The sequence below is a fragment of the Robbsia andropogonis genome (genome assembly GCF_000970345.1).
GTDB classification, from domain to species: Bacteria; Pseudomonadota; Gammaproteobacteria; order Burkholderiales; family Burkholderiaceae; genus Robbsia; species Robbsia andropogonis.
The window spans coordinates 230687-277750 of the sequence record NZ_LAQU01000005.1 but is presented as its reverse complement, the minus strand read 5'-3'; the positions used below and the strand labels follow the sequence as shown (position 1 = coordinate 277750).

Here is a 47064-nt window from a genome sequence, read left to right as displayed (position 1 = left end):
ATACGAGCGTAGTGCGCCCGCAGGCACGTTGCTGATTCACCCGCGAGGTGTTGTCGTCAATGTGTGCGTGGTCGATGACGCACTGGCCGATCGCATCGAGGTCACCTTGCAACAGGCCGATATTGCGCGCGCCGCGGTAGGAGCCTTGCGGTGTCCACGCGCATTGATGGGCGACGATCGAATCGACGACACTGCCGACGCGATGGGGGTACCGGTGCGCTACACCGACGCATCCCTCGACACAGGCTCCGACGGCATCGGACTCGATATTCGCACGGTACCGGTGACGCCTGACACCCTGGGCATCGCGCGGGGCATCTTGTCTGTCATCGGTCTTGGCCCCGGAGATAAGGCAATGCTGGCGCCAATGGCATCCGAGGCACTAAGACACGCCGACGATATCCTCGGCTACACGACATACGTCGATATGGCGGGCCCCTTCGCCCCGTGGCAACGTCCCCAGGGTACCGACAACCGCGAGGAGATGGCACGTGCGCGACATGCATTACAACTCGCCGCGTCGGGAAACCGCGTGGCAATCGTGTCATCGGGTGATCCGGGCGTCTTCGCAATGGCAGCGGCGGTCATGGAAGCCCTCGACACCGCCGCCGAAGACAGCGCGCTGCGCCGCGTGCGTGTGCAAATCGTGCCGGGCATCACGGCCGCCTTCGCGACCGCCGCGGCGGCCGGCGCGCCACTCGGACACGATTGCTGCCTGATGTCCCTTTCAGATAACTTGAAGCCTTGGGAAATCATCGAAACCCGGCTTCGCATGGCCGCGGAGGCCGATATGGCCATCGCCCTTTACAATCCGATCTCCCGCGCGCGGCCATGGCAACTCGATCGCGCGCTGGCATTGCTGCGTACGATCCGCGCTCCGGAAACACCCGTGGTGCTCGGCCGCGACATCGGGCGGCCCGGGGGGCGCATTCGGCATCACACGCTGGAAAGCCTGCGAGCCGACGATGTGGACATGCGTACGATGGTGATCATCGGCGCGTCCACCACGCGATACATTACGAACGGATCACCCGGCACCCGGCAATGGGTATATACCCCCCGCTGGTACCCCGCCGCGGGACAGGATGCAACTCCCAGGAGAGAAAGGTGAATCGACGCCGTTTCCTGATCGACAGCACGTCCGCCACCGGCATCGCGGCCGGCGCGGGCGCCTTACCGCTGCTGTTCATACCGCCCTTCTCAACCGCGCATGCCGCGGATATCGATAGCGTCACGCGCGCGCAAAGCGTCCGGGTGCTTGGTGAAGGCGCGCCCAATAGTCTCGATCCGCACGGTGATGGCGTCAATCACGAAGCCATCGGCGCGTTCTCGAACCTCTACGACACGTTGGTGCAATTCGACCGTAAGGCGGTCAGCGGCACACCTGGGTTCTATCGTTACGACTACACGCATTTCGCGGGCGCCGCAGCGCAGTCGTTCACCCCCCTGGAGGGCGGCAAGTCCTGGCGTTTCCGTCTACGCGATGGCGCGACGTTCCATAGCGGCCGTCCGGTAGATGCGCACGCGGTCAAGTGGTCATTGGATCGCGCGCTGGCGTTGCCAGGATCGAAGCAGCAACTTTCCACCGGTTCGATGACGGACCCGGCGCAGTGTGTTGTCGAAGATGCGATGACCTTGCGCATCGATTTGCCACGGGCAGACCGTTATCTGCTGCCGAACCTGGCGCTGACCTATGGCGCCATCCTGGATGCGGGCACGATCCAGACGCACGCAACACAGGACGACCCCTGGGGCCGTGACTGGCTACGCGCGCAAGGGGCAGGTGGTGGCGCATTCAAGGTATCCTCCTGGACGCCCGGCCAGCGCATTGCCTACACGCGCTTCGACGCATGGCGCAACGGGCCGCTGCCCTTCATGCGCCAGGCGCTCGTGCAAGCCGTTCCGGATGCATCCAATCGTGTGGCGGCGCTGTCCCGGGGCGACGCCGACATCGTGCTGCAATTACGTCCGACCGACTTCGATGCAGCAGCGACCTTGCCCGGCGTACGCCCGCTGTCGATCCCGGTGACCAACGCGTTTCGTTTCCTGTCGTTCAATACCCGCACGAAACCGTTCGACGACGTTCGTGTGCGTCAGGCAATCGCCTATGCACTGCCTTATCAGGCAATGTTCGATGGCGTTGCACGAGGTCACGGTGCGCGCCTGTATGGCGCCAAGCCATTCGATATCGGTAGCGATAATTCGGAAGCGCCGCTCGCGACCTTTCCACAGCCCTATCCGTACGATACCCGGATCGCACGTGCGCGAATGCTGCTGCGTGATGCCGGACTGCCCAGCGGCTTCGATACCACCCTGTGTTACAGCAGCGCCGACGTCAGCGTCGCCGAGCCTGCGGCCCTGCTGATCCAGCAATCGCTGCGCGCCGTCGGCATCCAGGTGCAATTGGAGAAGGTCCCCGGTACGCAGTGGGCCGAGCGCGAGACACGCAAGACACTGCCCTTGTTCCTTGACTGGTCTTCGGCGTGGTTCAACGAGCCTGATTACTTTTATCGCATCTTTTTCGAAGGCGATTGGCGTTGGAATTTCTCGTCGTATGATGATGCCGGCTTGAAACAGCTGACCGATGCCGCACGTTGGCTTTCGTCGCCCGCCGAACAGTCGCGATACGAGCAATTGATGCGCAAGGCGGCGGCGCGGGTGATGCGTAACGTGCCATTGATCCCGCTCTGGACGCCATCATTCGATGTGGCGTTACGGCGTGACCTGACCGGTTTCACATATTACGTCCATGCCCAAGTCGACCTCCGAGCGCTTTCGCGCGCGACAGCCGGTGTCGGTCCGTAATGGGGTGGGGCCTGAAGCGCCTGGTGTCCGCCGGCATCGTCATCGTGGTGGCGGCTATTGGCACGTTCCTGCTGGCCCGACTGTTACCCGGCGACCCGGTCGCACATCTGGCGAGCGGCGTAGCCGCCAACGCGGAGGGGCTCGCCGCGTTGCGTCATCGGTTAGGCCTGGATGTGCCGGTGTCAAGGCAATTGGGCCGCTATCTGCTGGGGCTATGCCGGGGCGACTGGGGGCGATCATATGCTACCGGCGAGCCGGTATTGCAAGAACTGCGTGACCGCTTGCCGGCGTCGCTCGAATTGACCCTTGTGGGTCTCCTGTTGAGCACGATCATCGGCATTCCGCTCGGCATCGCCGCCGCGTCCCGTCGTTCCGGCCCAGTCGCCGTTTTCTACCGTTGGCTCACTAGTGCCGGCATCGGCTTGCCGAGTTTCGTGATCGGTCTTCTACTGATCCATATCTTCTACTTTCGCCTGGGATGGGCGCCCGAGCCATCCGGGCGTATCGACGCGTTTGCAATCGCCCCACCTTACCATACGGGCTTTTTCCTTATCGACGCCTGGATCGCGCACGATGGCGTGCTATGGCGAGATGCATTCCGCCATCTTTTGCTGCCGGCCGCGACCATGGCGCTGTTCGGCATGGCGCCGCTGGCACGCATGACCTGTTCGGCCATGCAACAAGCGCTGGACAGTGCTCCGGTGAGAACGGCACGCAGCCTTGATTTGCCCCCGTGGCGGGTGTTGCGAGACTACACACTGGCACAGGCGGCGGCACCCATTGTGACCGCGTTCGGCATGGTTGCCTCCTATTTGCTTGCCGCAAACATCGCGGTGGAACGGGTTTTCACCTGGCCGGGTATCGGCACCTATGCACTGGATGCACTTGCCGCATCCGATTATCCGGCATTGCAAGGTTTCATATTGATGGTCGCGATCCTCTTCGCCGTGTGGAATATGCTGATCGATTGCCTCACGGCAGTGCTCGATCCGCGCGTCGCGGAGATCGAGCAATGAGTCAGGCCAATCGACCAACGCGCAGCACCACGACCTTGGGCAGCATGCGGCTGGCCCTCGGGCAACATTTTTTTGTCGCATGCAGGCCATTTGCCGGGCTGATATGCATTGCCATGATTGGCTGCCTGGGACCCTCCGTCTTGGGCTTTGCCGGTCTGCACGCGGATCAAGCGGATGTCATGGCGTCGCTGCAGCCGCCGTCCCGGCACCACTGGTTCGGCACGGACGAGATCGGGCGCGACTTGCTTATCCGCGTCGTTGCGGCAACACGACTCGACCTGATGATGGCATTGAGCGCAGTGCTATTGTCGGCGCTGTGCGGCGGCATGCTAGGCGCGGCGTCGGCGTGGTGCGGCGGCAAGGTCGACCGGCTGTTCCAACGGGTGGTGGATGTCGCCATGGCATTTCCGTTGTTTGTGGTGGCGTTGACGTTGGCCGCGGTTTTTGGCAATGGTGCCGGCAGCGTCGTCCTGGCAACTGCGCTCATCAACATACCGTTCTTCGCACGTCTCACCCGTACCGAGATCGCGCAGCGCCGCGCGTTACCGTATGTGGATGCGGCGCGCCTGGATGGCTGGTCGTCCGTGCGCATCCTCTTTTGCATTCTGCTGCCGAACAGCCTGCCATCCCTTATTGCCCATGCGACCACCAATATTGGCTGGGCCATGCTGAACGGCGCCAGCTTGTCGTTCGTCGGCATGGGCGTGCGTCCACCGGCGGCAGAATGGGGCACGTTGATCGCGGATGGAGCCAGTGCGTTCATTGGTGGGCAGTGGTGGCTCGTGACCTTTCCCGCGCTCGCGCTGTTCCTGACCGTCCTGATCGTCAATCAGGCAGGCCATGCGTTGCGCGCGCGTTTCGTGCCGGGGGCGCAGCCTTGAGTGCGCACGCGGACGATCACCCGAGCCAGGACACCTTGCTTCGCCTTGACCGGTTGACGCTGGAAACCGCGCTTGCCCCATCGGGAAGATCGGATCGTCCGACACGCATCGTCGACGCGTTGTCGCTTTCCATTCGACGCGGTGAACGCGTCGCGTTGGTAGGGGCCAGCGGCTCCGGAAAAACGATGACTGCACTTGCCATCGCGGGCTTGCTGCCACGCGGCGTGGTTCAGCGCGGCGGCAGTATCATGACAGCCGCGCCGCGCAGCCCATTGCGTACGGCAATGATTTTTCAAGATACGCGTGGCGCCTTGCAGCCCATTCGTCGGATAGGGAAGCAATTAGACGACGTACTGCGCTACGCTCCGTGTACGTCGGAGGGTGTTTCCGCCAAATGTTGGTCGACCCCGTCGCAACGTCGAGCAACCGCTGTTGCCTTATTGAACGAGGTCGGGCTGCATGACGCCGATCGGGTACTGCGAGCCTATCCCGCGCAACTGTCGGGCGGCATGTGCCAGCGTGTATTGATCGCCTTGGCGCTTGCGCGGCAGCCCCATCTGCTACTTGCCGATGAACCGACCACCGGCCTTGACGCCGCCAATCAACAACGCGTGATGTCCTTGATCAATGACGTCGCGCGCGCACGTCATGCCGCCGTCTTGCTGATCACGCATGACCTGTCGTTGGCCGTCGACCAGTGCGACCGCATTGTGGTCATGCGCGCGGGACGCGGCGTCGACATCCTCCGTGCCGCCGACATCGGTACGCCGACGCGTCACCGCTACACGCGAGCTTTATGGGCCGCGCATCGATTGGCGGCATTTACGCGGCGACCAGTGAACGTCGACGACGAGACATGCAACGGCGACGTCGTGCCAGCCTCGCTACATGGCAAGACGGATCAGAGCACGCCATCGCTTCAACTGCGAGCAATCAGGAAAGGCTATGCCGGAAGATGGTTTCAACCACGCGCGCAAGTACTCGACGCCGTCGATCTGACGATGCATCGGGGCGAAATTGTCGGCCTCACCGGACCATCCGGCAGCGGCAAGACAACGTTGGGACGTATCGTGGCTCGCCTGTTGACGCAAGACAGCGGCCATGTGCTCTGGAACGACATTGATCTGTGCGCCGGCCGACCCTCGGGCGCTGCCAGGGCGCCGTGGCGGCATGCGGTGCAATACGTCCATCAGGACGCATGCGCCAGCCTCGATCCATTGCGCAGCGTCGGAGATATCCTTTCTACAGCGGCGCATCTATCGTCCGGCATACGGCATATCGCCCCTGCCTTCGACATCGACACAGCGCTACGCGAGGTCGGCCTGTCGCCGACCCTCCGTCACCGACGTCCTCACCAGCTATCAGGAGGAGAAGCTGCCCGCGTGGCGTTGGCGCGGACATTGGCTCGTCGGCCTGAACTTCTGGTACTCGACGAACCCACAGCCGCGCTGGATGCTCTCACGCGCGCGCGCATCCTGAAACTGATGCATCGGCTCGTGCGGTCGTACGGCCTGACGGTGTTGTGCATTTCGCACGATGTCGCGGCGCTGCGTGCGTTATGCGATCGCATCATGGTCTTGCAACAAGGTCGCCTCGTAATGGCCGCCTCATTTTGAGAAAAATTGAAATGTACTGTCAATCATTCTAGATTTACGGCGATAGACTGGCACGTCGGACCTGCAAAAGTCCAAACGACGGAACCAGAGCATGACCATCCTGACCATTTACAATCATGGCACCGGGGGTGCCTCGTCCAAAGACGCTCAAGCGGGCGAAATCGTCAACATCTTCGGCAACGCCGCGCGCAGTATGGGCAGCGAATTCGTCGACTGGGTTGTCACCGAGGGGGTCGGCGCGGTCGGTAGTCCCGACAGGCAGTTGTGGACATCGCAGATCACGGTCGACAACGCCACGGGCGAATCACGTTTGAACCTCATGCAGCACAAGGTCGCCGCGGGGAAGGCACGCGTCGATGACTATCTGAAATCGGCGGGTACGCCCTGGCTCGCCAGAAAGCTGATGCCCCGCAACCAATCATTGCAGATCAGCGGCATTGGGGCCGACGAGAATGTGGCATCCATCCTGAGCCTCCTGAAGGTCATGTCGGCCCGCAATACCCTTCCGGAAGCAATCAATCTCATGGGTTGGAGTCGCGGTGGTGTAACGTGCATCCGCATTGCCTATTTCATGAACCTCGATCCAAGGCTAAAACACATACCCATCAATATCTTTGCTGTCGATCCGGTTGCAGGAGAGGGGCATGACAGGGAACCGGAAGCCAGACATATCGGGGCGAATGTTAAGAACTACGTTGCGACCTTGTCCGTTCACGAGAATCGCAAAGGCTTTACGCCGATGACATTGACCAGAAATACGGAGACGTCATTGATTATCAGCGAGGATACACGCTATGCCATTCTCCCCTTGCCGGGATTGCATTCAGACACGGCAAAATTCCAAACGGCCAGCGGCAAACTTACTTTTCACTTGTGCTACCAGTTTCTCACCCAGCACGGTACAAAGATCAGTGAAACAATCCGTGCACTAACGAAGTTGAATGTGCATGCGCAACTGTGGGAATACGACAAGCTCATTCAAGGCGCGAAAGTGGGGGGCATTAAAACCGGCCATACCAACATGACGGCGCGCTTTATCACGGGGCGAGCACGCCGGGAAGTGCATGAGGACATCGCGTCGAATCATCAGCGCTTCTTCATCAATGCGCATCATCGCGTCCTGTTCGAGAAGAAATACCCGAAGATCTACCAGCGATACTTTACGGGCGTTCAGATCGGCATGCAGCGCATGATCGGAAAGACACTCGCCGATGAGTCAATGGCACAGGAATTTTCCGAGATGGGTCCCGGACACTACGCCGCGATCCTGCAACAGACGGCGGCTTTCACCCCCACGGGTTCCGATCTGGACTATACGTCCATGCAGTGCGTGAAAACAAACCATCTGGCGGAGTAACCGGGTCTTCACACCAAGCGTCCGTTGCCATTACGCCCCCGCTCGCCGGCGCGGAGCGGCGCGATATCAGGCACGTCATTCAACCAATCGTCACGCGCTTTCGCACACGGGCGATGGTTTTGCGGCGGGGGCTACGGCGAAGCGATGTCACGCTTACCGCCGTTTCATATACAGTGTTCTAATTTCTCGAACACGAATTAAATTGGTTGCGGGGTCCGGCATTTTTTGACCATCCGACACTGCGATGTCGCGCATTGCGTGGTGCCTCGTTTTCCGATGCGTCACACGGTATCCGCGCCTGCCGACCTTAGCACGCCTGTTCTGCATGCCTTGGCAGAAAACAACCCATAGCCAATGTCAGCCCGCACGTGGAGACCATGAGTACAAAAGCCTTTTCCAGTTTTCCCGATCGTGTCGATCTAGGAGGCTATGCGAAGCTGTATTTGTTCGCACTCGCCATTGTTGTCGTGGCATGTCTGATCGGAGCCGTCACCTTTAACGTCGGACCTGGCCAAGTAGTATTGCTGCCAATGGTCTGGGCCATCCTGATGGGTGCCGCCCTGGGTCTCGCGGCACGGCATTTGCCACCTGTCTTTCGTCTCGAGCGCGCGATGCAATTCAAGGCATCGGCCATTCTCCAGGCGGGGCTGCTGATCTTCATCGCCAAGCTCGGCCTGCTGGTGGGCGGGTCCTTGCCAGCCATCGCCAAAGCAGGCTGGTCGCTGGCGTTTCAGGAATTCGGGCACTTCGTGGGTACCATCCTGCTCGGCATGCCGCTTGCGCTTCTGCTAGGCATCAAGCGGGAAGCCATTGGCGCAACGTTTTCAGTCGGGCGTGAGCCCAGCCTGGCGATTATCGGCGAACGCTACGGCATGGATTCCCCCGAAGGACGAGGTGTCCTGGCGGAATACCTTACCGGCACAATCTTCGGCGCCGTCTTTATCGCGATCTTCGCCGGTTTCATTGCCAGCCTGCATATTTTCAATCCAATCGCCCTGGCAATGGGCGCGGGTGTCGGCTCGGGGAGCTTGATGGCAGCAGCAGCCGGCGCGATTGCCGCATTGCAGACACCGGAGGTCGCCAAGCAAGTGGCGACGTTCGCGGCGGCCAGCAACCTGATCACCACGACGATCGGGACCTACTTCACGCTGTTTATTTCACTGCCTCTCGCCGTATGGGCCTATCGTGTCTTTGAACCTGTATTAGGCCGGCGTACACGTGCCGGCGCAGCCGCGGCGGCGCGCGCTGATGCGCAGGAAACCCATGTTGACACGGAGACCCAAGCGAACGACGAGAGCGGAACACTCAGCGCATCCTCGCGATGGGTGTCGTGGCTTGCGATATCCATGCTGACACTGATCGGTAACCAGATCCTGTACAAGACGCCAATCGTCGATGCCTTGCCTGGCGCCTTGATTATTTTGCTTAGCGTGGCAGTCGGGCATTACCTCACGGTCGCCACGCGCCATAAGATTCCGGCCGTCTGCGTGGTGTCGATCATCGCCATGTATCTCACGTCCCCGTGGTGTCCATACTCCGCGACGGTGGCGGCACTCACCGGCAAGATCAACTTCCTGGCCGCGGTACCGGCGATGTTGACCTTCGCAGGATTGTCAGTGGCAAAAGACGTACCGGCTTTCCGTCGCCTGGGGTGGCGCATCGTGCTGGTGTCACTGGTTGCGAACGGCGGCACTTTCCTTGGTGCGACAGCCATTGCGCAGTTCTTCCATCACGGGTAATGCGCTTGCATGCCGCCACCTGCGCGGCACCGCATGAGCCGAGCCGGCGGTGGGTGCGATGGCTTTTATCGTCTCAAACCGCCACCGCCTTACGATCATTTCAGATAACGCTCCACCAACGTCACGAAGTAGCTCGCCCCTACCGGCAATAGTGCGTCATTGAAGTCATAACTGGCGTTATGCAGCAGGCAGGGACCGCCGCCGTGACCCGCATCGCGATGGTCGCCCGAGCCGTTGCCGAGGAAAGCGTAGCAGCCGGGCTTTGCCCGCAGCATGAACGAAAAATCCTCGGCCGCCATCGTCGGAGCGATGTCCGCGTTCACCGCATCCGCCCCTACCACCGCCCGCATCGCCTCCACGGCGAAAGCCGTCTGCGCCGCATCGTTGATCGTAGGCGGATACTCGCGGTCGAAGCGGATATCGACCTCGCATTCGAATGCTGCCGCCACGTTTTGCGCGATCAAGCGCACGCGGCGTTCGATCATATCCAGCATGGCATCGGAAAAGGTACGCACGGTGCCGCCTACCCAGGCATCGGTCGGAACGACGTTATTGACCTCCCCAGTGTGCATTTGCGTCACCGACAGTGCCGCCGACTCAATCGGGTTCTTGTTTCGCGACACGACACCTTGCAACGCGCTGACCAATTGCGCCGTCGCGAAGACCGGGTCGCGTCCCATATGCGGCATGGCCGCATGGCATCCTGCTCCTTTCAATGCGATATGAAAAGAACTGGTGGACGCCATGATCGGTCCCGGACGCACGCCAAAATGCCCGGCGGGAATACCGGGCCAGTTATGCACGCCAAACACGGCTTCCACGGGAAACCGGGCGAACAGGCCGTCATCGATCATCGCCTGGGCACCCGCCCCGGCCTCTTCCGCTGGCTGGAAAAAGAAATGCACGGTCCCGTCGAAATCACCATGCGCAGCCAGATATTGCGCGGCGCCAAGCAACATCGTCGTATGACCATCGTGGCCGCAGGCATGCATGGCATTGGCCTGCGTTGATCGATGCGCAAACGTGTTGACTTCCTGCATCGGCAACGCATCCATATCGGCACGCAATCCGATCGACTTGGTCCCGGTCCCGCGTTTCAATGTACCCACCACCCCGGTACGACCAACGCCCCGGGTGACGTCAATACCATACGACTGCAATTGCGCGGCAACCAGATCGGCGGTGCGATGCACCTCATAGCCCACTTCCGGATGCGCGTGAATGTCATGGCGAATACGCTGCAAAGCGTCCGCCTGGGCAAGAATTTCAGCCAAAAGCTTCATTACGTTCGCTCTATCTGATGCAAATGGATGGTGCGGCAGCGCAACGCGCTCCCTTTACCGCACCATTCTATCCGACGCTAGCCACGGCGAGGCTTCGCGTCATAATAAACGGCAACGCCCGGCCGTCGGGACAATCCGAAGGGCCGAGCGTCGTAGGGGAAGCGGTATCTGGATTTACAAATAACCAAAACCAGTCGCCGGTGCCGCGGCGGTCTCAACCCAGACGCTCTTTGTCTGGGTGTACTCGTACAACGCCTCCACGCCACTGGACCGACCGTAACCACTCAAACCATAGCCGCCAAACGGTGAGGCCACGTTGATCGTCTTATAACCGTTGATCCAAAATGTGCCGGCATTGACTTGTGCAGCGACGCGATGACCACGTCCGATATCATTGGTCCACACCGCGCCAGCCAGTCCGAATGCGGTATCGTTTGCCATCGTGATCGCCTCTTCCTCGGTATCGAATGGAATGGCTGCCACGACCGGCCCGAACACTTCCGTGCGGGCAATCGCCATATCATTCGTGACATTCGCCAGGACCGTTGGCAAGACAAAATAGCCGCCGTCACGCCGTTCGGCGGAGCCGGTGACCAACGTTGCGCCGTCGGCTACCCCCGACGCAATCATATTCATGACGTGGTCGTATTGTTTCCGGTTGTTGATCGGGCCGACTTCCGTGGCATCGTCCAAAGGTGCCCCCACTTTGATCTTCCGCGCCCCACCCGCCACCAGATCGACAAACTGATCGTAGACATTGCGTTGCACCAATAGCCGCGAGCCCGCGACGCAACTCTGTCCGGCGCCCGCGAAGATCGCGGCCTGCGCGGTCAAAGCGGCGCGTTTCAAATCGGCATCGGCGAAAATGATGTTCGCGGATTTGCCGCCCAATTCCAGCACGCACGGCAAAACGCGTTCAGCCGCGGCTTTTGCGATCTGGATACCCGTGGTCGGAGACCCGACAAAAACGACCTTCTTGACCGTCTTGTGCGCAATAGCCGCTTGCGCCACGGTGTGACCAAAACCGGCAAGCACGTTGATCAAGCCTTTTGGCGCGCCCGCCTTTTCCGCGAGCATGGCAAGCACCAGTGACGTGAACGGCGTGAGCTCCGACGGCTTCAACAAGACCGCATTGCCCATTGCAATAGCGGGTGCGACCTGCCAGCCGCAGGTAAAGACCGGCGCATTCCATGGCGTGATCTGCAGCACGACACCGGCCGGCTCTCGGCGTGTGTAGTTAAGATGCGATGTGGGAACGGGAATCACTTCGCCATAGAACTTGTCTGTCCAGCCGCCGTAGTATTCGAACATTTCGGCGACCTTGGCCACCTCGCCCCGACAATCGCGAATCGGCTTGCCCGAGCCCAGTGATTCCAGACGCGCCATCGCCTCGACATGTAGGCGTAGCTCACGGGCAATGTCGAACATCACGCGTCCGCGCGCGGCGTGCGTCAATGACCACCACTGCGTCTGCGCACGCGCCGCGGCGTCGGCTGCCTGCGCGACGATGGCCGCCCCACCGTCGCGGTAACCGAGACTCTGTGCGCCGGTAGCGGCGTCATGAAGTTGCACTACGTCGCCCGCGCCTTCAATCAACGCACCATCGACATAGGAACCAATGGTCCTGGCGTTTGGGAAAAACTGCGTGAAGGCGGCAAGCAATTGCGTTGCGGCGGTGTCTGCCATGATGGTTTCCTGCTGTTCAGATAAAGAAAATCGGTCCAGTAAAACGCGAGGCGGGGAAAGTGCATCGACGTGCAAGGTTGCGCGTCACTCACCCGCCCCCTTCCGAAATCAGACATGAGGCCGGAAGCGGCCCGTCTAGAAAATGCATCGCGACGTTGATTACGACTGCGGATCGATGTATTGAACGATGCGATTGAAATCCTCGCCATCGCCGATCGACGCTTCGCTGGCCTCCCAAAGACGCCCCGCCTCACGCGCTATCGGCGCGGTTGCGTCGATACTCTGGAGCAGCGCCATCGCCAGCCGCATGTCCTTGCGCATCAGCTTCATCGTAAAGCCGGAATCGAACGTTTCAGGAAAAATCCATGTCGGATAATTCGTCAGCGTCGCACTGTTCCTGCCCGATCCACCATTCAGCGCATCGATGAGCTTCGTCGGGTCGATATCGAGCGCCGCGGCGGCACGTACCGCTTCGCTTGCAACCAGCAGATGCGCGCCGGTCAACAGATTGTTCAACAGTTTGGTCACGTGTCCCGCGCCCACCGGCCCCACATGGTTTCGCTTCGCACTGATCGTCGCAAGGACCGGCTCCACCGCCGCTACGTGCTCAGGGCTCCCGCCGAGTACCATGATCATGGTCGCCATTGCCGCGCCTTTCGGGCCGCCACTGACCGGAGCGTCGACAAACCCGATACCGGCCGCCGCCAACACGGCAGCCACCCGTTTCGTGCTGTTCGGATCGGCCGTGGTCGTATCGACGACGATTGCGCCGCGTTTGCCGGACGCGGCCACGCCGTCCTCTCCCAGCACCACCTTTTCGACGATGTCCGATGTCGGCAACGACAGGATAAGCACATCGGCTTGGCCCGCGATCTCGGCGATCGTCGCGCATTCCTGCACGCCCTGCTCGCGCAGACCGGGCGAGACACCGGCAACATCGAAGCCCAGGACGATATAACCGCCCTTCACCAGTGACAGCGCCATGCCGCGCCCCATGTTCCCCAGGCCGATGACCCCGATTTTCTCCACGTCCTTTCTCCTTTTAAGCGATGTGCACCCTCGGTCAATGAAGCGGCAAGCATGTCGGCGGTACGCAGCCGCTTTCCCCGCGACGCCCCAAGGACGGGTTGATAGCGCCATCCTCGCGGTTCCCGGCCGTATAATCCATCGACGCCAATAATGAATTTGTTCGAATAATTCGCACACTCGACGCCATGCCTGAACAATTGACCGAAAGCCGGATCATCTATTTATTCGAAGCGGTCCGGTGTGGCACGATCCGGGCTGCGGCGGACTGGCTCAATGTCGCGCCATCGGCCATTAGCCGCCAAATCAGTCTGTTGGAAGCGGAACTGGGTACGTCGTTGATCGAGCGACATGCCCGCGGCGTCAAGCCGACCGAGGCCGGCGAATTGGTGGTGGGATACTTTCGCGAGCAACTGGCGCATCGCGACGACCTGCTGTCACAACTGCAAGCCCTCAGCGGCCTGCGTACGGGTCATGTCAACGTCGTGCTGGGGGAAGGCTTTGTTTCAGACGTGCTTTTCGGACCCATGCCGGTGTTCTGCAAGCAATTCCCGAATATCGCCGTGAATCTCGATATGGCGGGCACGAACGAAGTCGTGCGGAGGATTTCAGAGGACGAGGGCGAAATTGGTCTTGTCTACAACCCGCCGACCGATCCCAAAATTGTGTCGCGGGCGGTATGCACGCAACCGATGATGGCCATCGTCGGTCCTGCATTTCGCTGGCCGGACCCGGCAAAGCCGATGACGATCCAGACACTGGCGACCTATCCATTGGCCGTCACGCATCCGTCGTATGGCACGCGGCAAATGCTGCAAGCGGTGGAATATGCGGAAAAAATCACCTTCCGTCTCGGCGTGACGACGAACTCGATCGATATCCTGAAGCAGTTCGTCAAATCCGGTCTCGGCCTGACCGTGTTGCCACCCTTTGCGGTCAGCAGTGAAATGGACGCAGGTGAATTGCGCGCCATCCCGCTCGATCATCCGTTGCTGATGAACGGGCAGGCGCATTTGATCACGCGAGTCGGACGCAAGCTGTCCGTTGCATCGAACCGCATGCTACAGACCATGAACACCCATCTACGTGCGTTTCGCGACGCGCGTTGACTCTCAGGCGCCATTGTTATTGTTCATCGAATGCCCCACACGCCAAGATCGCCGCATATCCCTTGCGCCCCGCTACAAGACATAGCGTGACAGGTGTCACACCGATCGCATCAACCCGCCATCTACACGAATGTTCTGCGCAGTGATATACCCAGCGCCAGGCGAGGCCAGGAACGCTACCGTGGCGGCAATTTCCTCGGCTGTGCCGTATCGGCGCATCGGCACCATGGCGCGACGTTCATCGCGTTCGGGCAGACTGTCGATCCAACCAGGCAGCACGTTGTTCATGCGCACGTTGTCGGCCGCGTACTTGTCCGCGAACAACTTCGTGAATGCCGCCAGGCCCGCCCTGAACACCGCGGACGTCGGAAACATCTCACTGGGTTCAAACGCCCATGCCGTCGAGATATTAATGATCACGCCGCCTTTTTGTTGCTGCATGACCGGCGCGACCAGTCGGGTAGGACGGACGACATTCAGCAGGTAGGTGTCCATGCCCTTGTGCCACTCGTCGTCCGTGATATCGAGAATGGGTGCCCGTGGGCCATGGCCCGCGCTGTTCACCAATACATCGATCCGCCCCCACCGTACCACGGCCAGATCCACGAATCGCTTCAGGTCGTCGTTTGACTGGTTCGACCCGGTCAGGCCCAGACCGCCCAAACGTTCAGCCAATGCCTCCCCTTTACCTGAGGAAGACAGGATACCAACCTTGAAGCCGTCCGCTGCCAGCCGTTGCGCGGCGGCCGCTCCCATCCCGCTTCCGCCGCCGACGACAAGCGCGACCTGGGTCGTGCCGCCGGCGGCCTTGTCGTTTTCTCTCGTGCTTTCGTGTGTTGCCGACATTGCGTTACGCTCCTCGTTGCACTGCTATCCCATTTGCCTCAACGCACAACGCAAACGCCGCCCCAGATCCGTGCAAGCCGCGCCGCCTGGCGCTCCCCTACGTGTCGCCGCATCGCGTCGTGCGCTGGCCCGTTCGCGCCACCCGACGGCAATACGATATCGATGGTATCGAATCCTTCAGGTCGCGCCGGCAATGCATTGGTGAGCCCGTCCGTCAGAAGGACCAGCGCAACGCGACCGTTCAGTGGCCCCCCGTTCTTGCCGCGACGGCCGAACGTGCACGCGGCGTCAACGCCGCGCTGCAATGGCGTGCCACCGCCCCCCGGGAGAGGCGCCAGCCATCGCGCATGCCATCCGCGCGGAACACCAGGCCCAAAATGCACGGCCGCGCCCCTCCCATCAAAACCGATTACGACAGCGTGGGCATCGCGTTTTCGCACACGTCTCAACCACGACATCAAAAGTCCTTTCGCATGTGCGAGCGCACCCGACGCGACCATCGATGCCGAGCAGTCCAGCAGAAATACGGTACGTGTGGGGCGTGCCGTGCCGCGTTGCACAGCGCGCAAGTGACCCACGGCCAAAGGTTGACCCCGTGCCGCCAATAGCGTGTCCGGCCACGCCACGGTAGCGTGATGCCGCACAACATCCTGCCCTTCGATGTGTCGCCGCCGCATCCGTCCATCGATGGGGGACCGTGATAACGCATTCGCCTCAGCCCATTGTCGCGACATCCCGGGATCTTTTGCACCATCGGGACCGGCGTTGTCACGACGGGTCAGACTTTTTTTGGGTCGTAGGCACGAACGGGTTTCACCTGTGCCACGGGTACCGGCTCGGGCGCCAGATATCCCCAATCTCTGTCTGGATCACCATCTGGCGACGTACCCGTGTCTCTTCCGGGGCGTGTCTCGTCGCGCCGGTGAGCCTGCTGCATCGATGACGGCCCGGAATCTTGAGATGCATGCAACGCGTTGCCAGGTGATCCGGATAGCCTACCGGATGGGGCTGCCTCGCGCGCGCCGTCCTCGACACCGGAAGCACGGTCGGCATCGCGCGACGGTGTACCGGAATGGGACGGGGCAGCCGACGCGGGCGTATCAACGGGCGGCAACGCGGACGCCGACGCATGCGATGTGGCTGGACGCCCTTCGGCTTGACGGCGATGCAGCAGGACCAGCGGCGCAACCCGATCGACATGCCCAACCGATATCGCGGCATCCCCATCGAGCGCCGCTTGGGCACGCGCGGCTTTCAGCATCACTAGATCGGCACGGACACCGTCCACGGCTGCGGCGAGGCACCAGTCGGATACGCGTCGATGCACCGCATCGCTGAACGCCAACCCGCCTATGCGCTGCCGCGCCGCATGTAGCCGCTGGCCCAACGCGGTGCTTGCCGCGGCATGTGCCGCCACGAACGCGGCAGGATCAAGGTCGAACGCGAGCCGGGATCGAACGATGGACTCTCGCACCGATACGTCCGCATAATTCTCGAGCAGGACGGATAAACCGAACCGGTCGCTCAATTGCGGACGCAGTTCGCCCTCCTCCTCGTTCATCGTACCGATCAGTACAAATCGCGCCGCGTGCCGATGCGACACGCCATCCCGTTCGACAACATTGACGCCACTCGCCGCCGCATCGAGCAGCGCATCGGCCAACGCATCCGGCAGTAGATTGACCTCATCCACATACAACACGCCGCCATCGGCCTTGGCCAGCAAGCCTGGGGCAAATCGCGCGGCGCCCTCTCGCAGCACGGCATCCAGATCCAATGAGCCGATCAGTTGCGCTTCACTGGCACCCAGCGGCAATGTGACAAACGGAGCCGGTGCGAGCAACGCCGCCAACGCGCGGGCGCTCGTGGATTTCGCGGTACCACGGGGCCCGGTGATCAAGACGCCGCCGATACCCGCGTCAACCGCGACCAACAGCAGCGCTTGTTGCAACAGCGCTTGCCCCACCAATGCCACGAATGGAAACGAAGGTGACATCGCGGAGGAAGAGGGACAATCGGAGACGATGGCTGCGGAAAGCGAAGTCATTTTCTATCTTACATGAGGTGCCGCGAACACATCGGCCGATTGCAATGGCGCGATGTCCGACGACGGAACCCCGCCTTCGGTCATCGCATCGGCTTCCAGCAGATATTGCTCGATGCGGTCCTGGTGATCACCGGGTTCCTGCCAAAGCCCTCGCCCGATCGCCTCCAGCATCCGCGCACATATCGCCTGCAGGGCCTGCGGATTATGCTCCGACAGAAAAGCGCGCGTGCCGGGATCATGCAGATAGGCATCGGTGATCATCGCATACTGCCGGTCCGACACGACCCGCGCGGTGGCGTCATAGCCGTAGACGCAGTCCACGGTATCCGCCAGTTCCGCAGCTCCTTTGTAGCCATGGCGTTTCACACCATCGATCCATTTCGGATTGACGACCCGCGAACGAATGACAAACGCGATTTCGTCCTGCAGGGTCTTGATGCGCGGTACATCGATCTGACTATGATCGCCGACATAAACCGCCGGCTGGTGTCCCGAGAGATGTCGCACGGTAGCCGTCATGCCCCCCTGAAAAAGGTGGTAATCGCTGGAATCGAGCACGTCGTGTTCGCGGTTGTCCCGATTTTGCACGACCACATCCACCGCTTTCAGACGCGTGGCGAGCATGGCCTCGGCGGGTACGCCCGCATCACCCTTGCCATACGCATGCCCCCCCCAACGCAGATAGGCGTTGCTGAGATCGCTGTCCGTTTGCCAATCACCGCTGTCGAGTGCCTGCTGAATGCCTGCGCCGTAGGCCCCTGGCCGCGCACCAAAAACGCGCCACCCTGCGCGCCGACGGGCCTCATCATCCGACGCGCCCTGCGCGACGAGCTGATCTCGCTCGAGGCGGATACGCGCCCGGATCGGGTTTGTCTCCGCATCCTCGTCGAGTTCCGCCACGGCCTGTACCGCCGCATCGAACAGATCGATCAGATTGGCGAAAGCATCGCGGAAAAACCCGGAGACGCGCAACGTGACGTCGATACGGGGTCGATTGAAAATGCTGATCGGCAGTATTTCGAAATCGGTGACGCGGTGTGATCCGGCGGCCCACTTCGGACGGACCCCGAGTAACGCAAATGCCTGCGCCATGTCGTCCCCCCCGGTACGCATCGTCGCCGTTCCCCACACCGACAAACCAACGGCGCGTGGAAAATCACCATGATCTTGCAGGTGGCGCTCGATCAGTTGGTTGGCGGCTTTCAATCCAAGCGCCCAGGCAGACTGCGTGGGTAGCGCACGCGTGTCAACCGAGTAGAAATTGCGCCCGGTAGGCAACACGTCAGGCCGCCCACGCGATGGCGCGCCACTCGGGCCGGGCGGCACGAAACGCCCCGCCAATCCGCGGAGCAACTGCCGCATTTCCTGCGTGCCACAGGCATCGAGCCGCGGCGCGATCTGCTTGTGGATACGCGACATCACGGCACGCACCGTCGGCCATTCGCGTAGCGGATAGCGCGACATTGCGCCATCGTCGCCAGCCGAGGGGGGAGCCGCATCGCGATGTTCGAGCAAAGCCAAGGCGAGCCGCTCAAGCCGCTCCCGCGTATCGCCGTGATGGCGCCATGCATCGTCACCCTGCTGTGCCAGCCAGACCGGCCGGGGTCCCGTCCAGGGCGCGGCGGGGTCCGCACGCAATGGATCGTAATCCTGCGCGACAACCCCTCCTTCCCCATCGGGCATCGGGCGCATGCCCATTGCCCGCGACTGAGGCGTCGCATCGCCACCGGCATGCGGGGTCGCGTGTGCCGAAAGGCTTACGGCGGCGTCGCCGTTTGCGTCATGCCGGCCGCACAAGCCGAGGTCACGGGCTAACGCCTGGATCAACCCCGCTCGCGCCCCCTGGCCGTCCCCTGTCGGAAAACGCGCCAGGGCCAGCAGGGTATCCCGTCGCTGGCGGCCCGTCGGAGAAAGACCGAATGTGTGCAAACCATCGCGGATTTGCGCTTCCTTCAACTCACACAGGTAAGCGTCCGCGCGGGTCAGCAAGGCGTCCTCATTTTCGCGGTCCGCACCATTCAATGCGCCGCCATCGTCCGAAGGCAGCGGCACGCCCAACTCTTCGTGCAGACCGTTCTGGACAATCGTCCGCAAAATCGATCGACGCAGCAGTACCGCGCGCCGCGGATCGACCATGAGCGCCTCATAGTATTCGTCTACCTGCCGTTCGAGATCCTGCAAAGGCCCGTAGTTCTCCGCACGCGTCAGGGGCGGCATCAAGTGATCGATGATGACGGCCTGCGCGCGGCGCTTGGCCTGGCTGCCCTCGCCCGGATCATTGACGATGAACGGGTACAGGTGGGGCAACGGACCCAAAATTACATCCGGCCAACAGTGCGCGGACAAGGCAACACTCTTGCCCGGCAGCCACTCCAGGTTACCGTGCTTTCCCACATGGACGACTGCATCGATCACATAGCTTTCACGCAGCCACCAGTAAAACGCGAGATACCCATGTGGCGGGGCGATCGTGCCATCGTGGTAACTGGCATAGACGTCGATGTCGCCGTTGGCATCCGCGATACGCTTACTGCCGCCCACGTGCCGCCCGCTAACGATACGCGGCGGTTGAATACCGACGAACACGTTGCCATATCGCTTGCCGGCGATCATGAAACAACCTTGTCGGACCGTCGGGTCGTCTTCCGGCTCCCCCCATTGCGCGCGCACCGCCGTCCGCAATGCCTCAGGCAAGGCATCGAACATCCGTCGATACTCGCGCATCGGCAGGCTTTGCCAGGCGGCGCGCAATGGACGGCTAGATGGGTCGTTCGTCACACCCTCGCGCAGCGCGGCCATCAGCATGGCGCCGTCGGATGGCAGGGGCGCGCTGCATGAATAACCCTGTTCCGCCAGGGCCGTCAGTATCCTCGTCACCGACGCAGGCGTGTCGAGCCCCACGCCATTGCCGATCCGGCCTTCCGATTGCGGATAATTCGCCAGTATCAAGGCAACGCGCTTTTGCGCCGCGGGCAGTGTCCGCAGACGGCACCAGCGCTGCGCCAACGCCGCGACGAACGCCACGCGCTCCAGGTCCGGTTGGTACCGAACCACATCCACCTGGGTCAGCGGGCAATGGTAATCGAGCCCCTTGAAACTGATCGCGCGCGTGATAATACGGCCGTCGACCTCCGGCAACGCAACATGCATCGCCACATCCCGGGCACGCAGTCCCTGCTCGTCGCCCAGCCAGTCGTCGCGGTTCGCGCCGCTGAGAATCAATTGCAGCACGGGCACATCACCGAAGACCTCGACCGAAGCCGGTGTCGCCGACATGTCGGTAAAAGCAGTGCCGGCGTCGGCGTCATCGATGTCGTCGCGATCTATCGACGCGGCCGCGAACGCCGTGGTGTTCAACACGACGCCGACGTTTGCCTGCTTGCAAACCTGGCGCACGCCGTCCACGCTCAGTGTGTCTTTCAGTGACGTGATGGCGATCGGCAGGGGATTCACCCCGCGCGCCAGCAAGGCGTCGGCCAACGCATCGAATACAGCGGTATTGCCCGCCTGCAAGTGCGCTTTATAAAAAACGATTGCCGCCACCGGCGCAAAGCCGCCATTACCGTCGCATCGATGCCAACGCGCCTGCCAATCGGCAAGGGTCGCGACGGTGACATCGGGATGATAGAGCGCCACAGCGGGTAACGGCGCCGGCGGCGGCGGCAAGGCGAGGCGATCCATCAGATACGCCAGGTAGCGCAGGAACGATGCCGCGTTGACCGCCCCCCCTTCGCGCAAATAGCGCCAGAGTTGCCGGCATGTCTGCGGTGATTCCGTGCTGCGCGCGGTAAGGCTGGCATCCTCGGTCAAGTCACCGGAGAACATCACCAAGGTGCTGCCCTGCTCTCGCGCGATCGCGGTGACCCGTTCGATACCGTACGGCCAATAACTATCGCCGCCCAAATGGTCGACAACCATCACCTTGGCGTGGCGCAGCACATCCGCTTCATAGAAGTCGATGGCCGCCGGTTGCCGCAGGAAGGCAAGATTGGCCAGACGCAATGTCGGCAAACCTTCGGGCTGCAGACGCTGATAGGTCTGCGCTAGCAAAGCCAGCGTCGTATCGGCCGAACTCAGTACGACGATGTCGGCCGGTGTCTGCTCGATACGGATCACGCCGGCGCTGTCGTCGACGAATCCCCCTGGCGTGGTGCGGAGTAAGTGCATGCGTCAGCACAAGGCGTCGCGGACTCGGCGCGCTCAGGCGAGCGCGCCGGCAGCCGGTGCCGTTGCCTCCCCAGAACCGCTGAACGTTCGCAGAGCCGCATCAAAAGTCCGCTGCAACGCAGGCCCGTCCAGATCTTCACCGATCAACACGAAGCGACTCCGCATGGCGCCGTCCGCCATCATCAATGACTCGCGCTCGGCGGCCGTCCACCGCCGGTCAAAATATCCGTCGAAACGGCGTCCGACGCCCTGCACGACCAGACGCATCGCCGCCCCAGGCAGCGCGGCAAAACCCTTAACGCGGTAGATCGTATGCGCGGACACCATTGCATCGAGTGCCTGCATCAGTTCCGCGCGGCCGGCCACTGACGCCTCGACGACAACGGAATCGAATGCGTCATGATCGTGATCGTGGTGATCCGGGTCGTCCGCGCCATGGTGGTCATGCCTGAGATGGATACTTTCCTCCGATGCCGCTTCGAGCCCCAGGAGCGCGTGCAGATCCAGTTTACCCATCGACGCGGGGACGATCTTGACATGCGGCGGAATCTCGCCCCGAATCAGCGCTTCCACCTTGTCACGATCGGCGGGATCGAGGATATCGATCTTGTTCAGGATGACGAGGTCAGCTGCCGAGAGCTGGTCTTCGAACAGTTCATGCAGCGGCGATTCATGATCCAGATTCGGGTCCGCGCGACGCTGCGCATCCACTGCCGCCGGATTGGCCGCGAACTGGCCGCTCGCGGCCGCGGGGCCGTCGACAACCGTAATGACCGCGTCAACGGTGAAACTATTTTTGATCGATGGCCAATTGAACGCCTGCACCAGCGGCTTCGGCAAAGCTAGGCCGCTCGTTTCAATCAGCACATGGTCGATCTGGTCGCGGCGCTCCACCAATGCCTCCATGACCGGGAAAAAGGCCTCCTGGACCGTGCAGCACAGGCAGCCATTGGCGAGTTCATAGAGTTCTCCGGCACGCTCCGCCCCCACGTTACCATCGGCATCGATGTCGCAACCGATACCGCAGCCCTTCAGGATGTCGCCATCAATGCCCATTTCGCCAAATTCATTGACGATCACCGCAATCCGCTTGCCTTGGGCATGCTGCAAGATATGACGCAGCAACGTGGTCTTGCCGCTGCCGAGGAAACCGGTAACGACGGTAACGGGAATCTTGCGCAACTGCATGCTGGCGCTCCTGGGCGGCGGACCGCGAAATGCGCACCGGCTGCCGGCACGCCAAAAAGAAAACGCCGGCGCCGAGTATCCTCGCGCCGGCCACGCGTGCAGTCTAGGCCCGACCCATTGCCCCGTCAAGACCGCACGCCCCGTGCCTGGGCCCGGTCGTCCTCGCGGGACTATTGCAACTGATCCAGGGTCGCGCGCAAAGCGGGCTCGGACAACTCACCAAAATGCACCGCCGCAAAACGGCCATTTGCGTGAAAGAACAGTGTGGTGGGCACGACACTACTATGATAATGCTCCCCGAGACGGGCATCATGGTCCATCAGGACGTTGTCCAGGACCAGATGGGTGGACGCCAGATACGCGCGCACCCGTTCCACCGTCTCGCCCTGATTGGCGAAAACGATGTGGATGCCGTGATACGCGGCCTGCACACGGGCCAGCGCCGGCATTTCGCGACGACATGGCCCGCACCACGTGGCCCATAAATTGACCACCGTTGGTTGTCGTGGCGCGCCATGGAGCGGCACGGCCATCAATGCTGCGTCCTGCGCGTCCGCGAAGGTCCAATTCGGCAATGCTGGCCGGCTGGCGGCACCGGCGTGCAGCGCCGCGCCGGCACCACACCAGGCAATGATCGCCGCACACACCGTCGCGGCCAATGGTGCCCGCAAGCTCGCCCGACGCCATCCGGCCGCAACCAGAACGAGCGAGCCGCAAAGCAATCCCGTGACCACGGACATGCCGCCGTCACGCACATCGAGCATCGCCCCGATCGCGTGCCATACGTCGGCCGCCGCGAACGAACGCGCGACGTCTCCCACGTCGCCGCTACCGTCAGGAATATACGCCGCCCAGTGCCGAGCAACATAGACTACCCGTGCGGCAACGCCCCCCAGAATCAGCGCCCACCATAAGGGCGGCTCGACATGTGTATGCTTGCGCCGCGCGAACAGGGTTGCAAGGACCATGCAGAGGCAAGCCGCCGCGATCCATTGCAGAAGGGTCGCCGTCACGGGAATGCCAAGAACGACAAAGGACGCTTCAGGGGCAAAGATCGATGAGACCTGCCGGATTAACATTGAGACAAATTCGGACACGATGCCTTCGGCATGCAACGATCCAGCGCCTGAAGCGGCGCCTGAGAGTATGGGGTCAGACATGGCACGACATGGTTTCCCAGACTGACAACATAAAGGTAAATCGGCGGACCTGACAAAGCGGTTGCCGCATGCGCCGGTCGGCGTTACGATATTTTGCACGGCTGCCGATTATAGCGCTGCGGCGAGCAAGCAGGCGGCACGGGCAAACACCATCACATGCAGGCGCAATCGTCCACTTGCGACCGGTCCCAATGCGCGTTTAATGCAAAGTCGATAGGATCAGGCACATGAAAATCCTTATCATCGATGCGGATCGAACGACGGCATGGGGCCTGCGTGATGCACTGACGCAGGCAGGTCATACAGTCGATACATGTGTTGATGGCAGGACAGGCCGGCATGACGCCGTCGAAACGCAACATGATCTTCTGGTGATCGCCACCGCGCTGCCGGATATTAGCGGTCTCGCGCTGATGCGCGAGATACAGCAGCGCCGACCCACGCCGACGCTGATGCTGAGCGATCGCGACAACCTTTCCGAGCGACTGGATGCCTTGCACGAAGGCGCGGACGATATCATTCACAAGCCGTTTGCGCTTGCCGAAGCCGTGGCGCGGGTGAATGCCATCCTGCGTCGTGGTCCGATACGAGCACCCACGCGGTTGCAGGTTGCGGACCTGCAGTTGGATTTGACGCAACGCAAGGCGCAGCGGCGTGCGCACCAGATATTGCTGACAGCGAAAGAGTTTTCGTTGCTGTGGTTGCTGATGCGCCGCGCCTCCCAGGTGCTTACGCGCACGACGATTCTCGCACACGTATGGGACACCGAGTTCGATAGCGATGCCAATGTCGTCGATGCGGCAATTCGCCGCTTACGCGCCAAGATCGATCTCCCTGGCATTCCATGCCTGATTCATACGGTGCGGGGCATGGGCTACGTCCTGGAACCGCGGTAACGCCCCGGCGTCGCACACGCTTACGGACAGCCGTTCTCGTAACCCGGTACCGGCGCGCCGTAGTTACCGGGGATGGGGCGTCCCGCACGCCGACTGCGGGTGGATTGGATACTTTCTCGCGTTGGCGGGTAGTTTGCATCGCCAGCGTCATTCTGCAGCGTGCCGTTGCACCAATCCCGGATCAGATTGCTGCGCCGATCATCGAGCGTCATCGCGCTTTTCTGATGCTGGCCCGTGTGTGCGCTGATGTGTTTCGCCGAGCGTATCGCGGTGGCCGTTTCGTGCGTTGCCGCGCGCGCTGCCGGTAGACTGCCAAGGCTGCTCAATGCCAAGCCGACAAACACAACCATCGATAATTGCTTCGCTGTCATATCATTCTCCCGAACGCGGTTGCAAGCCGTGAGATGCGGGAAGAGCGGCCTGCCCTCAAGCGGCAGGTCAACGCGCGAGTCGAAATCGATCGGCAGTCGGTATGGGCATTCGCCCGGTTGCTCTCCCTGATCCTACGGTGTTATCGCCTGCCCATGGGCCAGGCTTGCTTGCAGTTTGCCTACAACACGGCGCGTAAACGTGACCGGGAGATGACGAACAGGTCATCGAATATGAGACCATCAGGCATTCGGGCAGTTGCACGTGTAACGCCCGGTCGACGAAACGCCCTATCCATATAGCCTCCCGGTGTTGCTGATTGATTAAGGGCCATGACTGCCCCTCTCCAGAAGATGGTTTTACCGAATCCGCATTCAGACCAATCGCCGCTTTCCATGTCGTCGCCCGAACAAAGTCGACGCGGCGTGGACGCAAGTGAGGGTGGTGGGCGATGGGTCGTGGGCATCGGCTGTCGTCGTGGTGTTTCGGCCGATGCCATTGAAGGTGCCGTGCGGGAAGCCATGGCACGCCTCCAGCCATCGCTGGCGCAGACGGATTTGACCGTGCGCTGTCTCGCGTCAATCGACGCAAAGTGCAATGAAGCCGGCTTGCTTGCATTCGCCGCAAGGCATGCACTGCCACTGCGGTTCTTTTCAGTGGCATCTCTGCTTGCACGCGACAGCGCCTTGTCTGTCAGGGACGAGGGGCTGCCTCCGCCGATTCCGACCTCCGTCGCGCACCGGCACGTCGGCCTCGACAACATCTGTGAGCGCGCGGCCCGCGCAGCCTGCCCCGAGGGGATTCTGGCACTACGAAAGTCGGTGTTCGGCAGCGTCACGGTCGCGGTCGTTGACTGCGGCGTCACTGGTGCATCGCACCCTCGCTGACGTGCCATGCGAGAAACACCAATTTGCGCCGGCAGCAATCTGGATGGTCTGTGGTATCGTCGGAGCCCAGTCGCCGCGCCACGGCGCGGCGGCCGTCGCGGTACCGCGATATCGCACACACCTTTATCCTGGATCCGACGCGCCCACTTGTCGCCTGTCTTTCGACCATACCTAACGATGTCCGAGCCCACCCTCCCCCAACCGTCCCCGTCATCCGAATCGAATGACGTCGTGCCTGTAGAAGGCGCGGCGGGCCTGTCAACCGCCCCGACGGTCAATGGAACCGAAAACGAGGACGCGCATCTGCGCATGGCACAACGCCGCAAGGCCGGTTTCGACAAGAAACAGGCCGCCGCCACGCGCGAGAAAGGACTTTTGATCGTCAACACCGGCAACGGCAAAGGTAAAAGCACGGCCGCATTTGGCATGGGATTGCGGATCATCGGTCATGGCATGCGCCTGGGCGTCGTTCAGTTTATTAAAGGCGCATTGCATACCGCGGAGCGGGATCTTTTGCAGGCCTATGCGGAATGTGAATTTGTTACCGTAGGGCACGGCTATACGTGGGATACGCAGAATCGCGACGAAGACATTGCCACCGCGCGCGCAGGCTGGGACGTCGCGCGTCGGATGATCGAGAGTGGCGCGTTCCAGATGGTGATTCTCGATGAGCTGAATACGGTTTTGAAGTACGACTACTTGCCATTGAACGACGTCCTGTCCGTCCTGCAGTCCCGGCCGGAGATGCTGCACGTCGTCGTCACGGGGCGGCATGCCGCCGACGCCTTGATCGAGGCTGCCGATCTGGTCACCGAGATGCGGATTGTCAAACATCCTTACCGCGAACAAGGTGTGAAGGCGCAACGCGGCGTGGAATTCTGATGGGAACGTCCTCACCACGCCAGCCTGGTGCGGCTTCGTGCCCGGCATTGTTCATCGGCGCCCCGGCGTCAAACCAGGGTAAGACCACCGTTACCGCGGCGCTTGCCCGCTGGCATACGCGCCAAGGCAGGCGCGTACGCGTGTTCAAGACCGGTCCGGATTTTCTTGACCCGATGATTCTGGCACGGGCCTCGGGCGCGCCGGTCTGGTCGCTTCATCTATGGATGGTCGGCGAAGAGGCTTGCCGCACAATCCTTGCCGATGCGGCGCGGGAAGCCGACCTCATTCTGATCGAAGGGGTCATGGGACTGTTCGATGGACAGCCAAGCGGCGCGGACCTCGCAGAGCGCTTCGGCGTGCCGGTGCTCGCGGTAATCGACGCGCAAGCCATGGCGCACACGTTCGGGGCGCTGGCGTTTGGCCTTGCACGCTACAGGCCGACGCTCCCGTTTCATGGGGTACTGGCGAACCGCGTGGCCACCCTTACTCACGCCGCCAGCCTGAAAGCGAGTCTCTCAGACGATATTCACTGGTGTGGGCATCTACCGCCCGATGCCGCGATAACGTTGCCGGATCGGCACCTTGGGCTCACCCAGGCTCAGGAGATCGCGGATCTCGATAGTCGCCTCGATGCCGCGGCCGACGGATTGGCCCAGGCCTTGACGCAACTGGGTGTGGCACACGCAGGCCAGCAGGCCGATGGCGGTGCGAATACGCCGGCCGTCGTGAATAGCGCTACTCCCGGAGACGACCACGCCGCCCGGGATCGGGCGATGTGCGCGATTTTGCCGACAGCGGCCATCTTCCGCGATCCCGTGACCGATTCCGGCGGCACGGTGGCCTCACGCGCGGCCAGCGATCATGTCGGGCGGACGCTGCACAATGATGCTTCACACCATCCCCTTGCGGGCAAGTGCATCGCCATTGCCCGTGATCCCGCGTTTTCCTTCCTCTACCCGGCCAATCTCGCACTGCTGCTGGCGTTGGGCGCACGCATCGCGACGTTTTCGCCCATCGCTGACGAGCCCGTGCCGGCCGATGCGGATGCCTTGGTGCTTCCGGGCGGTTATCCTGAATTGCATGCTGCGGCGCTTGCCCGTGCACGACGCACGGCGGCGTCCATTCGAGCCCATGTTGCCGCCCGCCTTCCGACCCTCGCGGAGTGTGGTGGCATGCTCTACCTGATGGACGGCTTGACCGATATCGAAGGACAGCGTTGGCCGATGCTCGGCGCCTTGCCCGGCGAGTCGATAATGCAGCCCAAACTGGCGGCACTCGGCATGCATCTACTCGAAACCCCGCAGGGGGAAGTACGGGGGCACACCTTCCATTACTCCCGTTCGACCACCTCGCTCGCACCAAGCAGCGTCACCCGCCACGCCACACGGCACACGCCGGGCGAGGCGGTTTATCGCCACCAAGCCATTACCGCCACTTACTTTCATGCTTACTGGCCATCGAACCCCAAATGGCTGGTGGCAACGCTTACCGATCCGACGTTATGACTTTAGAAAATACCAGCGATCTATGCTCGGAAAATCATCCATATCTTTTGAAAAAAATTCAGATGGCCTTATCAACCACGCCAGCAGGTTCACCATGTATCAATATTTGCAAACTTGATGAGGTCACACGTACGTATTGCACGGGATGTCGCCGTTCACGGGCAGAAATAAAAGCATGGAAAACCCTCGATGACAGCGAAAAATATCAAATACTGCGTCGCATCGCACGGGAAATGCCAATTTGAGCATGCATTTTTCGATATTTTCATTATATCGACGAAGGCTCACGGAACATTAAGTTATGACGAATACCTGATGATGCATGCTTTCTAGCGCAACAATCGTCTTTCATCGGTATTTTCCATATCTTTCGCCTGACATCCCAGCAAAATACCCAATCAATTATTTCGGATTACTACGGACGTATGTATTTTAAAATGCGTACGTTTGTATATTATAAAAATCATAGTTATCAGACATAAAAACAACGTCAAACTGTTGTTTTAATCGAGAGATTAGCCTGAATTGACCATACCGTTCAAACGATCGTGTAAGATTTCAATCCATGCACGGATGAAAAACAAACGGTAGTAACTAACCGAGAGGCATCTGGTGCGGGTGGGGAATTCACGGAAATTCGTCGCATTAATACGTAAGATGTATGCAAAAGCGGGCGGATTTTTAAATTAATCGGAACAGCTTGGTTCCACGCTTGTTTTTAAAGAAAAATGCCTCGTCAATATAGTAATTCTTACCAACGCCCGCCACTCGCCGGATGTCGCGCAACGAAAGCGGAGTTCATTGTGCAGGGTGATGCAACGCGCGGTCCGTCCGCGGTTCTCTCCTCGCTGGCCGCATTGATGGTTGCCATGCTTCTGATGTGGTCTGCAATGCCGGCACATGCAACATTGGGCGGCAACGCTTCATCGGTTACGCTGGACCACATCGCTTTAGGTGGGAACCTGACGGCGGCGCAGCCTCGTGCCGCCGCTGTTGTCCTCGCCGTCAGCACGGGCAGCGGTACGACCGTGTCGACTACGCAGACGCAATACACGGTGACGACGATCACGACGGAACTGGGCACGACCATCAACGAATATCAATCGACGAACGGTGTCGTGTTTGCCGTTACATGGTCCGGACCTGCCGTGCCGAACCTCGGTCAGTTGCTGGGCACGCATGCGGCCAATATGCGTAACGGCGCTGCCGCCAACGCAGCAGCGGGCAACACCCACGGTCCAATGGCCATGGATAACGGCGACCTGGTCGTATTTTCTGGCGGAATGATGCAGGCATATCGTGGCCTGGCCTACCTGAAGAGCGCGTTGCCGCCGGGCTTCACTACCGCAAATCTGCGCTGACCGGCGATATCCGCTCGACGCAATCTCGGAACAGATCATGACGTTTTTTTCTCGGACCCGCTGGGCCCTGGCCGCTGCTTTGTCCGCGTGTTTGCTCAGCGCCTGCGGTGGCGGTGGCGGTGGTAGTACCACAGGCAGCAGCGCAAATACGGTCGGCGCAAATAACGCGACAACGTCCACGACAGCGCTGGCCGCAAACGCGGTAGCAGTGACGGTCGGCCCTTCGCTCGCCGGTAATACATTCCGCAATATTCCCACGATCAGCGTGACGGTGTGCGCAACCGGCACCGCGAATTGTCAGACCATCGACAACATTCTGGTCGATACCGGTTCGGTCGGGCTGCGTCTGATCTCGTCCGCTGTCAGTGTTACATTGCCGACCACCGCGGCGCCCTCTGGTGCGACGCTGGCCGAGTGCGTGAATTTTGCCTCGGGCTATGGCTGGGGCACCGTGCGCACTGCCGATGTGACGATTGGTGGCAAAAGCGCATCGGCAATGCGCCTCCACTTGATGCACGACAGCAGCATTCCGTCCGCGCCGAGCAGTTGCGTCAACGCGCTGACGGGCTATGAAGTGGACACGGTCGCCCGTTTCGGCGCGAACGGTGTACTCGGCATCGGCCAATTGCCGCAAGATTGTGGGACAGGTTGCGCCTCGAGCACGTCGAATCACGTCTATTACGGTTGTGCGTTAGGTGTGTGTTCCGACATCACCTTGCCCGTTGCGCAACAACTACCGCATCCGGTGACCCAGTTTGCGGCCGATAACAATGGCACCGTGCTGCAACTACCCGCCATTGCGAGCGGAGGCCAAAGCAGCGCGACGGGCCTGTTGATCTTCGGCATCGGCACCGCAAGCAATAACACCTTGGGATCAGCCACGATCCTGAAAACAAACGGGCTGACATTCAACGGCCAATATAACGGCAGCGCGATCACGTCGTTTCTAGACAGCGGTTCGAACGGTATCTATTTCCCGAGTAACATTACGCAATGCTCGCAGAGCGGCTTCAGCACGTTCTACTGCCCGAGCGCATCGATGACCCAGTCCGCCACGCTGACCGGATCGGATAATGCGACGTCCGCAGCCATTTCCTTTGTCGTCGACAACACCGTGACAACCTTTCAGGCCAACAACGGCGGCAACAATGCCCTGCCCGGTCTGGCCGGTTATCCTAGCGGCATGAGCGATCTCGACCTGGGCCTGCCGTTTTTTTATGGCCGCAGCGTGTTCACGGCAATCTCGGGCGTGTCTACACCAGGGGGCGCCGGCCCGTTCGTGGCGTTCTGATCACCTGCGGCACCGAACGCGCTACCGTGTGTCGCCTTCCCGGATATTGACGCGCACTGCCTTGGGGAATCGATGTGTGCGTTCAAAATCGATATCGCGATGCGCCGCATATCCCTGACTCAGCCAATGACCGAGGCGTATTACGCTGAAAAAATCGGTACTGTAGCAACGTCTCAAATGCACTTGAGAATCATTGCTAATTAAAGAAATTGCTAGTACATTACGCGCACCTGACATCCCTGATTTTCATCAGATGCAAACCGTCACCGCCGCACCGCCGGCACGCACCGTCTCGAAGGGATTCGCCCGCAACCGCTTCTTGAAATGGTTGCGGCGTATTCATGGTTGGATTGGCCTCTGGGGCGCGATTGCGGGGCTACTGTTCGGCATGACTGGCATCTTGCAAAATCATCGGGCGGTGATGCGTATCCCAATGCCGCCCCCCACGCGCTCCAGCGTTCAACTCCCGGTGCCGTCCGAGGCGCGGGGTACGCCGCAGGCGCTGGCGGCGTGGCTGCGTCAGTCGCTGCAACTCAACCATGCGCCCGTGCGGACTGTAAAGGAAAAGGCCCAGGCCGTGGCATGGGGCGACCGGACTGTACAGCAACCCGAACATTGGCAGATCCGTTTCGCCGGTCCTGATCACCTGATCGACGCAGACTATTGGGCCGGTTCATCCGAGGTCAAGGTCACGCGGGTCGAACACAACATCATTGGTGTCATCGAGAATCTGCATCGAAGCAACGGCATGTCGCCTGCATGGATACTGCTCGCCGATACGTTCGGTGGTGCAATGATCATGCTCTCGATTACCGGTGTAATCCTCTGGTCCGAATTGAACAAGCGCCGCCTGATCGGTTTTACGATCTTCTCTGCTTCCACGATTGCCATCCTTTCCGCGGCAGCGTCCTCGTTCTAGGCAAACGATCCTTTCCATGGAAGCTGCTCGTCCCACTCGGGCGCGTGGCGCTGCCTTACTTCACGGGCGCCGCTCGCTCCGGCTCCCTCGCATCGACCCGGTTTTCCGCTAGAATCGCTCCTTTGATTGCAAGCCCCAAGACTTGCAACGCGCTTTCGGTCCGACAATCCGTGTCGGATGCGCCAAGGAGACGGCATGACGACCTCGGTCATCGCGGATACGCAAAATCCATCCCAGTCAGGTTTGATTGGTGCTTACGCGCCGGCAACACCGGAAAGTCGCCCGATTACATTCGACCGCCCCGATGCCCGCAATGTCAGTTGCAGCATCGGCCAAGCCTGGGCCAAGGTATTGCCCGAGTCGTCGCCGGAAGAAAAGATCGCGCTGAAAGCCCGGATCAAGACATTGCTGGCGCGGGAGAATGCGGTGCTCGTGTCGCACTATTATGTCGACCCCGAGTTGCAGGCCCTCGCCGAGGAAACCGGTGGTTGCGTCGCCGATTCACTTGAAATGGCGCGCTTCGGGCGTGATCACCCGGCGCAGACACTGGTGGTCGCCGGCGTTCGTTTCATGGGTGAAACCAGCAAGATTCTGAGTCCAGGCAAACGTATCCTGATGCCTGACCTCGATGCCACGTGTTCCCTGGATCTTGGCTGCCCCAGCGATGCATTCACGGCCTTCTGCGATGCGCATCCGGATCGGACCGTCGTCGTGTATGCCAATACCAGTGCTGCCGTGAAAGCCCGTGCCGACTGGATGGTGACGTCATCGATCGGGCTCGATATCGTCCGTGAATTACATGCCCGTGGGGAAAAGATCCTTTGGGCGCCGGATCGACACCTCGGAGGGTATATTCAGCAGCAAACCGGCGCCGACATGTTGTTGTGGCAGGGCGCTTGTTTGGTGCATGACGAATTCAAGGGCGCGGAACTGATCGACCTGCGCGCACGGCATCCGGAAGCAAAGGTGCTCGTCCATCCAGAATCGCCTGCAAGCGTCGTCGCGCAGGCCGACGTGGTGGGATCGACCTCGCAGCTGATCGACGCGGCCGTGAAGCTGGATGCATCGACATTCATCGTGGCGACCGACCTCGGCATCCTGCACAAGATGCGGCAGGCAGCACCCAACAAGACCTTTATCGATGCCCCTACCGCGGGGAACAGCGCCACTTGCAAGAGCTGCGCGCATTGTCCCTGGATGGCGATGAACGGTCTGTCAAACCTTGCGGACGCCTTGGAACACGGCCATGGCGAGGTGCATGTGGACAGCCTGATCGCCGAGAAGGCGCAACGGCCCATCAATCGGATGCTCGATTTCGCGGCAGCCCGCAAGCAGCGCGTACAGGCCAGCGGCGATCTTGAGAAAGATCAACCGCTGTTCGACAAAATCGGTGCTGCCTGATCAATTCAGGCACATGGGCTCGTCAAGACCGTCGGTAAACCCTTCGGCCAGGTGTGCGGGGCGTCGAAACGATAATGCGCACCGCGGCTTTCGGCGCGTTGCAACGCGCCGTCGACGATCAATCCCGCAATGTGCAGCAAGTTACGGAGGTCGATCCAGGCCGCCGTAAGCGCCAAGGGTACACGTTCCGCGCATTCGCCCCTCGCTCGTACCTGCCGCCGCTGGATATCCGTTACCGTGCCCGCATTACCAATGGCCGCTCGCCATGCCGCGATTTGCCTTTGCGCGGCCATCAAGCTGTCTCCATCGCGCTGAATGCCGGCAGCTTGCCACATGAGCGCACGCAAGGCGGTGCGCACGACAGCCGGGTCACACGCCGCCGATGGGGCACCCACGACGGCACCGGCAAACCTATCGCTAGCCTGGATCGCCGGGTGCGTCGCGATGGCATCCGGCAAACTTTCAATATCACCCGGGTCGGGCGATGGCGCCGGAAACGACGATGACATGGTCGCGGCCGCATCCGTTCCTCGGACGGTCTTCTCCATTAACCCATCGGCCTGCAACGCCGCCGCCGCGTTACGACCAATTACAACGCATTCCAGCAGCGAGTTACTTGCAAGCCGGTTTGCACCATGCAAACCGGTGCAACCGGCTTCGCCAACAACAAACAACCCGGCGAGATCCGTTCGTCCGGCGATGTCCGTCACCACGCCGCCACACGTATAGTGCGCTGCCGGGACAACCGGAATCGGCGCTCGTCGAATATCGATGCCACGTGTCAGGCAATGCGCGAGAATCGTCGGAAAGTGCGCTTCCAGAAAATCGGCAGGCCGGTGGCTGATATCCAGATGCACGTAATCCAGGCCATGCTGCAGCATTTCTCTGGTGATCGCTCGCGCCACGATATCGCGCGGTGCCAGTTCGGCGCGTGCATCCAGCGCCGGCATGAAGCGATAACCATCGTGTGGCCGTGTGAGAATGCCCCCTTCTCCGCGCACCGCTTCCGAAATAAGGAACGTCCATTCGCGCTGCGCTGCGACCTTGTGGAGACCGCCTTCAGTGCTTGTCGAGCCTTTCTCCCCAGGCGGCTCGTAGAGGCACGTAGGATGGAACTGAACGAATTCGAGATTGGCGATTCGACAGCCGGCACGCGCGGCCATCGCGATACCGTCGCCGGTCGCGGTCACGGGATTCGACGTGTGCGGATAGACCTGCCCAGCCCCACCGGTTGCAATCACCACCGCTTGCGCCTGCAGCATATGACAATGGCCACTGCGTAGATCGAGCACCGCGACGCCGGTACATCGGCGCGTTGCCGTCGCGCTGACGATCAGGTCGATGGCCTGATGCTCCTCTAGAAAATCGATGCGGGCATGCGCGCGTGCCCGAGCGTGAACCGCACTGAGCACGGCATGACCAGTAGCATCCGCCGCATGGATAATGCGCCGGTGCGAGTGCCCTCCCTCACGCGTCAGGTGATAACCCAGCTGCGCATCCTGATCCGGCGTGAATGCGACGTCTTGCGCGATCAGCCAGTCGATCGCCCCCCGGCCCGCGGCGACGATGGCGCGAACCGCCGGTTCATCGCAGACGCCCGCACCGGCGACCAAGGTATCGCGAACGTGATCGTCAATACTGTCCGTTGTATCGAGGACCGCGGCGATTCCGCCCTGGGCGCGATCGCTCGCACATTCCATGGCATGTCGCTTCGCCAGTATCGTGACCCGGCAATGTGGATCTTGCTCAACCACGCTCAACGCGACGGTCAACCCGGCCAGCCCCGCGCCCACAATCACTATCGGCGCGCCTTCCCCGGCCGATCGCCCGCTCCCGCCTGCCTGCAACGCGACTTGCGCCGCCCCCTTCCCGCTGTTTTTCATCCGTCATCCTCCCGCGGCCACACGCGACCTGCTTGCCCCGATTCAGCGTCGCATTATGCCGCCATTCATTGCCCTTCGTGTCGAACGCAACGGGCAGACCACGCGACAAGGCAACTTTCGCGGGAAACCCTGACGTCGGACAGGTGACGTGGCAAAATAGATGTCTGACAAATTTGTACGTTTGCCGTAGGTTCATGTCCGACGACCGCATATCAGGCGCATCGGCTGCTCACGCTTCGTCGGGCACGCCTTCGCAGGCCAACGGTATTTCCTCCTGCCCTGTCGCGCCCGACGTAGCGGGGCCCGCCACGGTACGGGCCGCCACGGGCGCTCCTAAGCCCAAGGCGGGCTGGAAAAGCGAAAACATACCACCTGACGCCGACGTTGCCAGACAGCAGTCCACCTTGACACCCGAAAAACGGAAGGCCATGGGTGCCTTGATGACCGGACTGGGGTTGGCTTGCCTGGACACGGCCATCGCCAATACCGCATTGCCATCGATGGCACGCGACCTGCACGTGATGCCGGCGGAATCGGTCTGGATCATCAATGCCTATCAATTGGCAATGGTCTCGACGATGCTGCCACTTGCGGCCCTTGCGGACAAACTTGGACTGAAGCGCGTTTTTCTGTCTGGATTGGTGATCTTCACGGTTGCCTCGCTGTGCTGCGCGATTTCCCCATCGCTCGGCGCACTTACTCTATCGCGCATCGTTCAAGGACTAGGCGGTGGCGCGATGATGACGGTGAACATCGCATTGATCCGCTTCATTTACCCACCGCATCGTCTCGGACGCGGGGTTGGACTGAACGCGCTGGTCGCCGGCTCGTCGATGGCGATCGGACCGACGGTCGCCTCGCTGGTCCTGTCGGTCAGCAACTGGCCTTGGTTATTTGCACTGAATGTACCGATTGGCCTGGCCGCCGTCGCGCTTGCCGTGCCGTATTTGCCGAAACCCCCGCCTCGCAGCGTTCATTTCGATCCTGTCGCGGCGGTCATGAACGGAGTCGGTTTCGGCGCGATCGTTTTCGCTTTTATCGAATTTTCTCAGCAAGCATCGTTGCTGGTCGTGCTGGCATCCGCGGCGATTGGTATTACGTCAATGATGTTACTGATCAAGCGTGAAGCAGACCATCCAGCACCGATGTTCCCGACCGACCTTTTCCGCCGCCCGGTCTTCTCCCTGTCGGCCGCCACGGCGCTATGCGCTTTCTCCGTACAAGGACTCGCGTTCGTTTCCTTGCCGTTCTATTTTGAGACGACCCTGGGCCGCGATCAAATCCAGACGGGCTTTCTCATGACGCCTTGGTCCGTCTGCGTCGCCGCCATCGCCCCTTTCGCCGGCCGGCTATCCGATCGTTTGCCACCCGCCATTCTTGGCGGCATCGGCTTGATCGTGATGAGTGTGTCGATGATGTCGCTGGTATGGATGCCAACGGATGTCTCGTCGATCGGCATCGGCATCCGGATGGCCTGCTGTGGTATCGGCTTCGGTTTTTTTCAGTCGCCAAACCTGAAGGCATTCATGTCGAGCGCGCCGCCGGAACGGGCCAGCAGCGCAAGCGGCGTGGTGGGCACATCGCGCTTGCTCGGGCAATCCTCGGGCTCCGCCCTTGTAGCGCTAAGCTTCGGTCTGTCCGGACACCATGGCCCGCTGTTGTCCATCGTCTGGGGCGCCGTGTTCGCGTTGGTGGGGGGTATTGCCAGTGGCTTGCGCATGGTATCAAAACCGGATCGACGTTAAGCGTCCGTACCGAGCGCCTGAAACACGTGCATGACGCTGATAGCATGGTCTCGGCGTGCAGCGAGTAAGTCGATGGCGACACGAGCCTGCTGCTCGCGTTTGGACAACCACTCCGCGGCTGCGATCTCGCCTGCCCGATATCGTTGCTCGGCAAGCTGTTCGGCGCGGACCATGTCCGCCAGACGATCCCGCTGCAAGTCCACTTGTGCAAGGGCCCGTTGTCGTCCCACCAACGCATCGGCAACGTCGCCAAGCGCGGTCTGCCATTGCTTCAGGTAACGCGTTTCCGCCACCGCGTACTGTGCCTCGGCTTCCGCCGTCCGGTGCCGCTGCCCGGGGTTCAAGAACGGCAAGCGGATCGCAGCAGCCAGCATCGCCATCGGTGCGTTAACCAAGGACAGCAAGCTCGGGCTTGCCGCATTCAGTCCCGCGGTCAATTCGAGACGCGGATACCAATCTTTCCGAACCGCGGCGGCTTCGGCGGCAAAGGCGGACAGCACCGAGGCTTCGGCGCGAATATCGGCACGACATTGCAATTGGGCCGCATCCAGCTTGCCCGGAACGTCCGGCAGCCGGTGAGGCAGTCCGGCAACGAAAGATCCTGCGGTGGCGGGGAGATGTGTGTCGTGCGCAAATCGATAATCCGTCGGCAATCCCCTAGGACGTTGCGTGATCGGATCGACCGCAGCGTCGGAACCTGGTGCCTCTCCGGTCAGACGCGCCAATTCCAGCGCCGTCGCGGCCAAGTGAGCGTCGATGGCCACGCTTTCGAGACGCACGGCGTCCCGTTCCGCACTGGCCTCGCGATAGTCATCGAGACGGGCATCGCCGTAACGATAGCGCGCACGCATGATGTCCACGCGGGTATCGACACTATTCTGCACCACTTGGAACGCCAAGCGCTTTTCCGTAAGATACGCGACGGTCCAATATGCCGTCGTGACCGATGCAATGACACGTCGGCGCGCGTCTGCGACGTGAAATTGCGCTGCCGCTTGCTGTAATTCGGCCGCGCGTTGCCTATCGCGTAATCGCCCCCATACATCGAGGTCCTGAGAAAAAGACAACCGACCGTAAAAACCCGAAGCGCGCCGTTCACCCAATCGCTCGTCGGCGCCCGTCATCCTCCGATGGTCCGCCTCGACCGCGGCGTGGCCTTGTGGCCCGCGCATCGTACCGGCAACGCGGCTCCGCGCTTGCGTCTCCTGCAACAACGCCGTTTTTTCCCTTATTTCGAGGTTACCTTGCAATGCCCTGTCGATTGCCGCATCCAGTCCCGGGTCGCCAATGATGTCGCGCCACGCGAGCTGGGCAGGAAGCGTTCCGCACGCAACGGCGTCGGGTGAAGCCAATTCATCGGGCACGGCAAGCGTCAGGGTCGGCACGGCGGAAGGCACCGAAGCGAAAATCGCATCAACGGAAACCGCTGCGGCGACGGACGGCAGGTCGGCGACCGCTACGGCGCCCCCCCTTCGATCCGACGCTGCCGTCGCACTACCGCCGCTGATCAACAGAAGCGACATCCCTCCTTGCAGCAAGGCGCCTCGCCAATGACCTCGATACGTCTGGCCACTGCCCGGCCTCTGCAAATGCTTCATCTTATTTCCTTCGCACGCATCGGCGAGATCTCAGCCGTGTGTCAGTGCTGCAATAGGGTCCATCCTCGCGGCTTGGCGCGCGGGCAGCAAACCAAAGGTAATGCCGATGACGATCGATCCCAAACAAGCACCGATCAAAGACGTCGCAGTAGGCTGCAGTGGCAAACTGGGTGCTGCCCATGGCATGATCGATGCGACCGCCAGCGACAACCCGACGCCGGCCACTCCGCCGATCAGGCAAATCAGCAGCGCTTCCAATAAGAATTGACGGGCAATGTCCGCGCGCGCGGCGCCGACAGCAAGTCGAATGCCGATTTCCGCCACCCGTTCACGTACGGCAACCAGCATCATGTTCATCACGCCGATGCCACCAATGCTCAAGGCGATGGCGGCCGATACCAGCATCACGATGCCCATCGTGCGCGCCGTGCGCTTTTGGATTTCGATGTATTTGGTGAATGACATCAGATGGAAGTCCTTGCGCCGATGGCGGGCAAGCAACGTCGCCGAAATCGCCGCTTCCGCCGCATCCACAGACACGCCGGGCCGTAGACTGAGCCGCAGGAAATCCGCATGCCAGCGCCCGTTCAAGCGCCCTTGCACTGCCGTTATCGGCATGTAAAGTTCCAGGCCATTGCCGGGGATGCCATTGTCCTCGTCCTCGAGTATGCCGATGATTGTGACGGGTACTTTTGCCACGAGGATACGCTGGCCGATGGCCGGCCCCCCCTGCGGAAACAAGGTCTGGTAACCCTGCGCGTCGATGACGGCGACGGCGGATTGCTTCGAGATGGCACCACTGCCAAACATTCGCCCGTCGCGGAAGCGCCGTACACTGGCATCGAAATAATCCGCGTCGACCCCATACACGGTTGCGTCAATCTTGGTCGCTCCGCGTACGACCTCCCCCGAAAATGTGGACATCGCCGACACGCCAACCACGTCCGGCAGCAGGCGAAGTGCGTCCGCATCGTTTTTCGTCAGCGTTTCGATGGCGGTCCTACGGCTATCCGAGGCGCTGGCACCTGGCATCACGTAGGTCGCATCGACACCGTAGCTGCGAATTTCCTCCAATTGCTTGTTGCGGGCGCCGGCACCCACGGCCAACATCAGCACGACGGCGGCGATCCCCATCATCACGCTGATGATCATCAGCAATGTGCGCATACGATGACGCCACAAAATCCGCCATGCGGCGGCGAGATGTTCTCCCGCCCGATCGAGACGACGCGTTCGATGCCGTGGTGCGTGACGGGCTTTCGACCGCCAGGGGCAGGCGACGCCGCGCTCCGGCAGGGCCGTCTCCGGACGTTCGATCACGGCATGATAGTGCGGATTCACGCAATCCGAGACAATCCGGCCGTCGCGCATCGTGATAATCCGCTGTGCTGCCTCGGCGACTTCCTGGGAGTGGGTAACGACGATCACCGTACGCCCCTGTGCATGGAGGCGGCGCAAGAGGGCCAATACGTCACGGCCGCTCGCGCTGTCCAAGGCACCTGTTGGTTCATCGGCCAGGATGACATCAGCGCCGTTCATCAAGGCACGCGCCAGACTGACCCGCTGTTGCTGGCCACCGGACAATGCGGCCGGGAGGTGTGCCGCGTGTTCCCCCAATCCGACCGCCGTTAGCAACGTTGCCGCCTGCTTGCGGCGCGCGGTGCGGTGGGCGCGTCCGTCGCCCTGATAACTTGCGGGCAAGGCCACATTGTCCGCAGCGTCAAGGTAGTCGAGCAGATGATAACGCTGAAAAATGAAGCCGAACGTGTCGCGCCGCAATCCGGCCATTTGCCGAGGCGTCATTTCGGCGACGTCGTATGTGCGATCGTCGCGCGAGGGCGTGCCGTTCGTGAATGGCGCATCCGTATCGATATCGCGGAACCGCTTGCGCTTCAGACAGTCCGCTCCTTGCTCCGGCGTACGAGATGGAGACGGGTCACGTGCCGCCGATCGCCCCTCGACGAGACGGGCATCGACGCGATACACGCCGCCGGTCGGCCGGTCCAGGCACCCGAGCAAATGCATCAACGTAGACTTGCCTGAGCCCGACGGCCCGACGATCGCAAGCCACTCACCCGCATGCACCGTCAATGTGATGTCCCGCAGCACTGTCGCCGCGGGCGCACTGTCGCTTTTAGGATAGTGCTTGGAGACGTCGGACATCCTAAGCAACGGACGACCGGGCAGCATCAACGCGTTACTCCATTTGCAGATTGTGTGGAAAGCGCCGCGCTACCGTTTCCGACTGCTTGCCGATCCTGCGCGCCGATGATGACTTCAGCCGTCATCATCGGCCGCAGTCGGCCATCAGCGTTATCAACGTCGAACAAAGCGCGGTAATAAATTGCTTTTGCCGTGTCCGCTTTCTGTATTGCGTCCGGATCAATGCGCCGCAGCGTGCTATGCCATTGTTGATCGGCATCCGCCAGAATGGAAAATGACACTTTTTGCCCTGCATGGATATGCGGTACATCCGCCTCCGCCACCCGCGCCTCAACCGTCATGGTTCGAAGATTCGCGACTTCGAGCACAACCTGTGCCGTTTGCGCGCCAACCACCATTTGGCCTTCCTTGATCAGTATTCTGACGACAGTGCCGTCGATCGGGGCCCGCAAGCGCGTCTGTTCGAGATTTTTCAGCGCAACCCGGTGCGCCATCTGCGCAACCCGGACGGCTGCCCGGCCACCATCCACGCGCGCAAGGGCTCGGGCCAGATCGGCTTCCGCCCTTTCATACTCTCGGCGCGCCATCGCATCATTCAGTATCAGCATCTTGGCGCGTGACTTTTGTCGTTGTGCCAGCGTCAGGTCCGCCTGCGCCGCGTGCAGTTCAGCTTGCACCTGCTCGACCGCGGCAGCCTTGCCTTCGACATCGTTTTGGGTGAGATCCGGATCGATTTCGGCGAGAAGCTGCCCTTTCGTTACCGCGTCACCAGGTTCGACGAACAGCGAACGCAACTGCCCGGTCTGCTGCGTGCCGACTTCCACCGACTTGCTGGGCAGGATGATCCCGGTGGCGCGAATCGGCCCCACGTCGACGCTGCCCGCCGCGTGCTCGGCCTGTGCGGTGGATAACGTTCCAATGCCGCCTCCCGGTCCGGTCGATGAGTTACCACCGTATTCCAATGCCTTTCCGGACGACCACAACCATCCGATTATCAATGCTCCCATCAGCGCGAATGCCGGTATCAGCCAGGCGGCGATTCGGATTGCCCTCCGTCGGTTGGCGAAAGGCACCACGGTGACGTCATCGTTTGCACCGCGGCTATCGCCGTCCCCGGACTGACCATCACCTGTCTCTGCCGCACCGGATTTCGCCGGACCCTTTTCGCCGTCTGGTCGCACATATTCTCCAAGGTCGCGGTCAGGTTCCACCGATCGTCTCGACTGCCGCCGCGATCGACCGTGTACCACGGATCGTGGCACGGGCTCACGGCTCGCTGAGCGGTACTATAGGAACGCGTGCGCGAGAACGCCATCAGACGCATCCGAATCTGACTGGTCACCATGAACCCAATCCGGTTTCAGAGCACCGCTCGGCTGGAAGTGCGTATCTGAAGTAAACTACTGTTAAGACTTGGCGAATCATTTCCGCTGCTTGTGTGTGTTCGTCGTCGATTCACGCCACCGGCGGTCTTGGCGCGACATACGCCGCTGGTGGGGCGCATGCAACGGCGCTCGGCACACTATCGGGAATGCAGTGCACGCCGCATCACATTCGGCGTTTTTAGATTTTAGAGATACTTGGTGCTGTAATAGGCGACCCGGTATAACCCATTTTTGGCAATATCGCTCCCTGGGAGAGGAAGATGAGCAAACAATCCATCGGTGTAGTCGGTCTAGCGGTAATGGGCCGCAATCTGGCGCTGAACATCGAAAGCCGTGGACACGCGGTCTCGGTGTACAACCGCAGCCGGGAAAAGACCGATGAACTGATCAAGGAATATCCGGATCGCAAGCTGGTACCTGCCTACTCCCTGGAAGAATTCGTCGAGTCCCTGGAAAAGCCGCGCCGTATCTTGCTGATGGTCAAAGCCGGCGCGGGTACCGATGCCACGATCGACTCGCTTCGCCCCTTGCTGGAACCAGGCGATATCCTTATCGACGGCGGTAACACCCACTTCACCGACACCATTCGTCGCAACGAAACGTTGGCGAAATCGGGGCTGCACTTCATCGGCACCGGCGTATCGGGTGGCGAAGAAGGCGCTTTGAAAGGTCCGTCGATCATGCCGGGGGGACAACGCGAGGCATATGATCTGGTTGCCCCGATTTTGACCGAAATCTCCGCAAAGGCGCCAAATGGCGACCCGTGCGTTGCCTATATGGGTCCGAACGGTGCCGGCCATTTCGTCAAAATGGTCCATAACGGCATCGAATATGGCGACATGCAGTTGATCGCCGAAAGCTACTGGGTACTCAAACAAGTGGTCGGCCTGTCGAACGAGGAATTGGGCAAGGTGTATGTCGAGTGGAATCAGGGCGAGTTGGACAGCTACCTGATCGACATCACAACAAAGATCTTCCAGAAGAAAGACGACGAAACCGGCAACTATCTTGTGGACATGATTCTGGACCGTGCCGCGCAAAAAGGCACCGGAAAATGGACAAGCCAAAATGCGCTTGACCTGGGCGCACCGCTCCCGCTTATCACCGAAGCGGTCTTCGCGCGCGTGTTGTCGTCTCTGAAGACCGAGCGCGTCGCGGCGGCAAAGACATTGACTGGCCCTGCCAAGAAACCGCTATCGAGCGACAAGACGGCTTTTATCGAATCCGTGCGCCGCGCGCTGTACCTGAGCAAGATCGTCTCCTATGCGCAAGGTTTCGCGCAATTGCGTGCTGCCTCCGATGAATACAAGTGGGATCTGGATTACGGCACCATCGCCAAGATCTTCCGCGCGGGTTGCATTATTCGCGCACGCTTCCTACAAAAAATCACGGACGCCTATACGCACGATGGCAAGCTGGCGAATTTGCTATTGGACCCGTATTTCAAAGACATCGCCGACCAGTATCAGCAAGCGCTGCGAGACGTCGTGTCCACCGCCGTGCAGGCAGGCGTGCCGGTTCCAGCCTTCGCATCGGCCATTGCTTACTACGACGGTTATCGCTCTGAGACCGTCCCGGCGAACCTCGTGCAGGCGCAGCGGGATTTCTTCGGGGCGCATACGTTTGAACGAACCGATAAGCCAGGCAGCTTCCACGCCGAGTGGGCATAAGTATCTGCTTAAGGATATGCTGTTGGCTTGAAAGCAGTGTCGGCGGCCGGCTTGTCCCGGCCGTTTCGTTCACATACCCTTCTCAATGACAATTTGAACACCCATCGTCATCCACGCCATATCTCAGTTCAAGTAACCATCGCGGCCAGGTAGCCACGCGCAAGACACCCAACCGAAGTAATACGTCAAAAATGGGTTATGCGCTCGCCATGAGCGCCACGATCATACCCAGCCCCCCGTTGCGATAAGGACCAGCCGTTTATGACACTTTATGTCCTCGTCCAGATCGTCGATTCGCGTACCTAACCGGGTCTCGACACCATCCATTCGAGCGCCTAATTTCGTCTCGACCGTATCAATGCGCTTGCCTACCTTTGATTCGACCGTATCAATGTGTTCGCTTAACCTTGACTCGACCGAATCAATTCGTCCGCTTAACCTTGACTCGACCGTATTGATCTGATTTTCCAGTCGTATATTGCTTTCATCCAGTTTTTTGGATAAATGCTCCTGGCCTGCAACAAGGCATTCAATATCCCTCTGCATCCCTGATAGTCGTGTACCGATGGAAAAACTGAAATCGCGGATGACTTGCATTAATTGGACTGAAGAGGGATTGCCGGACCCGAGCGCTTCTGCATTCCCATCGCTCTTATCGGCTATTCTGTGCTGCTTCAGGATGTTCCTTGCTTGATTCCGCACGTCCTCCCCCTTCGCAATGTCAGCCGTCGTCGTTCATTACGTATCACCGTCAGCGTAACATTGCCCTCGTATTGCATGGCGCGTTTCAGGGCGAATTACCGTTTTTTGCCGTCGAATTAGCCGTTCTGCCGAAAGATTTCGCGTTTCCCGTTTGAATTTGGCAAACGCTTAAATCGTTTTGAGGACATCCCTCTCGTTCCTTCGCCATCTCGTACCCAGCCGACGAATGCTTGCTATCGATTAACCTATATTCGACAACAATATTGTGTTGAAAATATCATTAGTTTGCTAACGAACGATTGCTATACTCCCGGCATGCCCAAAAAAACCACCCTGCCGCTTACCCCGCAGCAACAGGTTCACCTTGCCTTGAGCAGTGAACTGGTGCTGTCGGCGCGCGCCTGGCGCAAGACCGCGGACAGCGCATTGACAGGGTTTGGTCTGTCGAGTGCGGCGGCACTACCGTTATTACTGATCGGGCGGCGCGGCAATGATGGCGTGCGGCAGGTGACACTGGCGCATGAACTCGGTATCGAAGGCCCCTCCCTGGTACGTTTGTTGGATCAGCTCTGCATGCAGCAGTTGGCGCGACGTGACGACGACCCGGCCGATGGACGTGCGAAAATCGTGTCGCTGACGGAAAATGGGGTGCGGCTCGCCGGCAAGCTCGAGGCACACCTTGCGCAGTTGCGTGCCTCCCTGCTCGAAGCATTCTCCGACGACGAACTACAGATCGCCTTGCGCGTCATACGCAGTTTCTCCAGCGCCGTTGGTGCCTCCTCTGTTTCTTGACCCACATCATGGCGCCGACCTGGAAAGACTGGTTGTTTTCTATCAAGACATTTGCCGCAGCAATGCTCGCGCTGTACTTGGCGTTGGTTTTTGAATTACCCCGGCCATATTGGGCGATGGCATCGGTCTATATCGTGTCGAATCCATTTGTCGGTGCGACCCGATCCAAAGGGCTGTACCGCGGCCTAGGCACCTTGCTGGGCGCAGCGGGTGCAGTCCTGCTGGTGCCCCCGTTGGTGGAGATGCCGATTGTCTTGAGCGTGGCCGTTGCCTGTTGGACTGGGTTGTTCCTCTTTTTGGCGCTGCAAGACCGCACCGCGCGCAACTATGTCTTCATGTTGGCCGGCTACACGCTGCCGTTGATCGCGTTCCCTACCGTCGAGAATCCCAATACGGTGTTCGACGTTGCCGTTGCGCGTTTCGAGGAGATTCTGCTCGGTATCGTATGCGCCACCGTCATCAATACGACTATTTTCCCTAGCCGGCTTGGCCCGAGCCTCGGCGAGCGAACCGGTGCCTGGTTTAACGACGCCATACACTACATGCGGGAAACGCTCAAAGGTCGTGTCTCAGGCAAAGACCTCTCCGCACTGCGCCAGCGTCTGGCCGGGTCCGTCAACGGCCTAGAATTGCTGTTGAGCCAGTTAAGCTACGACAACACCGATCCCGGCCTGATGACGCGTGCGAAATCGCTGCGCGGGCGCATGTCGCTTCTGCTGCCAATCGCATCCGCCCTCGGCGATCCATTGGCGGCGCTGCGGGCGCACGGCGCGGCGCCGCCTGAACTGGAAGCGTTGCTCATCGATCTCGTCAATTGGCTCGATAGCAATGACAGCGCTGCCCGCGAGGCACAAGCCGATGCGCTTCGCGCGCGACTGACGGCGTTGGAACCGGAATATATTGCCGTGCCGGGCATGGCGGACAGCCAGGTCGACGGAAGCATGAGGAGCGTATCCGAGGGCCTCGCCAGGGATGCGGCAAGCCCCGAGCCAATGGCCAAAGCCGCGGAAAACGCCGAGCGAATCAACGAGGATCCCCATCACAGTCCCCATTGGGACCGTGCATTGATGTCGTCGCTATTGTGGCGCCTTCGGTTGCTGATCGATCTTTGGCAGGATTGTCGTACCTTGCGCGAGTTGATCGAAACCGAACCCCACTGCGGATGGGTGCCGAAGCTTCGACACTGGCGTCTTGGTGGGTCTGAACGCCACGTCGACCTGCCGATGGCCTTCCTGTCAATTTTTCCCGCGGTAGGCGCGACGATTGCCGCCTGCATGATCTGGATTTTCATGGGTTGGGCCGATGGCGCGGGCGCGGTAACGCTGGCCGCGGTGTCATGCAGCTTTTTCGCGGCGATGGATTCTCCGGCGCCGCAGGTCATGGGATTCTTTATCTGGACTTGCGTCGCCACGGTACTTGCCGGCGTCTATCTATTCCTCGTTCTGCCCAACGTCCATGATTTCCCCATGCTGGTGATCATGTTTGCCGGGCCGTTCATTTGCGTCGGTACGTTGATTCCGCAGCCCCGTTTCATGCTGGCGACCATGCTGACTGCCGTGAACACCGCCACGTTCATGAGTATCCAGAGCGCCTACGATGCTAATTTCCTGACCTTCATCAACAGCAACAGCGCCGGATGTGCCGGTTTGTTATTTGCTTTCCTCTTCATTCGCATCACGCGTCCATTCG

The 47064-nt window shown here is 60.8% G+C and carries 34 protein-coding genes and 2 pseudogenes (1 of these 36 running past the window's edge); 21 read left to right on the top strand and 15 right to left on the bottom strand.

The annotated features are described in order from the left end of the window. The 7 genes from cobJ to WM40_RS07505 all read left to right on the top strand — a co-directional run. Positions 1–1111 (top strand): precorrin-3B C(17)-methyltransferase (gene cobJ, locus WM40_RS07535; RefSeq protein ID WP_046152544.1); only part of this gene is annotated, 1111 nt, incomplete at its 5' end. After that, on the top strand, positions 1108–2805 hold the full coding sequence (locus WM40_RS07530) for an ABC transporter substrate-binding protein (protein WP_024904397.1): 1698 nt from the start codon (positions 1108–1110) through the stop codon (positions 2803–2805). The genes cobJ and WM40_RS07530, both read left to right, overlap by 4 nt. Beyond that, the gene (locus WM40_RS07525) at positions 2805–3821 is read left to right on the top strand and encodes an ABC transporter permease (protein ID WP_046152543.1); all 1017 of its coding nucleotides are present in this window, start codon (positions 2805–2807) and stop codon (positions 3819–3821) included. The genes WM40_RS07530 and WM40_RS07525 overlap by 1 nt, the downstream gene beginning before the upstream one ends. After that, positions 3818–4702 carry an ABC transporter permease gene (locus WM40_RS07520; protein WP_052738220.1) on the top strand — a complete coding sequence of 295 codons (885 nt, stop codon included), beginning with the start codon at positions 3818–3820 and terminating at the stop codon, positions 4700–4702. Before WM40_RS07525 ends, WM40_RS07520 begins: the two co-directional genes overlap by 4 nt. Next, entirely contained in the window at positions 4699–6318 is a 1620-nt protein-coding gene (locus WM40_RS32250) for an ATP-binding cassette domain-containing protein (RefSeq protein WP_024904400.1), read from the top strand. The genes WM40_RS07520 and WM40_RS32250 overlap by 4 nt, the downstream gene beginning before the upstream one ends. A 91-nt stretch (positions 6319–6409) precedes the next feature. After that, positions 6410–7675 (top strand): hypothetical protein, encoded by a 1266-nt coding sequence (locus WM40_RS07510; RefSeq protein ID WP_046152542.1) that lies wholly within the window; start codon positions 6410–6412, stop codon positions 7673–7675. Between the two features lie 377 nt (positions 7676–8052). After that, a complete protein-coding gene (locus WM40_RS07505) occupies positions 8053–9414 on the top strand; it encodes a DUF3100 domain-containing protein (protein WP_024904402.1) in 1362 nt (453 codons plus the stop codon). A gap of 95 nt (positions 9415–9509) precedes the next feature. On the opposite strand, the gene WM40_RS07500 is transcribed toward WM40_RS07505, so the two are convergent. The 3 genes from WM40_RS07500 to WM40_RS07490 form a co-directional block, all read right to left on the bottom strand. Next, positions 9510–10697: a M20 aminoacylase family protein gene (locus WM40_RS07500; RefSeq protein WP_024904403.1), complete on the bottom strand. Its 1188-nt coding sequence runs from the start codon at positions 10695–10697 to the stop codon at positions 9510–9512. A 174-nt stretch (positions 10698–10871) separates the two neighbouring features. Next, on the bottom strand, positions 10872–12383 hold the full coding sequence (locus WM40_RS07495) for an aldehyde dehydrogenase family protein (RefSeq protein WP_046152541.1): 1512 nt from the start codon (positions 12381–12383) through the stop codon (positions 10872–10874). Between the two features lie 159 nt (positions 12384–12542). Next, the gene (locus tag WM40_RS07490; RefSeq protein ID WP_046152540.1) at positions 12543–13412 is read right to left on the bottom strand and encodes an NAD(P)-dependent oxidoreductase; all 870 of its coding nucleotides are present in this window, start codon (positions 13410–13412) and stop codon (positions 12543–12545) included. A gap of 185 nt (positions 13413–13597) precedes the next feature. On the opposite strand from WM40_RS07490, the gene WM40_RS07485 reads away from it, so the two are divergent. Then, positions 13598–14518 (top strand): LysR family transcriptional regulator, encoded by a 921-nt coding sequence (locus WM40_RS07485; protein ID WP_024904406.1) that lies wholly within the window; start codon positions 13598–13600, stop codon positions 14516–14518. Between the two features lie 96 nt (positions 14519–14614). Here WM40_RS07485 and WM40_RS07480 read toward each other — a convergent pair whose 3' ends face one another. The 6 genes and pseudogenes from WM40_RS07480 to WM40_RS07455 form a co-directional block, all read right to left on the bottom strand. Further along, positions 14615–15364: an SDR family oxidoreductase gene (locus WM40_RS07480; RefSeq protein ID WP_046152539.1), complete on the bottom strand. Its 750-nt coding sequence runs from the start codon at positions 15362–15364 to the stop codon at positions 14615–14617. A gap of 38 nt (positions 15365–15402) precedes the next feature. Next, positions 15403–16098, bottom strand: coding sequence for a vWA domain-containing protein (locus WM40_RS07475; RefSeq protein WP_157685100.1), 696 nt, complete (start codon positions 16096–16098; stop codon positions 15403–15405). Positions 16099–16142: 44 nt separating this feature from the next. Continuing rightward, positions 16143–17411 (bottom strand): AAA family ATPase, encoded by a 1269-nt coding sequence (locus tag WM40_RS07470; protein ID WP_046152538.1) that lies wholly within the window; start codon positions 17409–17411, stop codon positions 16143–16145. A gap of 69 nt (positions 17412–17480) precedes the next feature. Beyond that, positions 17481–21578, bottom strand: a pseudogene (cobN, locus tag WM40_RS07465) (cobaltochelatase subunit CobN); the annotation flags it as partial. Positions 21579–21611: 33 nt separating this feature from the next. Then, positions 21612–22766 (bottom strand): cobalamin biosynthesis protein CobW, encoded by a 1155-nt coding sequence (gene cobW, locus WM40_RS07460; protein ID WP_024904411.1) that lies wholly within the window; start codon positions 22764–22766, stop codon positions 21612–21614. Positions 22767–22936: 170 nt separating this feature from the next. After that, positions 22937–23926 carry a TlpA disulfide reductase family protein gene (locus tag WM40_RS07455; RefSeq protein WP_082102493.1) on the bottom strand — a complete coding sequence of 330 codons (990 nt, stop codon included), beginning with the start codon at positions 23924–23926 and terminating at the stop codon, positions 22937–22939. A gap of 227 nt (positions 23927–24153) precedes the next feature. On the opposite strand from WM40_RS07455, the gene WM40_RS07450 reads away from it, so the two are divergent. Continuing rightward, a complete protein-coding gene (locus WM40_RS07450; RefSeq protein ID WP_024904413.1) occupies positions 24154–24822 on the top strand; it encodes a winged helix-turn-helix domain-containing protein in 669 nt (222 codons plus the stop codon). A 20-nt stretch (positions 24823–24842) separates the two neighbouring features. On the opposite strand, the gene WM40_RS07445 is transcribed toward WM40_RS07450, so the two are convergent. Next, positions 24843–25193, bottom strand: a complete 351-nt coding sequence (locus WM40_RS07445; RefSeq protein WP_024904414.1) for a hypothetical protein — start codon at positions 25191–25193, stop codon at positions 24843–24845. 330 nt (positions 25194–25523) lie between these two features. On the opposite strand from WM40_RS07445, the gene WM40_RS07440 reads away from it, so the two are divergent. The 8 genes and pseudogenes from WM40_RS07440 to nadA all read left to right on the top strand — a co-directional run bounded on the left by WM40_RS07440 (position 25524) and on the right by nadA (position 33437). Beyond that, positions 25524–26078, top strand: coding sequence for a cobalamin biosynthesis protein (locus WM40_RS07440; RefSeq protein ID WP_096335591.1), 555 nt, complete (start codon positions 25524–25526; stop codon positions 26076–26078). Between the two features lie 177 nt (positions 26079–26255). Then, positions 26256–26960 carry a cob(I)yrinic acid a,c-diamide adenosyltransferase gene (gene cobO, locus WM40_RS07435; protein WP_024904416.1) on the top strand — a complete coding sequence of 235 codons (705 nt, stop codon included), beginning with the start codon at positions 26256–26258 and terminating at the stop codon, positions 26958–26960. After that, complete coding sequence (locus WM40_RS07430) at positions 26960–28465, top strand: cobyrinate a,c-diamide synthase (protein ID WP_046152537.1); 1506 nt, start codon at positions 26960–26962, stop codon at positions 28463–28465. The genes cobO and WM40_RS07430 overlap by 1 nt, the downstream gene beginning before the upstream one ends. Continuing rightward, positions 28429–28635: pseudogene (locus tag WM40_RS28670) on the top strand (DUF1289 domain-containing protein); the annotation flags it as partial. The gene WM40_RS07430 and the pseudogene WM40_RS28670, both read left to right, overlap by 37 nt. Positions 28636–29193: 558 nt before the next feature. Continuing rightward, complete coding sequence (locus tag WM40_RS27765; protein WP_052738218.1) at positions 29194–29826, top strand: DUF2844 domain-containing protein; 633 nt, start codon at positions 29194–29196, stop codon at positions 29824–29826. Between the two features lie 37 nt (positions 29827–29863). Then, a complete protein-coding gene (locus WM40_RS07420; protein ID WP_024904419.1) occupies positions 29864–31117 on the top strand; it encodes a DUF3443 family protein in 1254 nt (417 codons plus the stop codon). A 253-nt stretch (positions 31118–31370) separates the two neighbouring features. After that, positions 31371–32036 (top strand): PepSY-associated TM helix domain-containing protein, encoded by a 666-nt coding sequence (locus WM40_RS07415; RefSeq protein WP_024904420.1) that lies wholly within the window; start codon positions 31371–31373, stop codon positions 32034–32036. 195 nt (positions 32037–32231) lie between these two features. Then, positions 32232–33437 (top strand): quinolinate synthase NadA, encoded by a 1206-nt coding sequence (gene nadA, locus WM40_RS07410; protein WP_082102502.1) that lies wholly within the window; start codon positions 32232–32234, stop codon positions 33435–33437. Positions 33438–33442: 5 nt separating this feature from the next. Here the strand turns inward: nadA and nadB are convergent, their stop codons facing one another. Beyond that, a complete protein-coding gene (gene nadB, locus WM40_RS07405; protein ID WP_082102492.1) occupies positions 33443–35320 on the bottom strand; it encodes an L-aspartate oxidase in 1878 nt (625 codons plus the stop codon). Between the two features lie 194 nt (positions 35321–35514). Between nadB and WM40_RS07400 the strand changes: the two genes are divergently transcribed. Then, positions 35515–37065, top strand: a complete 1551-nt coding sequence (locus tag WM40_RS07400; RefSeq protein ID WP_157685101.1) for an MFS transporter — start codon at positions 35515–35517, stop codon at positions 37063–37065. Here the strand turns inward: WM40_RS07400 and WM40_RS07395 are convergent. Genes WM40_RS07395 through WM40_RS07385 form a run of 3 tightly spaced genes read right to left on the bottom strand, consistent with a single transcriptional unit; the run spans position 37062 to position 42037 of the window. Further along, positions 37062–38663 (bottom strand): TolC family protein, encoded by a 1602-nt coding sequence (locus WM40_RS07395; protein WP_082102491.1) that lies wholly within the window; start codon positions 38661–38663, stop codon positions 37062–37064. The genes WM40_RS07400 and WM40_RS07395 overlap by 4 nt on opposite strands. A gap of 30 nt (positions 38664–38693) precedes the next feature. Beyond that, positions 38694–40826, bottom strand: coding sequence for an ABC transporter permease (locus WM40_RS32245; protein ID WP_176025996.1), 2133 nt, complete (start codon positions 40824–40826; stop codon positions 38694–38696). 26 nt (positions 40827–40852) lie between these two features. Further along, positions 40853–42037 carry an efflux RND transporter periplasmic adaptor subunit gene (locus WM40_RS07385; protein ID WP_052738217.1) on the bottom strand — a complete coding sequence of 395 codons (1185 nt, stop codon included), beginning with the start codon at positions 42035–42037 and terminating at the stop codon, positions 40853–40855. Positions 42038–42471: 434 nt separating this feature from the next. Between WM40_RS07385 and gndA the strand changes: the two genes are divergently transcribed. Continuing rightward, on the top strand, positions 42472–43881 hold the full coding sequence (gene gndA / locus WM40_RS07380) for an NADP-dependent phosphogluconate dehydrogenase (protein ID WP_024904427.1): 1410 nt from the start codon (positions 42472–42474) through the stop codon (positions 43879–43881). Positions 43882–44103: 222 nt separating this feature from the next. On the opposite strand, the gene WM40_RS07375 is transcribed toward gndA, so the two are convergent. Continuing rightward, positions 44104–44583, bottom strand: a complete 480-nt coding sequence (locus WM40_RS07375) for a hypothetical protein (RefSeq protein WP_051504585.1) — start codon at positions 44581–44583, stop codon at positions 44104–44106. A gap of 315 nt (positions 44584–44898) precedes the next feature. Between WM40_RS07375 and WM40_RS07370 the strand changes: the two genes are divergently transcribed. Then, positions 44899–45375, top strand: coding sequence for a MarR family winged helix-turn-helix transcriptional regulator (locus WM40_RS07370; RefSeq protein WP_046152535.1), 477 nt, complete (start codon positions 44899–44901; stop codon positions 45373–45375). A gap of 5 nt (positions 45376–45380) precedes the next feature. After that, on the top strand, positions 45381–47064 hold the 5' portion of the coding sequence (locus tag WM40_RS07365; RefSeq protein WP_024904430.1) for an FUSC family protein. The gene runs 536 nt beyond the window's last position; only the first 1684 of its 2220 coding nucleotides appear in the window; its start codon is at positions 45381–45383; the stop codon falls past the right edge of the window.

Excerpts from the sequence above, each read along its gene's own strand:
- WM40_RS07510 (WP_046152542.1), top strand. The coding sequence starts at position 6,410 with ATGACCATCCTGACCATTTACAATCATGGCACCGGGGGTGCCTCGTCC.
- WM40_RS07470 (WP_046152538.1), bottom strand. The coding sequence starts at position 17,411 with ATGACTTCGCTTTCCGCAGCCATCGTCTCCGATTGTCCCTCTTCCTCC.
- WM40_RS07420 (WP_024904419.1), top strand. The coding sequence starts at position 29,864 with ATGACGTTTTTTTCTCGGACCCGCTGGGCCCTGGCCGCTGCTTTGTCC.
- WM40_RS07505 (WP_024904402.1), top strand. The coding sequence starts at position 8,053 with ATGAGTACAAAAGCCTTTTCCAGTTTTCCCGATCGTGTCGATCTAGGA.
- WM40_RS07485 (WP_024904406.1), top strand. The coding sequence starts at position 13,598 with ATGCCTGAACAATTGACCGAAAGCCGGATCATCTATTTATTCGAAGCG.
- cobW (WP_024904411.1), bottom strand. The coding sequence starts at position 22,766 with ATGCAGTTGCGCAAGATTCCCGTTACCGTCGTTACCGGTTTCCTCGGC.
- WM40_RS32245 (WP_176025996.1), bottom strand. The coding sequence starts at position 40,826 with ATGTCCGACGTCTCCAAGCACTATCCTAAAAGCGACAGTGCGCCCGCG.
- WM40_RS07500 (WP_024904403.1), bottom strand. The coding sequence starts at position 10,697 with ATGAAGCTTTTGGCTGAAATTCTTGCCCAGGCGGACGCTTTGCAGCGT.
- WM40_RS07520 (WP_052738220.1), top strand. The coding sequence starts at position 3,818 with ATGAGTCAGGCCAATCGACCAACGCGCAGCACCACGACCTTGGGCAGC.
- WM40_RS07440 (WP_096335591.1), top strand. The coding sequence starts at position 25,524 with ATGACTGCCCCTCTCCAGAAGATGGTTTTACCGAATCCGCATTCAGAC.
- WM40_RS07525 (WP_046152543.1), top strand. The coding sequence starts at position 2,805 with ATGGGGTGGGGCCTGAAGCGCCTGGTGTCCGCCGGCATCGTCATCGTG.
- WM40_RS07370 (WP_046152535.1), top strand. The coding sequence starts at position 44,899 with ATGCCCAAAAAAACCACCCTGCCGCTTACCCCGCAGCAACAGGTTCAC.
- WM40_RS07480 (WP_046152539.1), bottom strand. The coding sequence starts at position 15,364 with ATGTCGGCAACACACGAAAGCACGAGAGAAAACGACAAGGCCGCCGGC.
- WM40_RS07495 (WP_046152541.1), bottom strand. The coding sequence starts at position 12,383 with ATGGCAGACACCGCCGCAACGCAATTGCTTGCCGCCTTCACGCAGTTT.
- WM40_RS07450 (WP_024904413.1), top strand. The coding sequence starts at position 24,154 with ATGAAAATCCTTATCATCGATGCGGATCGAACGACGGCATGGGGCCTG.
- WM40_RS07395 (WP_082102491.1), bottom strand. The coding sequence starts at position 38,663 with ATGAAGCATTTGCAGAGGCCGGGCAGTGGCCAGACGTATCGAGGTCAT.
- WM40_RS07400 (WP_157685101.1), top strand. The coding sequence starts at position 35,515 with ATGTCCGACGACCGCATATCAGGCGCATCGGCTGCTCACGCTTCGTCG.
- gndA (WP_024904427.1), top strand. The coding sequence starts at position 42,472 with ATGAGCAAACAATCCATCGGTGTAGTCGGTCTAGCGGTAATGGGCCGC.
- WM40_RS07415 (WP_024904420.1), top strand. The coding sequence starts at position 31,371 with ATGCAAACCGTCACCGCCGCACCGCCGGCACGCACCGTCTCGAAGGGA.
- WM40_RS07445 (WP_024904414.1), bottom strand. The coding sequence starts at position 25,193 with ATGACAGCGAAGCAATTATCGATGGTTGTGTTTGTCGGCTTGGCATTG.
- nadA (WP_082102502.1), top strand. The coding sequence starts at position 32,232 with ATGACGACCTCGGTCATCGCGGATACGCAAAATCCATCCCAGTCAGGT.
- WM40_RS07455 (WP_082102493.1), bottom strand. The coding sequence starts at position 23,926 with ATGTCTGACCCCATACTCTCAGGCGCCGCTTCAGGCGCTGGATCGTTG.
- WM40_RS27765 (WP_052738218.1), top strand. The coding sequence starts at position 29,194 with ATGCCTCGTCAATATAGTAATTCTTACCAACGCCCGCCACTCGCCGGA.
- WM40_RS07430 (WP_046152537.1), top strand. The coding sequence starts at position 26,960 with ATGGGAACGTCCTCACCACGCCAGCCTGGTGCGGCTTCGTGCCCGGCA.
- nadB (WP_082102492.1), bottom strand. The coding sequence starts at position 35,320 with ATGAAAAACAGCGGGAAGGGGGCGGCGCAAGTCGCGTTGCAGGCAGGC.
- cobO (WP_024904416.1), top strand. The coding sequence starts at position 26,256 with ATGTCCGAGCCCACCCTCCCCCAACCGTCCCCGTCATCCGAATCGAAT.
- WM40_RS07475 (WP_157685100.1), bottom strand. The coding sequence starts at position 16,098 with ATGTCGCGACAATGGGCTGAGGCGAATGCGTTATCACGGTCCCCCATC.